The sequence below is a fragment of the Corallococcus sp. CA041A genome, assembly GCF_003612075.1.
GTDB lineage: Bacteria > Myxococcota > Myxococcia > Myxococcales > Myxococcaceae > Corallococcus > Corallococcus exiguus.
The window spans coordinates 1-43,447 of the sequence record NZ_RAWF01000043.1; the positions used below are offsets into that span (position 1 = coordinate 1).

The 43,447-nt window shown below is 68.5% G+C and carries 39 protein-coding genes; 30 read left to right on the top strand and 9 right to left on the bottom strand.

The features are described 5' to 3' along the window. Positions 1–10: 10 nt before the first annotated feature. The gene (locus D7V77_RS10265) at positions 11–1,204 is read left to right on the top strand and encodes a threonine/serine exporter ThrE family protein (RefSeq protein WP_233596795.1); all 1,194 of its coding nucleotides are present in this window, start codon (positions 11–13) and stop codon (positions 1,202–1,204) included. 10 nt (positions 1,205–1,214) lie between these two features. Here the strand turns inward: D7V77_RS10265 and D7V77_RS10270 are convergent, their stop codons facing one another. Further along, on the bottom strand, positions 1,215–1,631 hold the full coding sequence (locus D7V77_RS10270) for a DoxX family protein (protein WP_120576085.1): 417 nt from the start codon (positions 1,629–1,631) through the stop codon (positions 1,215–1,217). A 137-nt stretch (positions 1,632–1,768) separates the two neighbouring features. Between D7V77_RS10270 and D7V77_RS10275 the strand changes: the two genes are divergently transcribed. Next, positions 1,769–2,944, top strand: a complete 1,176-nt coding sequence (locus tag D7V77_RS10275) for an AI-2E family transporter (protein WP_120576086.1) — start codon at positions 1,769–1,771, stop codon at positions 2,942–2,944. Positions 2,945–2,961: 17 nt separating this feature from the next. Here the strand turns inward: D7V77_RS10275 and D7V77_RS10280 are convergent, their stop codons facing one another. Further along, the gene (locus D7V77_RS10280) at positions 2,962–5,148 is read right to left on the bottom strand and encodes a peptidase (protein ID WP_120576087.1); all 2,187 of its coding nucleotides are present in this window, start codon (positions 5,146–5,148) and stop codon (positions 2,962–2,964) included. Positions 5,149–5,453: 305 nt separating this feature from the next. On the opposite strand from D7V77_RS10280, the gene D7V77_RS10285 reads away from it, so the two are divergent. The 10 genes from D7V77_RS10285 (at position 5,454) to D7V77_RS43230 (ending at position 16,631) form a co-directional block, all read left to right on the top strand. Further along, the gene (locus tag D7V77_RS10285; RefSeq protein ID WP_120576088.1) at positions 5,454–5,807 is read left to right on the top strand and encodes a hypothetical protein; all 354 of its coding nucleotides are present in this window, start codon (positions 5,454–5,456) and stop codon (positions 5,805–5,807) included. A 107-nt stretch (positions 5,808–5,914) separates the two neighbouring features. Continuing rightward, on the top strand, positions 5,915–6,517 hold the full coding sequence (locus D7V77_RS10290; RefSeq protein ID WP_158624372.1) for a NapC/NirT family cytochrome c: 603 nt from the start codon (positions 5,915–5,917) through the stop codon (positions 6,515–6,517). Further along, the gene (locus tag D7V77_RS10295; protein ID WP_120576090.1) at positions 6,514–6,711 is read left to right on the top strand and encodes a hypothetical protein; all 198 of its coding nucleotides are present in this window, start codon (positions 6,514–6,516) and stop codon (positions 6,709–6,711) included. The genes D7V77_RS10290 and D7V77_RS10295 overlap by 4 nt, the downstream gene beginning before the upstream one ends. Beyond that, the gene (locus D7V77_RS10300; protein WP_120576091.1) at positions 6,708–7,073 is read left to right on the top strand and encodes a c(7)-type cytochrome triheme domain-containing protein; all 366 of its coding nucleotides are present in this window, start codon (positions 6,708–6,710) and stop codon (positions 7,071–7,073) included. The genes D7V77_RS10295 and D7V77_RS10300 overlap by 4 nt, the downstream gene beginning before the upstream one ends. After that, on the top strand, positions 7,060–9,204 hold the full coding sequence (locus D7V77_RS10305) for a hypothetical protein (protein ID WP_120576092.1): 2,145 nt from the start codon (positions 7,060–7,062) through the stop codon (positions 9,202–9,204). Before D7V77_RS10300 ends, D7V77_RS10305 begins: the two co-directional genes overlap by 14 nt. Continuing rightward, positions 9,194–9,628: a hypothetical protein gene (locus D7V77_RS43665; protein ID WP_158624373.1), complete on the top strand. Its 435-nt coding sequence runs from the start codon at positions 9,194–9,196 to the stop codon at positions 9,626–9,628. Before D7V77_RS10305 ends, D7V77_RS43665 begins: the two co-directional genes overlap by 11 nt. Before the next feature lie 26 nt (positions 9,629–9,654). Next, complete coding sequence (locus D7V77_RS10310) at positions 9,655–11,985, top strand: Ig-like domain-containing protein (RefSeq protein WP_158624374.1); 2,331 nt, start codon at positions 9,655–9,657, stop codon at positions 11,983–11,985. Positions 11,986–12,061: 76 nt separating this feature from the next. Further along, on the top strand, positions 12,062–13,846 hold the full coding sequence (locus D7V77_RS10315; RefSeq protein ID WP_233596792.1) for a S28 family serine protease: 1,785 nt from the start codon (positions 12,062–12,064) through the stop codon (positions 13,844–13,846). Between the two features lie 349 nt (positions 13,847–14,195). After that, positions 14,196–15,710: a reverse transcriptase domain-containing protein gene (locus D7V77_RS10320; RefSeq protein WP_120576118.1), complete on the top strand. Its 1,515-nt coding sequence runs from the start codon at positions 14,196–14,198 to the stop codon at positions 15,708–15,710. Between the two features lie 222 nt (positions 15,711–15,932). Continuing rightward, a complete protein-coding gene (locus tag D7V77_RS43230; RefSeq protein WP_147452033.1) occupies positions 15,933–16,631 on the top strand; it encodes a hypothetical protein in 699 nt (232 codons plus the stop codon). A 284-nt stretch (positions 16,632–16,915) separates the two neighbouring features. On the opposite strand, the gene D7V77_RS10325 is transcribed toward D7V77_RS43230, so the two are convergent. The 3 genes from D7V77_RS10325 to D7V77_RS10335 all read right to left on the bottom strand — a co-directional run bounded on the left by D7V77_RS10325 (position 16,916) and on the right by D7V77_RS10335 (position 20,011). Beyond that, positions 16,916–17,536 (bottom strand): glutathione S-transferase family protein, encoded by a 621-nt coding sequence (locus D7V77_RS10325; RefSeq protein WP_120576119.1) that lies wholly within the window; start codon positions 17,534–17,536, stop codon positions 16,916–16,918. A 101-nt stretch (positions 17,537–17,637) separates the two neighbouring features. Further along, positions 17,638–19,359: a lamin tail domain-containing protein gene (locus D7V77_RS10330; RefSeq protein WP_120576094.1), complete on the bottom strand. Its 1,722-nt coding sequence runs from the start codon at positions 19,357–19,359 to the stop codon at positions 17,638–17,640. Between the two features lie 178 nt (positions 19,360–19,537). Beyond that, a complete protein-coding gene (locus D7V77_RS10335; protein ID WP_120576095.1) occupies positions 19,538–20,011 on the bottom strand; it encodes a YqaA family protein in 474 nt (157 codons plus the stop codon). A gap of 162 nt (positions 20,012–20,173) precedes the next feature. Here D7V77_RS10335 and D7V77_RS10340 point away from each other — a divergent pair, with 162 nt between their 5' ends. Beyond that, entirely contained in the window at positions 20,174–20,506 is a 333-nt protein-coding gene (locus D7V77_RS10340; protein ID WP_120576096.1) for a hypothetical protein, read from the top strand. A 9-nt stretch (positions 20,507–20,515) separates the two neighbouring features. On the opposite strand, the gene D7V77_RS10345 is transcribed toward D7V77_RS10340, so the two are convergent. After that, positions 20,516–21,454 (bottom strand): amidohydrolase family protein, encoded by a 939-nt coding sequence (locus D7V77_RS10345; RefSeq protein WP_120576097.1) that lies wholly within the window; start codon positions 21,452–21,454, stop codon positions 20,516–20,518. A gap of 187 nt (positions 21,455–21,641) precedes the next feature. Between D7V77_RS10345 and D7V77_RS10350 the strand changes: the two genes are divergently transcribed. The 9 genes from D7V77_RS10350 (at position 21,642) to D7V77_RS10390 (ending at position 31,505) form a co-directional block, all read left to right on the top strand. After that, positions 21,642–22,958: a putative sensor domain DACNV-containing protein gene (locus D7V77_RS10350; protein WP_120576098.1), complete on the top strand. Its 1,317-nt coding sequence runs from the start codon at positions 21,642–21,644 to the stop codon at positions 22,956–22,958. Between the two features lie 64 nt (positions 22,959–23,022). Then, positions 23,023–23,592: a DUF1629 domain-containing protein gene (locus D7V77_RS10355; RefSeq protein ID WP_120576099.1), complete on the top strand. Its 570-nt coding sequence runs from the start codon at positions 23,023–23,025 to the stop codon at positions 23,590–23,592. A 50-nt stretch (positions 23,593–23,642) separates the two neighbouring features. Continuing rightward, a complete protein-coding gene (locus D7V77_RS10360; protein ID WP_120576100.1) occupies positions 23,643–24,980 on the top strand; it encodes an AHH domain-containing protein in 1,338 nt (445 codons plus the stop codon). A gap of 207 nt (positions 24,981–25,187) precedes the next feature. Beyond that, positions 25,188–25,556: a DUF1629 domain-containing protein gene (locus tag D7V77_RS45935; RefSeq protein WP_368666185.1), complete on the top strand. Its 369-nt coding sequence runs from the start codon at positions 25,188–25,190 to the stop codon at positions 25,554–25,556. Between the two features lie 69 nt (positions 25,557–25,625). Next, positions 25,626–27,017 (top strand): PLP-dependent aminotransferase family protein, encoded by a 1,392-nt coding sequence (locus D7V77_RS10370; RefSeq protein WP_120576102.1) that lies wholly within the window; start codon positions 25,626–25,628, stop codon positions 27,015–27,017. Between the two features lie 34 nt (positions 27,018–27,051). Then, positions 27,052–29,310 (top strand): DPP IV N-terminal domain-containing protein, encoded by a 2,259-nt coding sequence (locus tag D7V77_RS10375; protein ID WP_120576103.1) that lies wholly within the window; start codon positions 27,052–27,054, stop codon positions 29,308–29,310. Positions 29,311–29,330: 20 nt separating this feature from the next. Next, positions 29,331–29,900, top strand: a complete 570-nt coding sequence (locus D7V77_RS10380; protein ID WP_120576104.1) for a DUF1629 domain-containing protein — start codon at positions 29,331–29,333, stop codon at positions 29,898–29,900. Positions 29,901–30,015: 115 nt separating this feature from the next. After that, the gene (locus tag D7V77_RS10385; RefSeq protein ID WP_233596793.1) at positions 30,016–30,960 is read left to right on the top strand and encodes a PAS domain-containing protein; all 945 of its coding nucleotides are present in this window, start codon (positions 30,016–30,018) and stop codon (positions 30,958–30,960) included. 71 nt (positions 30,961–31,031) lie between these two features. Beyond that, a complete protein-coding gene (locus D7V77_RS10390; protein ID WP_120576106.1) occupies positions 31,032–31,505 on the top strand; it encodes a TfoX/Sxy family protein in 474 nt (157 codons plus the stop codon). On the opposite strand, the gene D7V77_RS10395 is transcribed toward D7V77_RS10390, so the two are convergent. Beyond that, entirely contained in the window at positions 31,492–33,135 is a 1,644-nt protein-coding gene (locus D7V77_RS10395; protein ID WP_120576107.1) for an AMP-binding protein, read from the bottom strand. The two genes, D7V77_RS10390 and D7V77_RS10395, sit on opposite strands and share 14 nt — an antisense overlap. A 228-nt stretch (positions 33,136–33,363) precedes the next feature. On the opposite strand from D7V77_RS10395, the gene epsC reads away from it, so the two are divergent. Continuing rightward, positions 33,364–34,209 carry a serine O-acetyltransferase EpsC gene (gene epsC, locus D7V77_RS10400; RefSeq protein ID WP_120576108.1) on the top strand — a complete coding sequence of 282 codons (846 nt, stop codon included), beginning with the start codon at positions 33,364–33,366 and terminating at the stop codon, positions 34,207–34,209. A 45-nt stretch (positions 34,210–34,254) separates the two neighbouring features. Then, positions 34,255–35,175 (top strand): cysteine synthase A, encoded by a 921-nt coding sequence (gene cysK, locus D7V77_RS10405; protein WP_120576109.1) that lies wholly within the window; start codon positions 34,255–34,257, stop codon positions 35,173–35,175. A gap of 31 nt (positions 35,176–35,206) precedes the next feature. On the opposite strand, the gene D7V77_RS10410 is transcribed toward cysK, so the two are convergent. Both D7V77_RS10410 and D7V77_RS10415 read right to left on the bottom strand, forming a co-directional pair. Next, positions 35,207–36,346 carry an aminotransferase class V-fold PLP-dependent enzyme gene (locus D7V77_RS10410; protein ID WP_120576110.1) on the bottom strand — a complete coding sequence of 380 codons (1,140 nt, stop codon included), beginning with the start codon at positions 36,344–36,346 and terminating at the stop codon, positions 35,207–35,209. Between the two features lie 58 nt (positions 36,347–36,404). Further along, positions 36,405–37,055 carry a hypothetical protein gene (locus D7V77_RS10415; RefSeq protein WP_120576111.1) on the bottom strand — a complete coding sequence of 217 codons (651 nt, stop codon included), beginning with the start codon at positions 37,053–37,055 and terminating at the stop codon, positions 36,405–36,407. 133 nt (positions 37,056–37,188) lie between these two features. Between D7V77_RS10415 and D7V77_RS10420 the strand changes: the two genes are divergently transcribed. The 6 genes from D7V77_RS10420 to D7V77_RS10445 all read left to right on the top strand — a co-directional run. Next, positions 37,189–37,926: a TetR/AcrR family transcriptional regulator gene (locus tag D7V77_RS10420; RefSeq protein WP_233596794.1), complete on the top strand. Its 738-nt coding sequence runs from the start codon at positions 37,189–37,191 to the stop codon at positions 37,924–37,926. Positions 37,927–38,013: 87 nt separating this feature from the next. Further along, positions 38,014–39,252 (top strand): acyl-CoA dehydrogenase family protein, encoded by a 1,239-nt coding sequence (locus D7V77_RS10425; protein WP_120576113.1) that lies wholly within the window; start codon positions 38,014–38,016, stop codon positions 39,250–39,252. Positions 39,253–39,254: 2 nt separating this feature from the next. Further along, the gene (locus D7V77_RS10430; protein ID WP_120576114.1) at positions 39,255–40,334 is read left to right on the top strand and encodes a phosphotransferase family protein; all 1,080 of its coding nucleotides are present in this window, start codon (positions 39,255–39,257) and stop codon (positions 40,332–40,334) included. 1 nt (position 40,335) lies between these two features. Then, a complete protein-coding gene (locus D7V77_RS10435; protein WP_120576115.1) occupies positions 40,336–41,028 on the top strand; it encodes a histidine phosphatase family protein in 693 nt (230 codons plus the stop codon). 27 nt (positions 41,029–41,055) lie between these two features. Continuing rightward, on the top strand, positions 41,056–42,345 hold the full coding sequence (locus D7V77_RS10440) for a LamB/YcsF family protein (protein ID WP_120576116.1): 1,290 nt from the start codon (positions 41,056–41,058) through the stop codon (positions 42,343–42,345). Between the two features lie 238 nt (positions 42,346–42,583). Continuing rightward, positions 42,584–43,447 (top strand): biotin-dependent carboxyltransferase family protein (locus tag D7V77_RS10445; RefSeq protein ID WP_147452034.1); only part of this gene is annotated, 864 nt, incomplete at its 3' end.

Genomic DNA, 43,447 nt, shown 5'->3' on the forward strand with positions numbered 1-43,447 from the left:
GAGACAGGCGGTGGCCTTCGTGCTGCGCCTGGGCCACGCCCTGCACCGGCACGGCACGCCCGCCCACCGCCTGGAGGGCCTGATGATGAAGGTGAGCGAGCGGCTGGGCCTGGAGGCCCGCTTCTTCTCCACGCCCACCTCCATCTTCGCCTCCTTCGGCCCGCCCGAGGACCTGCGCACCAGCCTCATCCGCGTGGAGCCCGGCGACATGGACCTGGAGCGCCTCATCCTCCTGGACATGCTCGCGGACGACGTCATCCACGGGCGCCTCACGCCCGCGGTGGGCGCGCGCCGCGTGGAGGACATCCTCGCCCGGCCTCCGCGCTACGGCCCCGCCCTGCAGCTGCTCTGCTGGATGCTGGCGGGCGCTTCCGCGGCGCTGCTGTTTGGCGGCGGCTGGAAGGAGATGGGCGTCGCCGGCGTCAGCAGCCTGGCCATTGGCGCGCTGGACCTGCTGACCCACAAGCAGCCGACCACCGCCCGCGTGCTGGAGCCCGTGGCGGCCGTGCTGTCCGCCGCTTTCGCGGGGCTCGCGGCCCACTTCTTCGGCCCGCTGCACGGCGAGGTGGCCACGCTCGCGGGCCTCATCGTCCTGTTGCCCGGCCTCACGCTCACCATCGCCGTCAACGAGGTGGCCACGCGCAACCTCATCTCCGGCACGTCGCGCCTCACCCACGCCGCGCTCATCTTCCTCCAGCTGGGCTTCGGCGCGGCCCTGGGCAGCCGCGTGGCCACGGTGCTGCCTCCCGTGCCCATGCCCACGCCGGCCCTGCCCGCGGTGCTCCCCCCGGGGGTCGCCATCGCCGCGCTCGTGGTGGCGGGCTTCGCCATCGCGGTGCTCTTCCGAGCCCGGCCGCGCGACTGGGGATGGATTGCCCTGGCCGGCGCCGCCGCGTTCATGGGCGCACGGCTGGGAGCGCTGCTGCTGGGGCCTCAGCTGGGCGCCTTCGCGGGCGCGCTGCTGCTGGGCATCGGGAGCAACGCGCTGGCGAGGCTGCGCAACCGGCCCGCCGTCACCACCGTGGTGCCGGGGCTGATGCTGCTCGTCCCCGGCAGCGTGGGCTTCCGCAGCCTCGCGTCGCTGCTGGAGCGCGACGTGGTGGCCGGCGTGGACACGGCCTTCTCCATGCTGATGGTCGCGGTGGCGCTGGCGGCGGGCCTGCTGTCCGCCAACGCCATCATGCCTTCGCGCAAGGTGCTCTAAAGGGCCGGCCTCACGCCAGCCGCAGCAGGTACACGCCCGCGAGCGCGACGATGAAGTACGGCACCAGCACCGCCGCGCCCGCGTACTCCTTCGCCATGCGCTGACCGAAGAAGAGCGCCAGCAGCGACACCGCGGAGAGCACCGCGCCCAGGTACGCGAAGAACGGGTTGCCGTTCACCAGCAGCGCCACCGCGCCCGCCCCGCTCAGCGCACCGGCCGCCAGCTCCATCAGGGTGATGACCGCCAGCATCGGCGTCACCACGCCCTTCAGGGGCGACTTGGAGAAGTGGCCGGTCAGCCACCCCAGGTTCCCCTTCCAGTCCACGACCTTGTCCAGGCCGGACTGCAGGAAGAGGATGGCCAGGAAGGCGGCGCACAGGAGCTGCGGAAGCCAGAGCGTGAAGCGGGCGGAGTCGAAGGGCGGCATGCGCGCACTCTAGCGCCCCCTCCGCCGCTCCCAAGCCCCGTGAGCAGGCAGGCTGCCGGGCCGAGGGGAATGTTCTGGGGACAATCCGGCCGGGCAGGCTCCCGCCGACAGGTCCGGCTCCCTAACTTGGCAAGGCCATGGCCTCCGATCAGGTATCGCGACGCGTCTTCGTGGGTCTCATCCTGCTGTCCATCGTCCTGTTGTGCCTGGTCATCCGGCCCTTCGCGGAGGCGTTCTTCCTGGCGGCGGTGCTGGCGGGCACCTTCTACGGACTGCACACCCGGCTGAAGAAGCGGCTGCGCGGCCACGGCAACGTGTCCTCCGGGCTCATTGTCACCGGCATCCTGCTGGCCCTGCTCCTGCCCCTGGGCGGCCTCACCGCCTTCGTCGTCGCGGAGGTGTCCGAGGGCGCGCGCTTCGTGACAGAGGCCGTGCAGAAGGACGGGATGACGGGCCTGGTGGAGAAGCTCCCCAGCGGCATCCAGGGCCCGGTGAGCAAGCTGATTGAGCGGCTCCCGCTGGAGCAGGCCGAACTGGACCAGAAGCTCCAGGAGCAGATGACGACCCAAGGGGGCACCGCCGCCAAGGCCGTGACGGGAGCAGTGGCCGCCACGGGCACCATCATCCTCCAGCTGACGATGATGCTCATCGCCCTCTTCTTCTTCCTCACCGACGGCGCGCGGCTGGTGCAGTGGATCGAGAGCGTGTCGCCGCTCAGGCGCGGACAGACGCGGGAGCTGCTGCGCGAGTTCAAGAGCACCTCCGTGTCGGTGCTCGTCTCCACCATCGCCACCGCGGGCGTCCAGGCCGCGGTCGCGCTCATCGGCTTCCTCATCGTGGGGGTGCCCGCGCCGCTGTTCTTCGCGGGCCTCACGTTCTTCCTCGCCCTCATCCCCGCCGTGGGCGCCGCGGTGGTGGTGCTCTTCGCCGCGGGCCTGATGTTCCTCAGCGGCCACCCGTGGGCGGCCCTCTTCCTGGCCATCTGGGGCGTCGTCGTGGTGGGGCTCGTGGACAACGTCGTCAAGCCGCTGCTGGCCCGGAAGGGCATGAACCAGCACGGCGCCATCGTCTTCTTCGCCCTCTTGGGCGGCCTGGCGGCGTTCGGCGCGGTGGGCCTGCTGCTGGGGCCCCTCATCGTCGCCTTCTTCCTCTCCGTGGTGCGCATCTACGAGCGCGACTACGGCCGGCCCAACGGACGGATGGGCGACCCGGCCTCGCCGGGAGGCCCCATCCAGCCGGGCTCCCAGCATGTCGTGCTCACCACGGAGTCCGGCACGCCCATCACGGACACCGACACGCCGTCCAACCACTGACGGCCCCTGAGCCCCGCTCAGGGCGTGGACTTCACCGGCGCCGCACCCTTCTTCGCGGGGGTCGGCGCCGGAGCCGTTTCCGGCCCCAGTTCCCTGAAGGCCTCGCGCACCCCGTCCGGCGAGCCCGCCACCTGCGCGGCGACACGGCTGGCCTCCGCGGGGGACAGCCGGCCCAGCAGGCTGCGCTCCAGGTGCTGATCCACGAAGGCCTGGGTGGTGTCCTCCTTCAGGTCCACCACCGCCCCCTTCGCGTCCAGCACCGGCACCACGCGCGGCGAATTGAGCAGCAGCACCGTGGGCACGTCCACGGCCTTCACCCGGCGGGCGACCTCGTCGCGCAGCTTCGGGTCGAAGTGGATGCCCTTCTCCTGCACCAGCGCGCGGATGCCCTCGTAGTCGCCGGTGGCCTTGATGACCATCAGCTTGGAGAGCAGCTCGCCCACGGCCTCGCGCATCTTCGCGTAGTCCGGAATCACCAGGTAGGTGCGGCCATTCTCCGTCACCTGCTTCACCGCGCCCTTCTCCTCCAGGAACGTCACCGTCATGTGGTGGCCGCGCTGGTGGTCCTCCTCGAAGGCGTTGCCCGTCTCCACGCGGCGCAGGTTGGTGAGCCCCTCCACCAGGAAGTCCCGGTACATCTGCCGGGCGATGGCCTCGTGGTCCGGCGACAGCTCCGCGAGCGCCGGGTCGAACGCGTGCCACAGCGCGACCAGGTCCGCGCGCGCCTCCTCCAGCGTGTTGTCGTACTCCTTGAGGAAGACGGACGGGGACTGGCCCTTCAACTTCGGATCCACCTGGCCTGAGGCGTGGCCCAGCACTTCGTGGAAGGCCACCAGCCACTTGCGCGCGGTGACGGAGTACTTCTGGGCCTGCTCGCGGTCCTCCGCCGTGCGGGAGAACTCCAGCGCCAGGGGCAGCCGCGTCACGGCGGAGGCGGCGTCCATGACGTTGGTGATCATCACGCTCTTGCTGCCGTACTTCTCCCGGATGTGCTGCTCGTTGGGCAGGTTGATGCCCGCGGGCGGCTCCGGGTTGGACGTGATGAGGTTGATGGCCTTGGCCACCGGCGGCGAGACCTTCTTGCGGCGGTACTTCTGCGGCCAGGGCAGCCGGTCCTCGAAGTACTGGGCCTTCTGGCCCATGAGCACCATGATCTGGTTCTCCGCCGTGTCGCGGTAGTTGACCAGCCCTTCCCACTGTCCCTTGTGGCCGCGCGGGTCGACGTACGTCTCGATGAAGCCCAGGTTGGCGTCCACCTTCGGGTCCACCTTGAGCCACGCGATGTTGTACGCGTCCCAGTCCTTGGGGCTGCCCGTCTGGAAGTAGCGCACCAGCTTGCCCAATGCGGCCTTGTGCGCGGGCTCGGCGGACTTCATCGCCTCCTGGAGGTGCGCGATGACGCGCGAGAGTTCCTTCGCGTACAGCCCCGGCTTCACCTTGCCGTCCGGCGTGCCCGCGCGGAACACCTGCTCCGTCAGCTTGCCGTCCTGCTTCACCACGCGCGAGTTGAGCGGGTACTTCTCCTTGAAGCCCACCAGGTCCTTCTCCGTCACGCCGGGGCCATAGGCCGTGTTGGAGGACGCGGTGAGGAGGTCCTGTCCCGGCGGCGGGGCCTTGGAGGTGAGCTGCGGCTCGAAGGCCGCGTCGAAGAGGGTGGGCGTCAGGTCCTGGAGCCACGACTGGAGCGCGGCGTCGTCCTTCACCGTCCAGGGCGCGCCGGCCTTGAGTGCGCGGGAAGCGCCGGCCGCGAGCTGTTCCGCGGTGAAGGCCGGGACGAACTTCTGGCCGGTGGTGCTGTCGTGGTTGCCGCCGTGTCCGTAGAAGCGCAGCAGGTAGTCCGCCAGCTTCGCGTCGAAGCCGGACGCGGAGCTCTGCGCGTCGCGACCGAAGAGCCAGACGCCCTCCAGCAGCTGCTTCGTCGGCACCAGCTTCCAACCGAGCTGATCCAACGCGATGTCCTCGCCCGCGTGCGCCGCGAGCGTCAGGGACCACGCCACGCGCTTCTCCGCCAGTGACAGCTCCGCGATGCCCGGCGCGAACATCTGGGCCACGGCGGTGTTGCCGGAGCGGGCGCGGAGGAACTTCCCTCCGGGCACGGTGAGGGAGGGCTGCGCGGCCTGCGTGAGGCCGGCGTCAGGCGCCGGGGACTTCTGCGGGGTGGCGGGCGCGGCGGCGAGGACCGCGGCCAGCAGCAGGGGCTTCATGGAGGGCTCCAGGGAGACGTGACGGGACGTGGCTACCCCGCGCGCGGGGTGGACTCAAGCCGCGCGCCGCCGCCCCCCTCACGGCCAGACAGAGTGTGCGGCCGGGGCAGGCCGGGTTCCGCGCGCCGCAAGGAATGCGCGGGATGCCGCCGGCTCGCGCAAGGTTTGCGCCGGGACACCCAGGCGGGATGCGCACCCGCGCCCGGGCCCACCTCCACGGAGGGCACGAGTCCACTCCGGTACGGGGCATGCAGTGTCGAAGGCCGGACAGGTTTCATTCCTCCCCTCCGTTCGAGCCAGCGACCATGACCTCTTCGCTCTCCCTGCGCCGCGCCGTCCTGCTCGCCGCCCTCAGCGCCGCGGGGTGCGCGGGGTCCTCGATGCAGACGCGTGCGGATCCCTCGCCCCCGCTGCCTCCACCTCCCACCTCGGTGGCGCTCACCGTGGGCTATCAGGAGGCGGTGAGGCTGGGGGCCGCGTTCGCGCGGAGCCAGGACCAGGCCCTGGAGCTGGTGATGGCGAAGCAAGGGGAGGCGTCCTGGTGGCTGCGGTACGCCTCGCCGGCGGGCCAGCAGTCCCTGGACCTGCGCGTGGACGGGCAGACAGCGCAGGTGGAGCCCATCCCCCTTCCGCCCTCCGCCGGGGAGCCCTCCCGGTAGCGCGAGACGCCGTTGCGGCGGCCCTCCGGGTCCCCCAGCGCTCCTGAATCGCCTCACTGCACGGTTGTCACGACCCAGACTCCATGGAGGCTCCACTGCCCACCCTCATGATTGTGATTGTCAGCGCGGTGGCCGTGCTCGTGGGGATGATTGCCCATGCCGCTGGCCACCTCACCGCGAACGGGCTGGGGCGCCTGGTGCTGCTCGGAGGACTGGCCATCCTCCCGCTGGCCGTCAGCGGAGCCGGGGTCGCGGTGGGCGTGCGCGAATCGAGCCAGACCCAGTTCTGCATGGGTTGCCACGAGATGGAGCGCTACGGGCAGAGCCTGTTCGTGGACAACCCCAACGCCCTGGCCGCGGTCCACTACCAGAAGCGGCTCATCAACCGCGACTCCACCTGCTTCTCCTGCCACACGGACTACGCGCTCTTCGGGGACGCGAAGGCCAAGCTCAACGGCCTGAGGCACGTCTGGGTCCACTACTTCGGGACCATCCCCCCGGAGCCCCGGCTCTATCAGCCGTATCCCAATTACAACTGCCTCCACTGCCACAACGACGCGCGCGGCTACCTGGAGACCGGGCCGCACCGGGAGCTCCAGGCGGAGCTCCAGAGCGGGGCCCGCTCGTGCCTGAGCTGCCATGACCTCGCGCACGACCTGGAGGGCGTGAAGGCCCAGAACTTCTGGCTGCCGGAGCGGCCGCGTCCATGAGCCACGACAAGCGCATCCGCGTGGCGGCCCTCTTCGTCCTGGCGGGGCTGCTCATCCAACTGTTCGCCCTCCTCTATTGGACGCCCCTGACCTTCGTCATCTCCACGGCCGTGGGCGTGCCCGGGGTCCTGCTGGGGGTCCTGCTCTACGGCGTCACGGTCTGGAAGATCTTGAAGGAGCAAAAGGCCCTATGAGGCGCTCCGCGTCCGACGCCTCGGGGCCGTCCGCGTCCGTCCTCCTTCGCGGGGGACGGTGGCGGGTGGGGCTCGTCGCCCTCCTCCTGTTCACGACTCCCATCTTCGCCGTGAACTCGCCGCAGGACGTCCGGCTGCCTCCGCTCAAGGAGCGCGCCGCGCCCGCTCCGGCGCTGTTCTCCCATTGGGGGCATGGCTCCATGTATTGCTACAGCTGCCACCCCGGCACGTTCCCGCAGGCCCGGCTGGGCTTCACGCATCAGGACATGCGAGAGGGCCGCTACTGCGGGCGCTGCCATGACGGACAGGCCGCCAGGGCCTGGCGCACCATGGAATGCGAGGCGTGCCATGCGCGTCGCTGACCTGGGCACCTGGACGCTGTTCGCCTGCGCGCTGGTGCTGTCCGTCCCAGGCCCCGCGCGGGCGCAGTCGCAGGAGGAGAAGCGGCGGCAGCTCCAGGAGCGGCTGGGAATCAAGCCGCCCCCCGCGCAGGCTGCGCCCGACGCGGGAACGCCGTCTCCCACGGAGGCCGCCGGGCCCCCATCCGCGCCCACCGCGCGGACGCCCGCCAGCGCGAACCGGCCCCGCGTGCCGGGCTTCGCGGAGGACGTGCGGCCCATCCTGGAGAAGGAGTGCGGGTCCTGCCACGGCCCGGAGGGAATGGCGTCCCGGTCCCGCTGGGTGCTCCGGGGCGAGCCGGCGGACTACGAGGCCACGCTGCGCTTCGTGCAGCCCGCCACCGCCGCCCAGAGCCCGCTGCTCAAGAAGGGCACCGGCACCACGCTTCACGGAGGCAAGAAGGTCTTCGCGGTGGAGTCGGCGGAGTACGCGACGATCCTGCGGTGGATTGAAGGAGGCGCCCCGCCCGGCAAGGCACGCGGCGGCACGACCGCGGCCAGCCCTGGCGCTCCGCATCCCTCCCACGACAGCGTGCCCGCGGCCGCGCATCCTGTTTCCAGTCCAGCGCCCACCGCGCCCGTCGCGGCCACGCCCTCCGTCTCCAACCCGGCGCCATCCGCGTCCGCGAGCGCCGGCCCGCCTTCCGGGGACGCCTCGGCCGCGCCGCGCTTCGCCCCCCAGGTGCACGAGGCCCTGCTGGCGGACTGCTCCAGCTGTCATGCCTCGGACGGGATGGGCGGCGCCAGCCGCTACGTGACCCACGCGGATCCGGAGCAGCACCTGCGTTCGGTGGAGCCCCTGGTGGTGCCCGGCACTGCCGCCAGCAGCATCCTGTACCAGCGCGCGAAGGGCGACTCGCACCCGGGCGGCGCGGTGTGGGAGCCGGGCAGCGCGCAGCTGTCGCTCCTGGCCCGGTGGATTGACGCGGGCGCGGTGGGGACGAACGCACCCGTCACCGCGAACGCCGCCGTGACCACCGCTCCGCCCACGCCCACCCAGCCCGGGACGGCCGTGGCGCCCCCGGCACCGCCGTCCACCCCGGCCAGCCCGCACGCGCCGACGGGCCCTCACGGCGGCGTGCCGCTGGGGACCTTCCCGGTCCTCGGCTCGCTGAGCCTGAACGGACGCTTCGACCTCAACTACGAGCGCGTCAACTACAACGACCACCCCTTCAAGTCGGAGGGCGAGAGCGCGCTGCGCAGCTACCACCACTTCCTCTTCCTGACGCGACAGTCCGCCGAGGATCCGGTGACCCTTACCCTGGAGATGCTTTCGCTCCAGTTCTGGGAGGTGGGCTACCGGATCAACGGGGCGTCCTGGCCGGTGAAGGTGTTCGCCAAGGGGGGCAAGATCCTGGTGCCCTTCGGCGCGGATCCGCTCTTCCACCACAGCTACGGAGGGCTCGCGGGCTTCGACCAGCGGGTGATTCCGGTGGTGTTCGCCCGCGAAGGGCTGACGGTGAACGTGGAGCGCCGCATGGGGCCCATCGCCTTCTCCGGCGACGCCTATGTCATCTCCGGCTACCGGCTGAAGCGCGCGGACGCGGTGCTCAACCTCCAGTCGGACCTGGCACCGCTGGAGGACACCCGCCTGGGCGTCGGGGCGAGGCTTGGCGGCTCCTGGGGCCCCATCAACGTGTGGTACTCGCCCTACTTCAATTCGCTGGGGTTCGGGCGCCGCCTGTTCCTCCAGGCGCTGGACGTGGCGGTGTGGCGTCCGCGCGGGCTTCCGGTGCTGGAGCACTTCTCGCTGGGCGCCGGGCTGCTGCGCGCGGATGTCTCCGGGGGAGAGGCGGAGGGCTACGGCGGGCCGGGCGCGGACTCCTACCACTTCGCCAGCTACCTCCAGCTGCGCTACCACCCCACGGACTGGCTCTACATCCAGTACCGGCAGGGGCTGCGCACCTTCGGAAACCGGCGAGGCCTCATCCTGGACTCGAACGCGCTCACCCGGGAGGACGCCTCCGGCCACAACGTGGGCGTGGTCGCGCGGTGGCGGGGCTTGAGCGCAGGCCTCTTCCAGTTCTGGAACCTGGAAAAGACAGACGAAACGCCGGACGACTTCACCCGGCTGGTGGTGGCGTATGAGTTCTGACTCCCGCATCCAGACACGGGCCGCGGTCCTCACCGCGATGTTCGCGCTGGCAGTTGGCTGCGCTGACTTCGAGCGTGGCCCCGTCGCCGCCGACGCCGGTGCGCTCCCCACCGACGGCGGTGGCGAAGGGGACGGAGGAGGCGCCGTGTCCTTCGCGAGCGACGTCCATCCGCTCCTCACCACCGGATGCCAGAGCTGCCATCGCAGCGGGGGCGCCGCTGGCAGCACCTCCTTCCTGCTGACGGGCGATGCAGACGCGGACTACGCGGCGGCCATCTCCCTCACGGACACCTCCAATCCCTCCGCCAGCCGGCTGCTGCGCAAGTCCTCCGGCGCGGGCCACGGCGGCGGGGCCGTCTATGGGGAGGGCACCCCGGAGTACCAGACCCTCCTCGCGTGGATCTCCGGAGGCGCTCAACCATGACGCACTTTCTTCCCGAGGAGTCCCCCATGAGACGACCTCTCCTGCTCCTGGCTGGACCGCTGCTCCTGACCTGCGCGCTGAGTGCCTGCGCCAAACTGGAGACGCCCCACCCGGAGCTCGTCACCGACGGCCCGCATTCGGTGCTCGTGGGACAGGCGATCCAGCTCACGGTCACCACGCGCGAGGCCACCGACGACGGATACCACTGGGAGAGCGAGGCCCCGGCCATCGCGACCGTGGACGACTCCGGGCAGGTGACGGGCGTGGGCGCGGGAGAGACCACCATCAAGGTCACCGGCGCGAGCTCCAGGCTGGAGGCGCGCCATGTGGTGGTGGTGATGGGAGGCCTCGCGGGCGACGGCGGAGTCGACCCCAACCAGGTGCCCTACTACCTCGCCTGGTCAGGCTCTCCGCACGCGGACACCACCGCCGAGGCCTTCTCCCACTGGAACGAGGACGGCCTCGTCCCCGCCAGCTGCGCGCGGTGCCACAGCTCGGAGGGCTACATCGACTTCCTGGGCGGTGACGGGTCCGCCCCTGGCAGGGTGGACGCCCCCGCGCCGACGCAGTCCGTGGTCCGCTGCGAGACGTGCCACGACAGCGCCGCCTCCAGCCTGACCGCGGTCACCTTCCCCTCGGGCAAGCAGGTCACCGGCCTGGGCCCGGAGGCGAGGTGCGTGGTGTGTCACCAGGGGCGCGCCGCGGGCAGGGACATCGACGCGCAGGTCGCGGACGCGGGCGTGGTGGGCGAGGACACCGCCTCGCCCGCCCTGGGCTTCACCAACATCCATTACTACCCCGCGGGCGCGACGCTCTTCGCCAGTCAGGCCGCGGGCGGCTATCAGTACGCGGATCAGGTCTACGACTCGCGCTTCCGCCACGTCCCCAGCTTCGACAAGTGCAACGAGTGCCATGACCCGCACACCACGCGGGTCCGCTGGGATGCCTGTGCCACCTGCCACCCCGGCGTGACCGACGTCACGAAGGCCTGGGACATCCGGCAGATTGCCTCGCGCAATCAGGACTACGACGGGGACCACAACCGCACCGAGGGCATCTACTACGAGATCCAGGGCCTGAGGGACCGGCTGCTCGCCGCCATCCAGCGGTACGGCGCGGAGCGGGCCCGGCCCCTCTGCTACGGCAACGCCCACCCCTACTGGTTCCGGGACACCAACGGAGACGGGACCTGCAATCCAGCCGAAGCCACCGCCACCAACGCGTTCGCCGGCTGGACGCCCCGCTTGCAGAAGGCGGCGTACAACTACCAGCTGTCCCGGGTGGACCCGGGCGCGTTCGCGCACAACGCGAAGTACATCATCCAGCTGCTGCATGACTCGACCCAGTCGTTGAACACGGCGCTGAGCGTGCCCTTCGACACGTCGCTGCTGGTGCGCAACGATCCGGGCCACTTCAACGGCGCCAGCAAGGCGGCGCGCAACTGGGACTCGAGCGAGACCGTCCAGGCCAGCTGCTCGCGCTGCCATAGCGGCGCGCAGGGCTACCGCTTCTTCGTGCAGTACGGGGTCGGGCAGCTGGTGCCGGAGACCGCCAACGGCCTGGAGTGCTCCACCTGCCACGAGAACTTCGAACCGGACTACGACGTCTTCGTCCCCGCCCAGACGTGGCTGCCGGACGGCAAGACGGTGAACCTGCCGGGCCAGGACAACCTCTGCGCCAACTGCCACATCGGCCGCGCGTCCAAGGCCACCATCGACACGGCGCTGAGCGCGGGAGGCACGCCGCGCTTCCAGAACGTGCACTACCTGCCGGCCGCGGGGACGCGCGAAGGAACGCTGGCGCGGATCGGCTACGAGTACCCCAACAAGACCTACGCGGGCCGGCTCACGCACATGGGCGGGGTGCAGTGCACGAGCTGCCATGTCCCGGGCAAGAGCAACCACACCTTCCGAATCCAGGACGCGTGGAACGAGCGCTGTGAGACGTGCCACGCGGACCAGAGCTCGGCGGAGCAGATCCGGCTCGTCCACCTGTCGGACTACGACGGCGACGGGAACACCGCGGAGTCCCTGGAGGCGGAGGTGGAGGGCATGGCCGCACGCCTGCTGACCGCCATGCGCGGGGTGACGAGCAACGGCCTCTGCTACAACGGCGACGTCAATCCGTACTTCTTCAAGGACACGGACAAGAACGGGGCCTGCAGCGCCACCGAGTCCGTCTCCGCCAACGCGTTCGCGCCGTTCACGCCCGCGCTCGTGAAGGCCGCCCACAACTACCAGCTGAGCAAGAAGGACCCCGGCGCCTGGGCCCACAACTTCAACTACGTCGGGCAGCTCCTCTACGACAGCGTGGAGGACCTCACGGGGGCGGCCCCCTTGAACATGCAGCGGCCTTGAGGCTGGAATCCGCAATCGAGCACCGTCGCTCGCCGGGACACGCCCGGCGGGCGCGGTCGCCGAGGACCGCGGACCGATGAAACCCTTCCTGTTCTCCCAGCCCTCCAAGCCGTCGCGCCTGGCCCGCCTGGCGTCGCTCGTCCCCCTGCTCATGCTGCTGGGGGGACCGGTCGCCTGTGGCGATGACGAACCGAACGAGCCGCGTCCCGACAGCGGCACCCAGACCGTGGACGGCGGCTCGGACGCGGGCCCCGATGCGGGCGCGGACGCGGGCACCGATGCAGGCACGGACGTGGACGCGGGCTCCGATGCAGGCACGGACGTGGACGCGGGCTCCGATGCAGGCACGGACGTGGACGCGGGCTCCGATGCAGGCACGGACGTGGACGCGGGCTCCGATGCGGGCACGGAGAGCGATGCCGGCACGGAGGCCGATGCGGGCACCGACGGCGGCGTGGTGGCGTGCACCCCGAGCGGCTGGGTCGACACGCCCCCGGACCTGAGCGTCATCCAGAACACGTCGTTGGACATCCGGACCCGGTTGGAGGCCATCCCAGGCCTCATCGTGGACCAGGACCGGACCGGCGGCAGTGTCCCCGCGGGCTACCGGCACTTCGTCCTGCGATACAACCAGCCGTCGGACCACGCCCACCCGGAGTGTCAGCGCTTCGAGCAGCGCTTGACGCTGATGCACAAGGCGGACGCCAGCCCGATGGTGCTCTCCACCAGCGGCTACAACGTCTCCACCGGCACCGGCCGCTCGGAGCCCACGCAGCTCCTGTCCGCCAACCAGGTCGCCGTGGAGCACCGCTTCTTCCCGCCGAGCATCCCGTCGCCCGCGGACTGGAGCCAGCTCACCATCCGCCAGTCCGCGGATGACTTCCACCGCATCGTCCAGGCGCTCAAGCCCATCTACACCGGCAAGTGGGTGTCCACCGGCGGCAGCAAGGGCGGCGAGACGGTGGTGTTCTTCCGCCGCTTCCACCCGGATGACGTGGACGCCACCGTGGCGTACGTGGCGCCCATCGCCCTGCGCAACGACGAGCGCTTCGTGACGTTCCAGGACACCGTGGGCGGCGACGCGCAGCTGGCCTGCCGCGAGCGGCTGTGGGCCTTCCAGCGTGAAGTGCTCACGCGCCGGGAGAGCATGCTCGCCCTCGTGGACGCCTACGCGGCGAGCAATGAACTGACGTATTCCCAGCTGGGCCGGGAGCTGGTGCTGGAGCACGCCGTCATCGAGACCTACTTCGCCTTCTGGCAGTACAGCGGCGCGTCGAGCTGCACCGGGAGCATCCCCGCCACCACCGCGACGGACCAGGAGCTGTTCGACGCGATGGACGGCCAGGTGGGCATGAGGTCGTTCTCGGACCAGGGCATTGGCCCCTACGCCGCCTACTACTACCAGGCTGCGGTGGAGCTGGGCTGGCCCCAGCCCTATGAGAAGCACCTGGGAGTGCTCATCCACTTCCCGGACACCGACACCGGAGAGGTGTACTCGCCCCCTGGCATCCCGTTGGAGTTCCGTCCCAGCGCGATGCCGGACATCCAGGACTGGGTGTCCGCCCAGGGCCAGCGCCTGATGTTCATCTACGGCAGCTACGACCCGTGGACGGCGGCGGCCTACGTGCTGGGCAACTCGCAGGACTCCTACCTGTACACGGTGGAAGGTGGGAACCACGGCGCGCGCATCGGCCTGCTCCCGGCGCCCCAGCAGGCGCAGGCGAAGGCCACCCTCAATCGCTGGATGGGCATCTCGCCGCTGAAGCGCGCTCCCCAATACGTGCCGTCGGAGGAGCCGCCCGTCTTCGGGCCCCACGTGCCGCCCCGCCTGCGCGAGGCGTCGCACGAAAGTCAACTCTGAACCTTAGAACTAGGCACAGCTCGTAGCTCCAAGCCCAAGAGCACTGAGCCCAAGCAGCTGGTTCGCCTGCTCTCGCCCTCCCTCTCACTACGAAAGCACCGACTCCCCTTGTCCATCGTGCTTGCCTAGGCTCTTGGCCTGGAATAAATTCCGCAGACATTCCGAAGGAATGAAGACAGTTTGGCACATACCTGATGCGAGTGGGCACATTCGCATTGGGACAGCAGACTCTTGGGTCACTGAGAGCGCCGCGTGAGATGTAATTTCCCCGTCAAAGTGTCGGGAACAGAGGCTAGCGAGAAATCGCCGGCCTCTTTTCTTTTAAGGCCTACATTCGTCCCGCAATCTCATGAGCGAAAAAATCCTTGAGGCAATCACTGATGAGGCTGAGAAACTGGTGGCCCGCCACCAACAATATGCGTTCAACCTGGCAGAAGATGTTCACCGCCGCGAACGCCGCTCAGGCCAAAGTGTATCGAAGACCATCTACACACCGGAATACTGGGACTGCCATGACGGATTCAACCCATATCATATTCGGAAACACGCACCAAAGATAGCCTATGCCGTCAACAAAGCACTCAAGACAGGCTACTACGAGCCTCGGCCGGCAGTGAGCTACCAAGTCCCCAAAGATGATGGAAACACAAGAGACGTCTCGGTGTTCCAGATAGCCGACCAAGCAGTAGCTCGCCTAATTTTCTTCAGACTATCTGAAAAGAACAAAGGCCGCTTCAGTTCTCGTTCATTCGCCTACCGAACAGACATCAACGTTCACGACGCCATTCTACACCTCTCATCAAGCATAACCGGCCGAAGACGGATCTTCATTGCCGAGTACGATTTCAAAAAATACTTCGACTCACTATCTCACGAGCATCTCGAACGAGTACTAAGCGATCGGCGTTTCTACATCACTCCACAGGAAAAGAAGACAATCTGGAAGTTCCTCAAAAATACGACCCACCCCACAAGCACCTACTCACTAAACCAAAGTCACCCCCGTGAGATGGGCATCCCACAAGGACTCTCCATCTCTCTATTCCTGGCAAATATTGCCGCATATCCCCTGGACCGTCGACTGGAGCAATTGCGCGTTGACTTCGCAAGATACGCAGACGACACGTTAATCTGGTCGGATGACTATGGGGAACTATGCCGCGCAGTAGATGCGCTGGCAGCCGCAGGAACTGAGATGGGCGTACAGATCAACCCATCAAAAACAAAAGGAATTCGACTTCTCGTCGCGGAAGGCGAACCATCCGAGTTCGACTGCGCACATTCTGTAGACTACCTGGGACACACGCTAAGCCACCAAAATATAAGCATACGCGAAGAATCTGCCGACAGAATAAAGACCCACATCGCAAGACTCATATATTCAAACCTACTGGAAGAACCCAAACGTGGGAACATTGTCCTAGAACGGATCAATCATCACCATGGAGACCTAGACTATTTTGTAATGATCGGCCAAATACGCAGATACCTATACGGTGATCTTACGGAAGAGCGGCTCGCCAAATATCTCACTGGGGACACCCCTGAGAGGCGCTATCAAGGTCTAATGAGCTTCTACCCGCTAGTAAACGACACAAGCCAGCTTGGTGCCCTTGACGGCTGGCTTTTACACACAATTCACACATCACTGCGGCAGCGAAAGCTCCTTATTGAGCACATCACAGGGCGAGGTCTAGCCACACCGCCCAATTCTCCTTACGGAAAGCCCAAGTCCTGGCTAACCTCAACTGATCGAAACCTAGGCCGCGTTCCAAGCTTTGCTCGCATCGCGAGTCTCTTACGAAGAGCAGCAAGTCAACACGGAGCAGGAAGAATTGCCAATCGCAACAGTCCTTCTTCATGAGGCACAACCAATCCGGCACTGAGCCTCAAACAGACCACCAGAGCCGAAGTCCCAATGAGCCTAACAAAATTTCTTCAATCTCAGAAAATTGACGACGAACTCAACTTTCTGCTCCGATTCCCCCCAAGTCCTCTCTTTGGCAATCGCCCCTTAGTTCCCTCAAGCTCCTCTGAGCGCCGCACACTTCTGGGCTCCGCCTTTGACTACTTGCTTCGATTCGAATTGGAACGAAGATTCAAAGGCGCCAAGACTCGCGATTGGGTTGCGACAGAGGCACTAACCCTCAAGAAGGCCAAGGGCGCGTCCAGCAGAAACACCATTTCGCCTGAAATCTTCTCATTGGTACGAAAATTCATTGCCGAGGCGAAGTCTGAGCACCACGAGTACCTCCACTCGGGGCTACTCAGCAAAAACACACTAATCTCAACAATCAGGCTCGCACAGACAGACATCCTTGTCCGCTCAGGGAAATTCGACAACAACTTTGGGGAAGTATACCTCTCAGACATGAAAGAACTTCAAAGCCTCTTCGAAATCATCCCCCCCGAAATGCTCAACCCCACAGAGACCTGCATACTCAATCCGACATTTGGAAAGGCATCTCGCGCCATAGGGGGGGCCGACGCAGACCTAGTCCTGGATGACACGTTGATTGAAGTAAAGACTACAAGCAACCCCCTGTTCTCTCAATCATACTTCAAACAGCTCGCCAGCTATTTTGCTCTTTCCGAGTTGGGTGGGGTCGACGGCGTAACTCCTTCCCCGACAATAAACAACCTTGGCGTCTACTCCGCGCGTTTCGGCAAGATAATCAGAATCGAGGTGGAGTCACTTCTGCCCATGAATGTACGCCGTCGGCTGATTCGGCTTTTCTCGGAGGAACTCAATCTTCCACAGCCGCCTGCCTATGCAACAACGTAGCAAGCCCATTCCGCAATACGCCGATGCAGCATGGGGGTCTCTCAATGACTTGAGCCGAATGTCCATCATCTGAGCTGAGCACCTCAACCGCCGGGCCAATGAGCGGGGTTATGGTTTCGCAATTGCGTCTGGTCGGCCTGTCGGCACCTACGAGAAATGCAGCAACTATTGCTCGAAGCCATTCTGCCATTACGTCGTTGGCAAACCGCCAATCAGTAAGTTCTCCGCTATGCCAATACCAGGTCGGCCGAAGGCGGGTCAGGTCGCGACCGAAAAATCATATTTCAGCGGCCCATCTTGTACGGCCCGCCCCGCTCCAGGGCCCGCTGGTACGCGGGGCGCGCATGGAGCCGGTCGAGGTAGGCCGTGAGGTTCGGCAGCGCCGCCAGCAAACGGAAGGACTTCGCGGCCTCCAGCACGAAGCTCAGCTGGATGTCCGCGCCCGTCAGCCCGTTGCCCACCAGGTACTCACGGCCCTGAAGCACCCCCTCCAGGTAGTCCAGGTGGTTCTTCAGCTCGGAGTCGATGCGCGGCTTGATGGGCGCCGCGGCGTCGCCCAGCCGCTTCACGTAGAGCAGCTGCACGATGGGCAGCATCGCGGAGCCTTCCGCGTAGTGCAGGAAGTGCGTGTAGCGGTCCAGGTCCTCCGGCGCGGGCGACAACCGGCCCTGGCCATGCTTGCGGATCAGCGATTCGATGATGGCGCCGGACTCCGCCAGCACCCGGCCGTCGTCCTCCACCAGCGGCGACTTGCCCAGCGGGTGGACGGCCTTGAGCTCCGGCGGAGCGAACCCCGTCTTCGGGTCACGCTCGTAGCGGACGACCTCGTAGTCGAGCCCCAACTCCTCCAGGAGCCAGAGGATGCGCTGCGAGCGGGATTCGGAGAGGTGATGGACCTTCAGCATGATGGGAGGGCTCCTCGCGTCCGGAAGCAGGACGTTCCAGGGGAACACTCTCCCAGGTCGCTCCTCCGGACCAGCGTCGTCCGGAGGAGCGGTGTTCAGGACTAGAACGCGGCGCCGCTGGCGCTCTTGCCAGGAGAGCTCGTCAGGCTGGACACGCCCGTGTGCAGCACGAAGCTGGCCGTGGAGGACGCGTCCGGGCTGCGGTTGGCGGACACGCCGTCCGTGCCCGCGAGCGACGAGGCGAACGTGGCCGTGCTCACCACGGTGCCCGTGCTGTTCTTCACCGTGACGGTGTCACCGCTGTTGCCCAGGTTCAGCTGGCCCGTGGACGCGGCCACCGCACCCACCGTGCCGGACGGGATGCCAGACGCACCGCCGAACACCACCACCGCCTTGCCCGCCGCCACCGAGGTGCCGCTGGCGAAGGTGTGGCGCACGGCCGTGCCGTCCGACACCGTCCAGCCGCTCAGGTCCACCGCCGCCGTGCCGCTGTTGAGCAGTTCCACGAACTCGCCGTTCACGTCCGAGCCCGGCTCGTTGATGAGCACCTCGTTGATGAACACGTTGCCCGTGCCACCGGTGCCGCCCGTGGTGATGGTGAAGGCCGCGTTGGACAGGTCGGTGACGGTGGCGTTGCTCGCGTCGCTCACGCGCACCCACGCGGTGGTGCTGGCGCTGGAGGGCACCGTCCACGCCACGCTGCCGGAAGAAGCGCCCGTGCTGGACGTGATGGTGGTCCAGGTGGAGCCGTTCAGTGAGTACTCCACCTTCACGTTGGAGACGCCGGACGCCGTCCAGGTGATGGTGCGCGCCGAGCCGGCCGTCCAGCTCTCACCGCCGTTGGGCGACAGCACCGTCACGGAGGAGGACGTCGCGCCGTCCCCCGGGATGAGGAAGTCCTTGATGACGCCCATGTGCTGCATGCCGGACGCGCCGCTGTCGCCCGACAGCGCCGGGGAGATGTCGGACAGGGGCGAGTACACGCGCGTGTCCACCACCAGGCCGTTGGCGAAGGTGCTGGAGCCCATCACCACCGACGTCTGGTAGGCGCGCAGGTCGTTGTCCACCAGCACGTGGTCGTACGGCGAGCTGCGGCCCGCGTTGGTGTTGGTGTTGCCATTCTTGTCCGCCGGGTAGGGCGACGCCGTGGACACCACGCTGGAGAAGGTACTGAAGGTCGCCTCGCTGCGGCTGCCGGTGTTGAAGTCACCGCCGATGACCAGGTAGTCGCTGGCGGGCACGTTGGCGTTGATGAACTTCACCAGGTTGTTCGCTTCCGTGTTGCGGACGCTGGAGCTGGTGGTCAGCAGGTGCACGCTGATGGCCCACAGGTCCTTGGGCCCCGGGATGTCGATGCGCGCCCACGCGAAGTCGCGGTTGGACACCTGCGTGTCGTCCCACTCGCCGGCGGCGATGATGGGGTAGCGGCTGATGATGCCGTTCGGAATCTGCGCACCGGCCTCGCGGTAGTACGAGAAGCCCGTGCCGAAGGCCGTGTCCACGAAGGCGCGGATGTCCGCCGCGGAGTCCGTCTGGTAGTTGAACTCCTGAATCATCACGACGTCCGCGTCCGTGCCCTGGAAGATGCGGAGGCCGTGGCCCGGGTTGTAGTCCTGCCCATTGCCGCTGCTCAGGTTGGCGGCCATCAGGCGCAGCCGCACGTTCGCCAGCGAGTCCTCACGCGCGACGAGCTCCGGCGCCGTCTCCTCCGCGTCCGCCTCCACGGAGCCACCGCACGCGCTGAGCGCCGCGCACACCAGCGTGAAGGACCACGTACGCCAGGAGGCGGCAGGCCGCCGGAAGAGGTCTTGTTTCAGGCTCACGATGTTTCATCCTGCTCCCGGAAAACCCGGGAGCCGTAGAGGGTCAGGGACGTCACGGCAGCGCCGCGGACGCAGTATTCCGCGTACACGACGCCACCGCCGTTTATCCGTCACATTCCTTGAAACGTTTCGTGAGCGGCGCATCCCCCCCGGCGGGGACGCGCAATGTTACGCATTGTTACATGGCTGCCGTGGTGGACAGCGCGACAAAGGCGTAGCGCAGACCCTTGCCCAGGGTGACGAAGACGACGAAGGGAAAGGGGCGCACGCCCACGAAGCCGCCCGCGAGCACGAACGCGTCGCCCAGGATGGGCAGCCACGACATGAGCAGGGCGGGAGCGCCCCAGGTGCGCAGGTTCGCCTCCACGCGCGCCATGCGCGGGCCTTCCTTCTCCCGGCGGCGCGACACCCAGCGGCCCAGGGCCCCGCCTCCGCCGCGCGACACCCACTGGCCCAGGATGTAGAGCGTCACCGCGCCCAGCACGTTCCCCACGGTGGCCACCACGGTGGCCATCACCGGCGGCGTGCCGTTGTAGATGAGGGCGGCGAGCATCGCCTCGGAGGGCACCGGCACCACGGAGCCCGCCAGCATGGCGACGAAGAACATCCCGGGAAGGCCCCAGGTGGACAGGATGGACGGCTCGGCGGGCATGGGCGGCCTGGGCCATACACCCGGCACGGGGCGTTCGTCTTGTGCGGCGTCAGCGCTCCCCTGCCCGCCACCCTGGCCCGCGGGGCCGGAGGCTGTCCGGCGACGCGGCCCTCCCAGGGGCAGGGGTTGTAGGCCCGGGTGGGGGTCCCCATCGTCCCCGCCATGCGACGCTCGACGCGCGAACGGTCAGGACTGCGGTCCATCGATACGGAGGACGAGCGGATCGCCTCCCTGCTGGTGGCGGAGAACCCGGCGCTGCACTTCGAGGGCTCCCGGAACCTGGTGGTGCGGCTGCGCGACGGACGCACCTTCGTGCTCACCGTGCTCACCCTGGAGGCGCTGGAGGCACGGCTGGGAGGCGCGCCGTCCTACGTGGCGACCCGCATGGTCCTGGTGCGGCGACTGTCTGACGGCGCCCTGCTCCACGCGGTGCGCTCCGCGCTGGACCAGGGGCTGGAGCACTTCGGCACGCTCCAGCCGCCGATTGAAGAATGAAGCGCCGGCTCAGGGCGCGGGAGCCCCGGTGAGCTTCCCCGCCACCTTGCGACCCTGGCGCCACACGCCGGTGATGTTCAGCTCGCGGTGCTCCGCGTAGCCGGGGATGCGCAGCGGGGTGGTGCCGGAGTCCGTGCCGAAGGCCGCGTCCACGGGCTGGTCGCGGACGCCGTGGGCGATGATGTCCACGCCCGCGTCCACCACGGCCTTCGCGTCCTCCAGGTCGTGGATGTGGGCGGCGACGCGCAGGCCCTGCTTGTGGGACTCGTCGATGACGGCCTTGTAGATGTCCGGCTTCATCTTCGGGAGCTTGCCCAGGAACGTGTCCACCCAGACCTTCACAAGGTCCACGCGGTTCTTCGCCAGCGTGCGCACGGCGGCGCGGGCCTCCTCCACCGTGGTGGGGCGGAAGAGCTGATCCGGCGCGCTGTTCGTCATCGCCTGGGGAGGCCCGCCCTCCGGCACGCCAATGCCCTGCCCCGCGCCGAAGAGGTCCGCGCCGGTGAAGGAGTCCGCGTGGGCCTCCTTGCGCAGCTCGTTGAACAGCGGCCGGTTCATCCCGAGCGCCGTCACGGTGGTGACGCCGTACGCGGCGAACTGGCGCAGTTGCTTCTCGACGTTCTCCCGCGTGTAGTTCTGGGAGCCCGTGGTGGTACCGGACGTCTGGCCCACGTGGCTGTGGTCGGAGATGAGGCCGGGCAGGAGCGTCTGGCCCTTGAAGTCGATGACCTCCGCGCCCTTGGGCACCTTGACGTTGATGGCGAGCCCCACGGAAACAATCTTCCCGTCGCGCACCACCACGGAGCCCCCCTCCAGCGGCTGCCCCCCGGAGCCATCCAGCACCGTGCCGCCCTGGAAGACGACGGTGCGCGAGGCGGCGGGCGCCGCGCTGGCGGACAGCGGCAGCGCGAGGGCGAGCAGGGCGGCGGTCAGGCAACGCGAGCGCATCAGGAAGGTCTCCAGGGGGAAGAGGGAAACCCTAGGAGCGCGTCCGGGTGGCGACAACCCTTCGTGGCGGCGACTGTCGTGACGTCGGTGCTACAGGCCGGGCGCACGGTGGGAACCCAACGCCGCATCGCGGCGCGCGAGCGACTTCCACCGGGAAACACGGCGCCGTGATTATGCTGCCCGCCCGATGGATGAACCCGGCCTGCAATATCCCGGAGAAGCCCTGCGAGGGTGGCTCCGGCAGTTCGCCAAGACGCCGCTCGCCGAGCCGACGCTGAAGCTGCTGGTCGTGCTGGCGGACACGGTGTTCTTCGCGAGCCTGGGCCGCGAGGAGGGCGAGGCCACGCGCGTGCGCATCGCCTATCACGCGCAGGGGTTGCAGGGCCTGCAGGCGGTGCGAGAGACGGTCTACATCGGCGGACAGAAGGGCAAGCGGCAGGCGTGGGAGACGCTGCCGCTGGAGGCCAAGTCGAGCATCACCGACTTCAGCGTGGAGGCGCTGGTGAAGCTGGCGCCCGCGGCGAACCTGCCGCGCACGGCGGTGGTGGTAGGGCCGCGAGACGGCAAGCTGCGCATCCAGGGGCTGGCGCGCCGGGTCGAGTACACGGAGTTCCACGCCGAGGGCGAGGAGGACGTCTTCATCCTGCACGCGCCGGAGCCGGGCCACCTGGTGGTGAGCACGCAGGGGCGCGAGGTGTTCCGCTACGAGCAGGGCGCGCCGGTGCCGCCGGGCCGGCGCGTGGCGTTGCACGACCTGCTCTTCCACGAGGACAGCGCGGTGCGTGCGGCGCTGATGGAGATGTGCGCCACGCTGGTGGAGTCCCTGCCCAAGGTGCAGCCGCTGATGGGCGGCAACCGCGAGTGGTACGTGTCCAACGCGGTGCAGGGGCTCATCCGGAGGATGGCGGGCCTGCATCACGGAGGGCTCATCGCGTTCCTGCCCAAGCAGCACGACGTGGAGCGCTTCCGGGCGCGAGGCAAGTACGTCCTGCCGCCGGAGCAGGGCTCGCTGTTGCGCCAGCGGTTGCAGCGCTTCGTGCAGGCGAGGGCGGACCTCATCAACGGCGCCTGGCAGGCGGAGGCCGGCAAGGCGGCGGAGGAGGAAGAGGATCCGGAGTTGAAGAAGGCCGCGGCCGAGCACGACGACAAGGTGACGGAGAGCGACTTCCAGGCGCTGGTGGAGAGCATCGGGCAGTTCACGGCGGTGGACAACGCGCTGGTGTTGGGGCCGGAGCTGGAGGTGCTCTGCGCGGGGTATCAGATTGCGCTCCCGAGAAGCGGCCCGCCGCAGGTCTTCGAGGCGCGCACGCTCCAGGGGCGTCCCGGGCCGCACTACCCCATCCACCAGCACGGCTCGCGCCACCGGGCCGCGGCCGTCTTCGCGAACCAGCACTCCGGAGCCATCGTGTTCGTGGCGTCCCAGGACGGCCCGCTCCGCTGCCTGCACCGGCCACCCGGCAAGAAGAAGGTGCTGCTCTGGAGCCTCCTGCTGACGGAGGACTGAGGCCGGAATGAAGCGGCTGGGTTGGTGCTGCTGACCTCTCGCCCTGGACGTTGAGCTCCCCACCATGTCCAATCGTTTCTTCGAGCTGCATGGCGACCCCGAAGAGGGGTTTTGGTATCTGGATGATCCGGTCGACAAGAACGGAGTGGAGATCGAAGACGCCTGGCGGCTCAGGGCAGGCACGCGTGTCGAAATAACGGGGCCGCTTCGAATCCCCCTCATGGAGCCCGGAAAGCCTCGTGACTTCTCGATGGCAGGGCTGTGCATGGCTCCGGTCGTTCACGTCAAACTGGCCATGCTCTTCGCGGAGCTTGCGCCCAACGACGTCCAGTTCCTGTCGGTGGACATCCCGGGGCAACCCGAACAATTCAGCATGCTCGTGGCGACCCGGATGATCCGCTGCATTGATGAGCGTGCATCGGAGGAGGCCCGGCGCTGGGAGCCCAAGGACGGACGGCCGGAGAAGGTCGGTCAGTACCGCTCCGTGTACGGCATGCGCATCGACCCGTCGCAAGTAGGCAGCGCCAAGGTCTTCCGAACCTGGGGTTGGTCCATTGCCCTCATCGTCTCCGAGGATCTCAAGACCGCGCTGGAGGGCACCGGCGCCACCGGTATGCGATTCACGGAAGTGTAGTGAGCAGGTGCTGCACAGGAGCCTCATCTTGACGGAGGACTGAAGCAGACATGAATCGACTGGGCTGGGCACTGCTGCTGGGGCTGCTCCTGTCGGGCTGCGCGACAACCCGAGTCGTGCACCTGGAGGTCGATGGCGGCGAAAGAGTCGTCGTCACGCCTCGGGAGGAGGAAGGGGCGTCTCCCTCCGAGGCCCGGCTGGAGGAGGACGAGTTCAAGGCGGCGGTGAAGACGCTCGCGCGGGACGTGCGGCCCTTCGCCCATCCGTTGCGGCAAGCACGCGAATTGTTCGGCCTGCCGGAGCGCAGCGGCCTCTTCGGCTTCCGCGAGCGCAGCCGACAGATCATCCCACTGGGTGAGGAGGAGGCGCGAGAGCTGCGGCTTCTGGATGCGTCAGACGACCTGACGCGCGGCTACCAGCAGTGGTGCGGCAAGAAGCGCAAGCAATCCGGGGATTGTCTGCGCCTGTTGGAGGAAGGCCCCTTGCTGGGCAGCGACGGCCGCTACGCGCTGGCGATGGCCATCGCGATGGACTCCGTCTGGGACGAGACGGCCGAAGCCCTGACCGGCATGGCAAGCCCCCAGGCCGTCATGGCCACGATGACGTCCGCCGTGACGATGTACCTGCTGCTGTGGGCCATGCCGGAGCCTGTCTCCAAGGGACTGGCCGCTCTCATCACCGCCACGGCGATTGCCTACCTGGGCGTGGACACCGTGTGGACCCTCCTCGACGGCTGGCTGACGCTGGTGCGCCACGTGGACCAGGCCACCACGTTCGTCCAGGTGCGCGACGCGGGCGAGGCCTACGGAGCGGTGATGGGCAAGAATGCCGCGCGTGTCTTCGTGATGCTGGCCACGGCGGCGATTGGCAACACCGCGGGACTCGCGATGAAGGCTCCGACTCTGCCGGGCTCCGCGCAGGCCGCGGTCTCGGTGGAGACGCAGGCAGGCCTCCAGTTCGTGTCCCTCGCTGGCGTGCGCTCCGTGGCCATGACGGCCGAGGGATTCACCATCGCGCTGGCGCCCAACGCGGTGGCAATGTCATCCCGGTCCGGCAAGCCCCAGCGTCACCATCTGGCCACCATCCGCAATGAGAAGTCTTCAAGGAATGGAGGGCCGTGGACACCCCAGTTCCGGCGCATCTTCAAGCGCGCTGGCATGGAACTGAAGGACCCAGAGAACATCGTCGAGGTCCGAGGCCACCGGGGTCCGCATCCCAGGGCGTACCACAACTTTGTTTTCCGACGGCTGGAGCTAGCTACAAGAAGTTGCCGCACCCTGGTGGAATGCCGTGAAGCACTGACCGGTGCACTAAGGGAACTGGCGGAAGATGCGTCTACGCCCGGAACCCCCATCAACAAGCTTCTGACGACGAAGCAAGGACGTTAGCAATCCATGGCTGCTCGTTACTTTGACCTTGGGATGGACGTTCAGGAGGGCATTTGGGTTCTCGATACGCCCAGGAATGATCTCCGTCAGGAGGAAGAAGATCCCTGGATGTTCACCCAAGGGACCCGTATCCAGGTCGACGGGTCGCTGACCGTTCCAGTCGACGAGCCAGGCAGACCGCTGGACTTCTCCTGGATTGCCGTCGGGATGACCCCTGTCATCCACGTCAAGCTCGCCAACGTCCTGCTGGAACATGCAGCGGACGATGTGCAACTCATCCCGGTCACCATCCCCAAGCATCCGGATCAATACGTCATCCTAGTCACCACCCGGATCATCCGCTGCATCGACGAGCAGGCTTCGGAGGGAGTCCGATTCTGGGAGGCCCGGCACGGCAAGCCGGAGCGAATCGGTGAGTACCGCTCCGTGGACATCATGCGCATCGACAAGTCGAAGGTGGGTGACGCGAAGATCTTCCGGCCCTGGGGCTTGCACGTGGCCCTCATCGTCTCCGAGGACTTGAAGACAGCGCTGGAGCGCACCGGCGCCACCGGCATGTACTTCACGGAAGTGTAGAGCCTCGAACGGTGGAAGCCCGCCATGTGCCTGGCACACGATCCGGATTGTCATGGTACAATCTGACTTATGTCCCAGTCCAACTGGAAACCGCGCCTGAAACGCTCCGAGGGCCCTCTGTACGGGGCGCTCGTCGATGCGCTCGCGGCGGACATCGGCGCGGGGCGGCTTCGCGCAGGGGACCGGCTGCCCACGCACCGGGAGCTCGCGAGCACGCTGGGGACGTCTCTGGGAACTGTGACCCGGGCCTACGCTGAAGCGGAACGACGGGGACTCATCTGGAGCCAGGTGGGCAACGGGACGTTCGTGAAGAACCTGCGGGACGGAGACCGCTATTCGCCCCAGCTCGACCGGACGCGCATCGACCTGGGGCCCACGGCCGTGCCCATCGTCCCCGGCGATATGGGGCATCTCGCGTTCGCCGCCGCGCTCCACCGGCTGGGCGAACGCGCGGACCTGGGCGCGCTCAGTGGCTATCAGGCCCATGCGGGCACGGAGGCCCAGCGGGCGGCGGGGGCCCGCTGGCTGGAGCTCGCGGGTGTGCCTGCCACGCGCGAGAACGTCATCGTGAGCAGCGGGGCCCAACACGCGACCCTGATGGTGTTGTCCCTGCTCGCGAACGCGGATGGACTGCTGGTGGAGGACGTCACCTATCCCGGGGTCCTCGCCGCCGCGGAGTGGCTCCGGCTGCCTACGCATCCGGTGGCGCTCGACGCGGAGGGACTCGTGCCCGAAGCGCTCGCGGAGGCCTGCCGGAGGAGCAAGGCGCGGGTGCTCTACTGCACGCCCACGAACCACAACCCGACCACGGTCGTCATGCCCTTGAAGCGGCGGCAGGCGCTGGTGGAGGTGTGCCGGAAGTTCGACGTCACCGTCATCGAGAACGGCGCGCTGGCCCCGCTCGTGGCGAAGGCGCCCGCACCCCTGGCCGCGCTCGCGCCCGAGCGGACCTATCACCTGGGCAGCCTGTCCAAGGCGGTGTTGCCCGCGCTGCGCGTCGGCTACATCCGGGCGCCGGGTTCGTCGTGGCAGACGCTGGAGCACGCGGCCGCGGCGACGGTCTGGTCAGGATCTCCCCTGCTGAATGAACTGGCCACGCAGTGGGTGACGGACGGCACGGCCGAGTCCCTGCGCGACGCGCGACGCTCCGAAGCCACGGCCCGGCAATCCCTGGCGGCGAAGGTGCTGAAGGGCCATCCCTATGTCGCGCACCCCAGCGCGTACTTCCTGTGGATGCCCATCCCCGAACAGCGCCGCGCCACGGAGCTGGTGGAAGCCGCCGCCGCGCGCGACGTGCTGCTCGGACCGGCGCACCTGTTCGCGGCCCGTCCGGGTCAGGCGCCCAATGCGCTGCGGGTGTCGCTGGCCGCGGCCGGCTCCCGCGAGGAGTTGGAGCGGGGATTGAAGACGCTGGCCGAACTGCTCGGCGCCACGTCCCCAGCACCGCGACGCCTGGCCTGACGTTTCCCTTCACCTCGTTCCGAAGAGAGTGCCCATGATGCCTCCCCTGCTCCACCGTGGTGGTCTCCTGTCGCGTGCGCGCCTCGCGCTCCTCCTCGCGGGACTCGCCGTCCCCTGGCAAGCGGTGGGAGCCGAAGCCGGGGACGACATCCAGGCGCGGCTCGACTTCTCGGAGGTCTCGCTCCGCTGGCCGGACCGCATCCGGGACACCCTGACGCCGCCCCGGTGGCTGCCCGAGGGCGACCGGTTCGTGTACTGGTCCAGGGTCGAGCCCTACCAGGACACGTGGGTCCTGGTGGATGCGCGGCGCCGCACCCAGCAGCCCCTGCTGGATTCGGAATCGCTGCGCTCCCAGCTCACGGAGCTGTTCGGCAAGCCGATGACGTTGCCCGTCGTCATGCCCTTCACGCTCACCACGGATGCGAAGGGAATCGTCTTCACCGTCCAGGGCCGGGCCTTCTCCCTGGGATTCACCGACAAGCGGCTCGTGGCACTCGAACCCACGCATCCTGTCGCGATGTCGCTCGTGCCCGGCAACAGCCTGTCGCCGGACGGAGCGACGGTCGCGGTACAGCGGGACGAGGGGTTCGCCGTGGTGGACGCGAAGGGCGCGACCCGGCTGGAGCGCACCGGCACGGAGGACTCGCCCTGGCGGCTGCCCGAAGGTGCATGGTCTCCCCAGGGCCGGTTCCTCGCGGTCTGGCGCGACGACATGCGGGGCATGCACCGGCTTCCGCTGGTCGACTACAGCACTCCCCTGGAGAAGGTGACGTGGGTCCCCTACTCCAAGACGGGCACTCCGCTGATGCGCTCGGAGCTGCACTTCGCCTCGGTGGAGTCGGGGCAGGTGACGCCCGCGCCCGGTGACGCGGTGGAGAGCTACGACTGGTTCGCGGGCTGGCGTCCGGACGGCAGCGAGGCGCTGGTGCTCCAGCTGTCGCGGGATGGCAAGCGGCTGGACCTGGTGGCGGTGGAGCCGGTGACGGGTAAGCGGCGCCGCGTGCTGAGGGAGGAGCGGAAGGAGACCTTCGTGGCGGCGCTGGAGTTCTCGGTGGGCGGATGGGCCCAGCAGGTGAAGCCGCTGCCGGACAATCAGCACTTCCTCTGGATGTCCGAGCGCGATGGCTGGCGTCATGTCTACCTGTATGACTATTCCGGCAGGCTCGTGCGCCAACTCACCCAGGGCGCGTTTCCGGTCCACACGGTGGCGGGCATCACACCGAAGTCAGACGCCTTCTTCGTCACCGCGTCCGCCGAGCCCGGAGCCCCCTATGACCGGTCGGTGTATCGGGCACGACTCGCGGGCGGGGCACTGAAGCGGCTGACGCCCGAGCCCGGGCTCCACCGGCCCGTGTTGGCCCCCTCCACGGGCTACTTCGTGGATGGGCACTCCACACGGGAGCAGCCCAGGGTCTGGGACGTGGTGTCCACGGAGGGGCGCCCCTCCTTCCGCTACGCGAAGTCAGACACGAGCGCCCTGGCGGAGCTGCACTACACGCCGCCGGAAGGCATCACGGTCAAGGCCACGGACGGCGTCACGCCCCTGTACGGCGCGCTATACAAGCCGAGGGACTTCGATCCGAAGAAGCGCTACCCGGTCATCGACGTCATCTACGCGGGGCCGTTCACGACGGTGGTGCCCTGGAGCTACGTGGGCCCGCTTGAATCGATCATCGCGCACTCGCTGGCGCAGCTCGGGTTCATCGTGATGGTGCTGGACGCGCGAGGCACGCCAGGGCGGGGCAAGGCCTTCCAGGACGTGAACTATGGCCGCGTGGGCCAGACGGAGATTCCGGACCACGTCGCGGCGCTGAAGCAGGCAGGAGCCAGCCGGCCCTACATGGACCTGGAGCGGGTGGGCATCCACGGCCATTCCTGGGGTGGCTACTTCGCGCTGCGAGGCATGCTGACGGCGCCTGGGTTCTTCAAGGCAGGCTACGCGGGAGCACCGGGCGCCCTCACGGAAGAAGCCATCATCAACGAGCCGAACATGGGCCTGCTGGCAGACAATCCAGAGGGCTACGCGGCGGGCTCCAACGAAGCCCTGGCGGACAAGCTCCAGGGAGCGCTCAAGCTGATGCACGGGACGAGTGACGTGAATGCATCTCTGTCCACGACGATGCGGATGACCCAGGCACTGGTGCGCGCGAACAAGCACTTCGACCTGTTGATCATGCCGGGCGAGGGACACGGCCCCGAAGGCAGGTACTACCGGGACGACGTGCGCCGGTTCTTCCTGCGAGAGCTGGGGGAGCCCCGAAATGAGCAGTCTTCGAAGAATGGCGGACCGTGAAACAAAGACATTGGCAATCCATGGCTGCCCGATATTTCGACCTCACCGAGGACGTTCAGGAAGGCATCTGGGTTCTGGAGGTCCCCTGGAATGAACTGCGCCAGGAAGAGGAAGACCCCTGGATGTTCACGAAGGGGAGTCGTGTCCAGGTGGAAGGACACCTGACCGTTCCCATCGGAGACCCCGGCCGCCCCCATGACTTCTGCCGGATTCCCTTTGGCCTGACTCCCGTTGTTCACGTCAAGCTGGCGAATGTGCTTCTGGAGCACGCGGCCGACGACGTGCAGCTCATCCCCGTCACCATCCCGAAGCATCCCGACCAGTACGCACTCCTCATCGCCACGAAGCTCATCCGCTGTATCGACGAGCAAGCATCGGAAGGAGTTCGGCTCTGGGAGCCCCGCCACGGTCAGCCCGCGAAGATCGGCAAGTACCGCTCCGTGGACATCATGCGCATCGACAAGTCGAAGGTGGGTGACGCGAAGATCTTCCGTCCCTGGGGCTGGAACGTCTCCCTCATCGTCTCCGAGGACCTGAAGACGGCCCTGGAGCGCACCGGCGCCACCGGCATGCACTTCACGGAGGTGTAATGCTCTCAACATCCGGGGTCCCCACCACCCCGGGGGCGACCGCGACCGCTTCTTTTCCCGGGCCGGGTGTTCACCTATGACGCCTTCCCGTAGGTGAGCACCGGGGGCGGACCACGTGAAGGCAGACGAACTGTTCAGCGGGCCCGGAGAAATGGCCGCCCGGATGCGCGAGAAGGACTGGGCGGCCACGCCGCTCGGTCCCGTGGAGGGATGGCCCGTCTCTCTGCGGACACTCGTGCGGACCCTGCTCCATTCGCTGCACCCCATGGTCCTCATGTGGGGCCCCCAGCTCGTCCAGCTCTACAACGACGCCTTCATGCCCAGCTTCGGCAGGGGGAAACATCCCGAGGCGCTCGGGAAGTCCGCCACCGAGGTCTGGCCGGAGGCCTGGCCCATCATCGGACAACAGCTGGAAGACGCGATGCGCGAGGGACGGCCCAGTTGGAACGAGGATCAGCTCGTCCCCATCTTCCGCAATGGCCGCATCGAGAACGTCTACTGGACCTACAGCTACTCCCCCGCCTTCGACGACGACGGGAAGGTCCACGGCACGCTGGTGGTCTGCACGGAGACCACCTCCCGGGTGCTCGGAGAACAGGCCTTGCAGCGCAGCCAGGAGCGGCTCCGCCGCGTCGTGGAGGCCTCCGGCGCGGGCACCTGGGAGCTGGACGTGCGCCGAGGCCAGATGCAGGTGGACGAGCGGATGGCCCAGCTCTTCGGCCTCCCGGAGCCGGGGATGTTCAGCCTGGAGCGGGTGCTCGACCGCGTCCACCTCGATGAGCGCGCGGCGATGAGCGAAGCCATCGCCGCCACGCTCGCGGGCAGGACGCAGGGCCGCTACGTCATGGAGCACCGTGTGGTGGAAGCCCAGGGGCACCCCACCCGCTGGATCGAGGTCCGCGGACAGGTGACCTTCGACGCCGAAGGCCGCGCCCTCCAGTTCGTCGGAACGGCGCTCGACATCAGCGACCGCAAGCAGGCCGAGGCGGACAGCCTGCACGCACGCCAGGAGCTCCAGGGGCTCCTCACGTCCCGCGGCGGCGGCACCACGTCCGGGTGAGTCTGCGCGACGAGGACCCCGGCCTCGACGCCACCTTCCACTTCGAGCTGCCGTTGGACTAGGAGAGCCCCATGCCCCGCTCGGACAGCTTCATGGAGTACACGGTCGAACTGCTGAAACCGCTCGGCCCGGTGCAGGCCCGCTCGATGTTCGGCGGCTGGGGCCTGTACTTCGGCGGCCGGATGTTCGGCCTCATCATCCAGGGCCAGCTCTACCTGAAGACGGACGACGTCACCCGCCCCGACTTCGAGGCCGAGGGCTGCCGGCCCTTCATCTACCAGAGCCGCGGCAAGGAACAGCCCATGAGCTACTGGACGCCGCCCGCGGACGCCGAGGACGACGGCCGCCGGATGCTGCCCTGGGCCCGCCGCGCCGTGGACGCCGCCAACCGCGCCGCGATGAAGAAGGCCGCGAAGAAAGCCCCGGCGGCGAAGAAGGCCCCGGCGGCCAAGAAGCCCCCTGCCTCGAAGAAGGCACCGGCGGCCAAGAAGCCCGCCGCGAAGAAGAAGCCCGCCGCGAAGAAGAAGCCCGTCAGGCTGTCTTGATGTTGGCCACGTCGCCGAGCCCCAGCTCGGTGATGGAGACCTCGCGCATGCGGAACTTCTGCACCTTGCCGGTGACGGTCATCGGGAAGCTGTCCACGAGCTTCCAGTGGCGGGGAATCTTGAACGTGGAGATGCGGCCGGTGCAGAAGGCCGTCAGCGCCTCCACCGTAAGCGAGGCGCCGGACTTCAAGCGCACCCACGCCATCACCTCCTCGCCGTACTTCACGCTGGGCACGCCGATGACCTGCGCTTCGGAAATCTCCGGGTGCGTGTGGAGGAACTCCTCCACCTCGCGCGGGTACACGTTCTCGCCGCCCCGGATGATCATGTCCTTGATGCGGCCGACAATCTTGACGTAGCCCTCCCCGTCCATGGTCGCCAGGTCACCGGTGTGCATCCACCCCGCCCGGTCGATGGCCGCCGCCGTGGCCGCCGCGTTCTCCCAGTACCCGAGCATCACGCTGTAGCCGCGCGTGCACAGCTCCCCCGGCTGCCCCTGCGGCACCACCGCGCCCGAGTCTGGATCCACCACCTTCACCTCCAGGTGCGGATGCACGCGGCCCACCGTGGCCACGCGCTTCTCCAGCGTGTCATCCAGCGGATTCTGCGTGGACACCGGGGACGTCTCCGTCATGCCGTAGCAGATGGTGACCTCCTCCATGTGCATCCGCGACTGCACCTGCTTCATCACCTCCACCGGACACGGCGAGCCCGCCATGATTCCGGTGCGCAGCGTGCGCAGGTCGAACTCGCCGAAGCGCGGATGGTCCAACTCCGCGATGAACATCGTGGGCACGCCGTAGAGCGACGTGCAGCGCTCGGCCTGCACCGTCTGGAGCACCGCCAGCGGGTCGAATGCCTCGCCCGGAATCACCATGGCCGAGCCATGCGACGTGCAGGCCAGGTTACCCATCACCATGCCGAAGCAATGGTAGAAGGGCACCGGGATGCACACGCGGTCCTCCGGCCCGTAGCGCAGCACCTCGCCCACGAAGAAGCCGTTGTTGAGCACGTTGTGGTGAGACAGCGTCGCGCCCTTCGGGAAGCCCGTGGTGCCGGACGTGTACTGGATGTTGATGGGGTCATCGAACTGGAGCGACAACTCCCGCGCCTCCAGCACGTCGTCCCCCATGTTCGCGCCGCCCTTCACCAGCCGGTCCCAGTCCGAGTCCAGCACCAGCGCCTCGCGCAGGCCCGCGCACCGGGGCCGCACCTCCGCCAGCATCTGGGTGTAGTCCGTCTGCCGGAAGCCCTTCGCCAGCAGCAGCACGCTCACGCCCGCCTGGTTGAGCGCGTACTCCAGCTCCGACGTGCGGTAGGCGGGGTTCAGGTTGACCAGGATGGCGCCCGTGCGCGCGAGCGCGTACTGCGACACGGTCCACTCGAAGCGGTTGGGGGACCAGAGCCCCACCCGGTCGCCCTTCTGGATGCCCAGCGCCAGCAGGCCCTTGGCCACCGCCGTCGTCGCGTCCCAGAACTGCCGCCAGGTGACGCGGTAGTTCTGCGAGGCCACCACCAGCGCCTCACGGTCACCGTAACGTTCGACGGTGCGGCGCAGGTTCTGACCGATGGTCTCCCCCAGCAGCGGAGTGGTGCTGGTGCCATGGGCATAGGACAGGGCGGTCGTCATGACCTCATCGTCCTCAGGGTGCCGCGGCCCCGCAAGCGTCAGCGCCCCCTCCCTGTCCCCTGGCTGGCGGGACAGCCGCGACGTTTTCCCGCCAACGGCATCCACGTCCAGAACCCAGCCGTTACGCCCCGGGACGCCGGGAAAAGACCCATCCCGCCGCCATCAGCCTTCCGGGCGGCGGAAACAAGGAAAACGCCGTCACGGCACGCTATCCTGACGCAACGCCCCATGGACGATCCGAACGCCCGACTGGTTGCCACCCTGCTGGAGGCGCGGCAGCGCCACTGCTTCCCCCCGGACGTGCGCAAGGCCGCGCCGGAGTTCGTCGCGCAGGTGCTGGGGTTGCTCTTCCCCCACTTCGCGGAGCGGCTGGAGTGCAACGCCGCCGCCGTGCGCCGGGACGTCACCGCCGTGGAGGCGAGCCTCCAGCGCATCCAGTCGCTGCTCGCGCCGCACTACCCCGTCTCGGACGCGGGCATGTCCTCGCGCTTCATGGCGAAGCTGCCGGACCTCTACGAGTGGCTCCAGCAGGACGCGCGCGCCATCTTCGAGGCGGACCCTGCCGCGCGCAGCGTGGACGAAGTCGTCCTCACCTACCCGGGCTTCTACGCCATCGCCATCTACCGCGTGGCGAACGCGCTGCACCGGCTGAACTTCCCCCTGCTGCCGCGCCTGCTCACCGAGTACGCCCACCAGCGCACCGGCGTGGACATCCATCCGGGCGCCACCATCGGCCGCAAGTTCGTCATCGACCACGGCACGGGCCTGGTCATCGGCGAGACGACGGTGATTGGCGACAACGTGAAGCTCTACCAGGGCGTCACGCTGGGCGCGTTGATGGTGGAGAAGGCGCTGGCGGACCGGAAGCGCCACCCCACCATCGAGGACGACGTCGTGGTGTACGCCAACGCCACCATCCTCGGAGGCGGCACGGTGGTGGGCAAGGGCAGCATCATCGCCGGCAACGCGTGGCTCACGCAGAGCGTGCCCGCCCAATCCGTCGTCACCCGCCGCAGCGAGGTGCGCGCGCGCCACGGCGAAGAGGGCCTGGACGTCCTCGACTACCAGATTTGAGTCTTCCTCCCACGCAGTGCCCGTTCCCCATTCACAGGAGACGCCATGAAGGTCGACAACATCCTGCAGACCATTGGCAACACGCCGCACGTGCGCATCAACCGGCTGTACCCGTCGCGCGTGACGGTGCACCTGAAGCTGGAGCGCGCCAACCCGGGCGGCAGCATCAAGGACCGCATCGGCCTGGCGATGATTGAAGACGCGGAGAAGAAGGGCATCCTCAAGGAGGGCAGCGTCATCATCGAGCCGACGAGCGGCAACACCGGCATCGGCCTGGCCATGGTCGCCGCGGTGAAGGGCTACAAGCTCATCCTGGTGATGCCGGAGTCCATGAGCATCGAGCGCCGCCGCGTGCTGGCCGCCTACGGTGCCCAGTTCGACCTGACGGAGCGCGCCAAGGGCATGAAGGGCGCCATCGCCCGCGCCCAGGAGCTCGTCGCGCAGACGCCCAACGCGTGGATGCCGCAGCAGTTCGAGAACGAGTCCAACATCGAGGTCCACAAGCGCACCACCGCGCAGGAAATCCTGAACGACTTCCCGGACGGACTGGACTACCTCATCACGGGCGTGGGCACCGGCGGCCACATCACCGCGTGCGCCGAGGTGCTCAAGGCGAAGTGGCCCAAGCTGAAGGTGTTCGCGGTGGAGCCGGTGAAGTCCCCCGTCATCAGCGGCGGCCAGCCGGGCCCGCACCCCATCCAGGGCATCGGCGCGGGCTTCATCCCGAAGAACCTGCACACGGAGGCCCTCGACGGCACCATCCAGGTGGATGAGAAGGACGCCTTCGAGTTCGCCCGCCGCTCCGCGCGCGAAGAGGGCATCTTCGTGGGCGTGTCCTCCGGCGCCTCGCTGTCCGCGGTGAACCAGAAGCTGGCGGAGATGCCGGACGGCAGCCGCGTGCTCGCCTTCTGCTACGACACCGGCGAGCGCTACCTCTCCGTGGAGAACCTCTTCCCCGCGCAGTAGCCGTCGTCGTGCCCTCCGGTCCGGGTGGAACTCACCCGGGCCGGTACGCGCGCACCAGCTCCACCAGCCGGTCCATCTCCTCGTGCGTGTTGTAGAAGTGCGGCGACAGGCGGATGCGCCCGCGCCGGACGGAGTGGGACACCGTCTTCTCCGCCAGGTACGCGCTGAGCGCCCGGACGTTCGCGCCCGGCGGCAGGAAGGTGAGGATGCCCGCACGGTCCTTCGGCTCGGGGCCCACGTCGCAGCCCAGGTTGCGCAGGCCCGTGTCCAGCCGGGCCAGCAGCTCGCCAATCCGCGCGCCGATGGCGTCCGTGCCCACCTCCAGCAGCAACTCCAGCGCGGCGCCCATCGCGTAGATGCCGGGGTACGCGGCGCTGCCCTCCTCGAACTTCGCCGCGTCCGCGCGCAGCTCGAAGTGCGAGCGGTTGAAGTTCCACGCGTCGGTGGTGCTGCGCCAGCCCACCAGCGCGGGCCGCACGCGAGGCAGCACGTCCTTCGCCACGTACAGGAAACCGATGCCGGAGATGCCCAGCATCCACTTGTGGCTGTCCGCGCTGAGGAAGTGCACGCGGCTCTTCTTCACATCCACGGGGATGCAGCCCACGCTCTGGATGCCGTCCACGCACAAGAGCACGCCGTTGCGCTCACACACTTCGCCCAGCGCATCCAGGTCCGTGCGGTGGCCGGTGGCGAACTGCACCGACGACACCGCCACCAGCCGCGTGCGCGGAGTGAGCACGGACGCCACGGCCTCCGGCGTCACGCCGCCATTCGGGGTGGGAATCTCACGGACCTCCACGCCCCGGGTCTTGAGGTGCAGCCACGGGTAGACGTTGGACGGGTACTCGAGGCTCGTCGCGACGGCGACCTCGTCCCCGGGCTTCCAGTCCAGGCCTTCCGCCACCAGCCCCAGTCCATGGCTGGTGTTGCGAACGAAGGCCACCTCTTCCGGGGAGGCGCCGATGATGCGCGCGGCGAGCCCGCGCACCTTCTCGCTCTGGGCCTCCCAGCCGCGCTCGTTCAGGACGCCGTGATTCACCACGTCGTCCATCCAGGCCTTCACCGCGGCGGCGGCACGCGTGCTGGTGGGCGCGACCCCGGAGTGGTTGAGGTAGAGCTGTTCCTTCAGGACGGGGAACTCGGCGCGGTAGGACTCGAACGAGACACTCATGGGTGGCGAGTGTAGCCACCCAGCCACCGCTCACGTCACGCTCCGTCAGCCCCGTCCACTACAGGACGACCAGCAGACCCAGCGACGCCGTGGGGTACACCGTGCGCAGGCCCAGGTTGCTGGAGCCCACCTGGAGCTCGCGCACGTCCGTGAAGGTGAAGCCCGGGCCCGCCCGCGCCGACAGGCCCACGCGCCCGGAGCCCGGCCGCCACATCACGCCCAGCGTCGGCTCCAGGAAGGCCGTCGTCGTGTAGTCCTTGCGGTCCGGCATCGTCGCGCCGTCCGGGCGCGCGACGAACTCCTCCAGGCCCAGCGTCATCCCCACGAACGGACGCACCGTGCCGTCCGCCAGGAAGGCCAGCGTGTAGCGGCTGTCCATGCCCACGCCGAAGTTGAGCTTCACGTCGGCGCCACCCACGTTGGAGAAGCGCGCCTTCGCGCCCAGCGACCGGTTCCACCCGCCCGCGCGACCCAGGAGGCCGAACGCGAACCGCGAGTCCCTCGACGGCGCGACCTCCGCCCGGATGCCGTACAGCGAGCCGTCCAGCGCGGGCGGCTGCAGCTCCAGCAGGAACGCCCCGCGCCGCTGCTGCTCCTGCCCCGTGGACGAGGACGCCATGTCCTGGGCCATCGCCGGCACCGACACCAACGCCGCACCCACCGCTACAGCCTTCACCCACTGCATCGACCGCTTGGACTCGACTCGCATGGCCCGTCTCCTTCGGTTTAGCCGGACGACTAACTTAGTCACACGACTAACTAAGACTGGCAACGCGGGATGTCAAGGCGACGAGCGGTCGCCGGCCTTGCGGGGGTGGGATGCGGTGCCCTATGGGTCTGGGATGCCATCCCCCCGCCGTGGCAAGACGCCACCTCCCCCCACCGCGCCCGAGCCTGACGCCCGGGCGCGCCTCATCGCCGCCGGCCAGCGAGTGTTGGGGGAGCGCGGCTACGACGCCGCCACGGTGAAGGAGGTGGCTCGCGAGGCCGGGGTGAACCAGGGCCTGGTGCACTACTACTTCGGCAGCAAGGACGCGCTGCTGCTGGCTGTCACCCAGGAGGCGAGCCGGCAGTACCTGTCGGAGCTGGAGCGGCTGCGCGCGCAGACTCCGGCGGAGGAGCTGGCGCAGACGGCCTTCGCCTGGGGCGAGAAGCTGGCCACGGACGCGCCGGGAACGTGCCGGTTGCGTTACGAGCTGTTCGCGCTGGGTCTGCGCAACCGGGAGCTGACGCCCGCCGTCGCGCAGCTGTTGGGCCAGGGCGACGAGGAGATCGCCCGCACCGTGGCGCACGTGCGCACGGGTCACGACTCGGCCCCCACCGCCGAGGACCTGCACTACGCGGTCATCATCAAGGCGTGCGTGGACGGGCTCGCGCTGCACCACCAGTTGGACAAGAGCTTCGACCCGCTGCCCGTGTACGCGCTGCTGCGGCGGATCATGCTCGCGAGCATCGAGCAGCCCGCCCCGCCTCGCGCACCCGCGCGCAAGCCGAAGGCCCAGGGCCGTCGCGGAGCGCGCTCGCCACGAGGAACGCGCTCGTCACGCGCGCGCAAGGCGCCAGCCCCTCGCCGCCGCTGAAGGCAGCGGCCAGGCCAGCGCCAGCCCCAGAACAGACATTCAACATTCAGTGGCATCGCCAACCCGGCGGGGCGCAGGATGCCCCGCATGGACTTCCAGCCTTCCGCCAGGACGACCGAATACCTGGAGCGCGTGAAGCGCTTCATGGCTGACCACATCGAGCCGGTGGAGGCCGAGTACCTCCAGGCCCTGCACGCGATGGAGGCCGGCGGTGATTGGCGCCAGTGGAAGGTGCCGCCGGTGATGGTGGAGCTCAAGGCCCGCGCGAAGGCCGCGGGGCTGTGGAACCTCTTCCTCCCGGACGCGAAGCTGGGCGCGGGCCTGAGCACGCTGGAGTACGCGCCGCTCGCGGAAGCCATGGGCCGCAGCTTCATGGCGCCGGAGGTCTTCAACTGCAGCGCCCCCGACACCGGCAACATGGAGGTGCTCTGGCGCTACGGCTCGCCGGAGCAGCAGGAGCAGTGGTTGAAGCCGCTGCTCGCGGGCGACATCCGCTCCGTGTTCTGCATGACGGAGCCGGACGCCGCGTCGTCGGACGCCACCAACATGCAGGCCACCGCCGAAGTGGACGGCGACCACGTCGTGCTCAACGGCAAGAAGTGGTGGTCCAGCGGCCTGGGACACCCCAACGCGAAGGTGGCCATCTTCATGGGCCGCACGTCGCAGGCGGGCGCGGATCGCCACCACCAGCACTCCATGGTCCTGGTGCCCATGGACGCGCCGGGCGTCGAAATCATCCGCATGCTGCCCGTGTACGGCGACCATGACGCCCCGCACGGCCACGGCGAGGTGCACTTCCACGACGTGCGGCTGCCGGTGTCCGCGCTCCTCTCCGGGCCGGGCATGGGCTTTGAAATCGCGCAGGGCCGCCTGGGCCCGGGCCGCATCCACCACTGCATGCGCTGTATCGGCGCGGCGGAGCGGGCGCTGGAGTTGATGATCGACCGGGGCATGGGCCGCACCGCGTTCGGCAAGCCGCTCATCAACCTGGGCGGAAACCGCGAGCGCGTGGCGGAGGCGCGCATCGCCATCGACCAGGCGCGCCTGCTCACGCTGTACGCGGCGTGGAAGCTGGATGACGTGGGCGCGATGGGCGCGATGACGGAGATTTCGGCCATCAAGGTCGTGGCGCCCAACGTGCTCCAGAAGGTGGTGGACGACGCCATCCAGTTGCACGGCGGCGCGGGTGTGTCTCGCGACACGCCGCTCGCGGGCTTCTTCGCCCAGGCGCGCAGCCTGCGCATCGCGGACGGCCCGGACGAAGTGCACAAGGGCGTCATCACCCGCATCGAGCTCGCGAAGCGCGGCTTCAGCAAGGGAGGTTGAACATGACGGCTCCGGTCTCCATCCCGCTGGACGAGGGCAAGGCCGTGCGCTCCGGCGAGGCGCTGGACGTGCCCGCGGTGGACGCGTGGCTGAAGGCCCAGGTGCCCTCGCTCCAGGGCACGCCGGAGGTGACGCAGTACACGGGCGGCGCCTCCAACTGGACCTACCGGCTCAAGTACGAGAACCGCGACCTCATCCTGCGCAGGCCGCCCTCGGGCACCAAGGCGAAGTCCGCGCACGACATGTCGCGCGAGTACACGGTGCAGCAGGCGCTCAAGCCCGTGTACCCGGTGGTGCCCACCATGGTGGGGCTGTGCCAGGACCCGGCCGTGCTGGGCGCGGAGTTCTACGTGATGGACCGCATCCCCGGTCTCATCCCGCGCAAGCACCTGCCCAAGGGGCTGGACCTGGACAAGGCCCGCACGCGCCAGCTGTGCCTCAACGTGGTGGATCAGCTCATCGCGCTGCACGGCGTGGACGCGCAGGCGGTGGGCCTCCAGTCGCTGGGCAAGGGGCCGGGCTATCCGCAGCGGCAGATTTCCGGCTGGTCCGACCGCTACGAGAAGGCGCGCACCTGGAACGTGCCCCGCATGAAGCACACGCGCGAGTGGCTGGCCGCGCACGTGCCGCCGGACATCAAGACGTGCGTCATCCACAACGACTGGCGCTTCGACAACGTGGTGCTCAAGCCGGAGGACCCCACGCAGGTCATCGGGGTGCTGGACTGGGAGATGGCCACGCTGGGCGACCCGCTGATGGACCTGGGGAACACGCTGGCCTACTGGGTCCAGGCGGATGACGACGCCTTCCTGCGCATGACGCGAAGGCAGCCCACGGACCTGCCCGGCATGCTCACGCGCGAGGAGGTGGTGGCGTACTACCTGGAGCGCACAGGCCTCAAGCCCGCCAACTGGACCTTCTACGAGGTCTACGGCGTGTTCCGGCTCGCGGTCATCGCGCAGCAGATCTACTACCGCTACCACCACAAGCAGACGCGCAACCCGGCGTTCAAGAACTACTGGCTCATCGTCAACTACCTGGCCTACCGCTGCCGGCAGCTCATCAAGAAGGCGGGGGGCTGAGATGGGCGCGCTCTACCTCATCCGCCACGGTCAGGCGTCCTTCGGCGCGAAGGACTACGACAAGCTGTCGGACGTGGGCGTGCAGCAGGCGCGCGTCCTGGGCGAAGCGCTGCGCACGCGGCTGCCCAAGGTGGACGCCGTGGTGACGGGCACCATGCTGCGCCACCGCGAGACGGCGGACGCGTGTCTCCAGGCGCTGGGCCAGCCGGTGGAGCCCGTGCGGACGCCAGGGTTCAACGAGTTCGACCACGAGGAGGTCGTGCACCGGCACACGCCGCGCTACGCGGACTTCGCCGTGCTGCGCGAGGAGCTGGCCGCGATGAAGGACCCGCGCCGCGCGTACCAGGACCTGTTCACCCAGGCCGTGGGGCGCTGGGTCGCGGGCGGACACGACAGCGAGTACCGGGAGTCGTGGAGCGCGTTCAAGGCGCGATGCCTGGAGGCGCTGGCGGCGCTGTTGGCCTCGCTGGGGCCCTCCAGGACGGCGCTGGTGTTCACTTCCGGCGGACCCATCACGGCCATCAGCCAGGACCTGCTGGGCATCCCGGACGAGCACGCGTTCCGGACGAACTGGACGCTGGCGAACTGTGGAATCACGAAGGTCATCTACAGTGAGCGGGGCCGGTATCTGTCCACCCTCAACGAGCACGGACACTTCGAGGGCGAACACCGCGCGCTCATCACCTACCGCTGAGGTGGGGGGCTCGCGTAGCGTGAGCCCATGACGCGGTGCCTGCTCAACATCGACCTGGGGGAGCTGCCCGGGGAGGACGAACAGCTCTACGCGCTCGCGCACCTGGCGAACATCGCCTGCGGAGGCCACGCGGGGGATGCGGCGTCCATGCGTCGGGCGCTGGAGCTGTGCGAGCGCCACGGCACGCTGGCGGGCGCGCATCCGTCCTACGCGGACCGCGAGAACTTCGGGCGCAAGGCGCTGGACGTGGCACCGGAGGTGCTGCGCGCGCAGGTGGCGGTGCAGTGCGGACAGCTGGCCACGCTGGCTCGCGAGCGCGGCGTGCTGGTGCGGCATGCGAAGCCGCATGGAGCGCTGTACCACGCGGCCAACAAGTCCCCGGAGCTGGCGCGCGCGGTGGTGGACGGCGTGGTGGAGGCGCTGGGGACGGACGTCACGTTCGTGGGGCCCGGCACTGGAGCGTTGAGGGACGCGGCGCGGGCGGCGGGGCTCGGGTATGCGAGAGAGGGCTTCGCGGATCGGGGCACGTTGCCGGACGGTTCATTGATTCCGCGAGGCCAGCCCGGCGCGGTGCTGACGGACGTGGGGCAGGCGCGCGAGAACACGGTGCGGCTGGCCACGGGTGGCACGGTGGACACGCTGTGCGTGCACGGCGACACGCCGGGCGCGGTGGTGCTGGCCCGCGAGGTGCGCGCGATGCTGGACGCGCTGGAGCAGCCGCCGGAGCCATTGGGAGACAGCGCGCTGCGGCTGGTGCTGCCGGAGTCGGTGGACCGGGGCCTGGCGCGCGCAGCCCTGTCCGCGCTGCCGGGCGTGCGGGACGCGGTCATCACCGAGTCCCACGCCTGCGTGTACTTCGACCCGGAGACACCGCCTGAGTCCCCGGCGCTCGTGCTGATGCGGCTGCGCGTGGCACCGGTCACGCACGTGGAGCATCCGCTCATCCGCATTCCCGTGCGCTACGACGGCGAGGACCTGGCGAAGGTGGCCGCGCACGCGGGCCTGTCCGTGGAGGAAGTGGTGCGGCGGCACACGGCACGCGAGTACAGGGTGCGCTGCGTGGGCTTCCTCCCGGGCTTCGCGTACCTGGGGGACGTGGATCCGAGCATCGCGTGTCCCCGCCTGCCGGTGCCGCGCACGCGGGTGCCAGCGCTCGCGGTGGGCATCGCCGGGAAGCGCACGGGCGTGTATCCGTTCGCGTCGCCTGGAGGCTGGAACCTCGTGGGCACCGCGCTGGACTTCACCGCGTTCGACCCCAAGCGAGGCACGGAACTCCAGTTGGGGGCCCGCGTGCGCTTCGAGCAGGTGGATACATGACGACGTTCCGCCCGACACGGCCCCAAACCTGTCCGACTGTCGGACAGGTTTCCGCTGTCCGGTCGGAGGAGGTCCCCTCATCCGAGGCGGAGCCGCGGGCTTCAAAACTTGTCCGACTGTCGGACAGGTTCGTGCGGTCTGCCGCCACCGGGGAGCCGCCACGGGCTCTCGCCTTCTCATCCACGGGAACAGCATCCGTGTCCCAGGGCCTGGGCATGACCGCGCGGAGTGAAGAGGCATGAGCGCCTGTATCGAAATCGTCGGCCTGGGCGCCCCCGCCACCGTGCAGGACGGTGGACGGCCCGGCGTCATGCATCACGGCGTGCCGCCCGGCGGCGCATGGGTGCCGGAGCTGCTCGTCGCGGCGAACCGCGCGGTGGGCAATGCACCTGGAGCCGCAGCTCTGGAAGCCTTCGGCAGGCTGGAGCTGCGCGCCCGGGGCCGCGACGTGCGCGTGTCCGTGGATGGCGAAGCCCCCAGCGTCCTCGCGGACGGAGCCACGCTCACCGTGCCCGCGCCCACCCAGCACGCCGTGCGCTACGTGGCCGTGGACGGCGCGCTCGCCGTGCCCGAAGTCCTTGGCGGCCAGGGCACGCTGTGGGTGGCCCGCCTGGGCGGATGGGAAGGCCGTCCCCTGCGCACCGGCGACCGGCTCCCGCTGGGACCTCCCGCCACGCCGGTTCCCGCTCCGTCCGAAGCCGACCTGTCACGTCTCACGGAGGCCCTGGACCCCGCCGCCCCGTTGCGCGTACTCCTGGGCCCGGATGCGTCCCGCTTCAGCGACGCAGCCGTCGCGCTGCTCCTGGGCAGCACCTTCACCGTGTCGCCCTCCAGCGACCGCGTGGGCCAGCGAATGGACGGACCTCCCGTGCCCCACGGAGACGAGGGCGGGGGCACTTGCCGCCCCATGGTGCGCGGCGCCATCCAGGTCACCCTCTCCGGCACGCCCATCGTGATGGGCCCGGACCACCCCACCACCGGGGGCTACCCCCTCATCGCCGCCGTCATCCGCTCGGACTGGGGCCGCCTGGGGGCCCGTCGTCCGGGCGCCTCCGTTCGCTTCCAGGCCGTGACCCTGGAGGTCGCTCGCGACGCCTGGAGG

Coding starts and splice junctions, on each gene's coding strand:
- D7V77_RS10270 (WP_120576085.1), bottom strand. CDS start 1,631: ATGCCGCCCTTCGACTCCGCCCGCTTCACGCTCTGGCTTCCGCAGCTC.
- D7V77_RS10275 (WP_120576086.1), top strand. CDS start 1,769: ATGGCCTCCGATCAGGTATCGCGACGCGTCTTCGTGGGTCTCATCCTG.
- D7V77_RS10280 (WP_120576087.1), bottom strand. CDS start 5,148: ATGAAGCCCCTGCTGCTGGCCGCGGTCCTCGCCGCCGCGCCCGCCACC.
- D7V77_RS10285 (WP_120576088.1), top strand. CDS start 5,454: ATGACCTCTTCGCTCTCCCTGCGCCGCGCCGTCCTGCTCGCCGCCCTC.
- D7V77_RS10290 (WP_158624372.1), top strand. CDS start 5,915: ATGATTGTGATTGTCAGCGCGGTGGCCGTGCTCGTGGGGATGATTGCC.
- D7V77_RS10295 (WP_120576090.1), top strand. CDS start 6,514: ATGAGCCACGACAAGCGCATCCGCGTGGCGGCCCTCTTCGTCCTGGCG.
- D7V77_RS10300 (WP_120576091.1), top strand. CDS start 6,708: ATGAGGCGCTCCGCGTCCGACGCCTCGGGGCCGTCCGCGTCCGTCCTC.
- D7V77_RS10305 (WP_120576092.1), top strand. CDS start 7,060: ATGCGCGTCGCTGACCTGGGCACCTGGACGCTGTTCGCCTGCGCGCTG.
- D7V77_RS43665 (WP_158624373.1), top strand. CDS start 9,194: ATGAGTTCTGACTCCCGCATCCAGACACGGGCCGCGGTCCTCACCGCG.
- D7V77_RS10310 (WP_158624374.1), top strand. CDS start 9,655: ATGAGACGACCTCTCCTGCTCCTGGCTGGACCGCTGCTCCTGACCTGC.
- D7V77_RS10315 (WP_233596792.1), top strand. CDS start 12,062: ATGAAACCCTTCCTGTTCTCCCAGCCCTCCAAGCCGTCGCGCCTGGCC.
- D7V77_RS10320 (WP_120576118.1), top strand. CDS start 14,196: ATGAGCGAAAAAATCCTTGAGGCAATCACTGATGAGGCTGAGAAACTG.
- D7V77_RS10325 (WP_120576119.1), bottom strand. CDS start 17,536: ATGCTGAAGGTCCATCACCTCTCCGAATCCCGCTCGCAGCGCATCCTC.
- D7V77_RS10335 (WP_120576095.1), bottom strand. CDS start 20,011: ATGCCCGCCGAGCCGTCCATCCTGTCCACCTGGGGCCTTCCCGGGATG.
- D7V77_RS10340 (WP_120576096.1), top strand. CDS start 20,174: ATGCGACGCTCGACGCGCGAACGGTCAGGACTGCGGTCCATCGATACG.
- D7V77_RS10345 (WP_120576097.1), bottom strand. CDS start 21,454: ATGCGCTCGCGTTGCCTGACCGCCGCCCTGCTCGCCCTCGCGCTGCCG.
- D7V77_RS10350 (WP_120576098.1), top strand. CDS start 21,642: ATGGATGAACCCGGCCTGCAATATCCCGGAGAAGCCCTGCGAGGGTGG.
- D7V77_RS10355 (WP_120576099.1), top strand. CDS start 23,023: ATGTCCAATCGTTTCTTCGAGCTGCATGGCGACCCCGAAGAGGGGTTT.
- D7V77_RS10360 (WP_120576100.1), top strand. CDS start 23,643: ATGAATCGACTGGGCTGGGCACTGCTGCTGGGGCTGCTCCTGTCGGGC.
- D7V77_RS45935 (WP_368666185.1), top strand. CDS start 25,188: ATGACCCCTGTCATCCACGTCAAGCTCGCCAACGTCCTGCTGGAACAT.
- D7V77_RS10370 (WP_120576102.1), top strand. CDS start 25,626: ATGTCCCAGTCCAACTGGAAACCGCGCCTGAAACGCTCCGAGGGCCCT.
- D7V77_RS10375 (WP_120576103.1), top strand. CDS start 27,052: ATGATGCCTCCCCTGCTCCACCGTGGTGGTCTCCTGTCGCGTGCGCGC.
- D7V77_RS10380 (WP_120576104.1), top strand. CDS start 29,331: ATGGCTGCCCGATATTTCGACCTCACCGAGGACGTTCAGGAAGGCATC.
- D7V77_RS10390 (WP_120576106.1), top strand. CDS start 31,032: ATGCCCCGCTCGGACAGCTTCATGGAGTACACGGTCGAACTGCTGAAA.
- D7V77_RS10395 (WP_120576107.1), bottom strand. CDS start 33,135: ATGACGACCGCCCTGTCCTATGCCCATGGCACCAGCACCACTCCGCTG.
- epsC (WP_120576108.1), top strand. CDS start 33,364: ATGGACGATCCGAACGCCCGACTGGTTGCCACCCTGCTGGAGGCGCGG.
- cysK (WP_120576109.1), top strand. CDS start 34,255: ATGAAGGTCGACAACATCCTGCAGACCATTGGCAACACGCCGCACGTG.
- D7V77_RS10410 (WP_120576110.1), bottom strand. CDS start 36,346: ATGAGTGTCTCGTTCGAGTCCTACCGCGCCGAGTTCCCCGTCCTGAAG.
- D7V77_RS10415 (WP_120576111.1), bottom strand. CDS start 37,055: ATGCGAGTCGAGTCCAAGCGGTCGATGCAGTGGGTGAAGGCTGTAGCG.
- D7V77_RS10420 (WP_233596794.1), top strand. CDS start 37,189: ATGCCATCCCCCCGCCGTGGCAAGACGCCACCTCCCCCCACCGCGCCC.
- D7V77_RS10425 (WP_120576113.1), top strand. CDS start 38,014: ATGGACTTCCAGCCTTCCGCCAGGACGACCGAATACCTGGAGCGCGTG.
- D7V77_RS10430 (WP_120576114.1), top strand. CDS start 39,255: ATGACGGCTCCGGTCTCCATCCCGCTGGACGAGGGCAAGGCCGTGCGC.
- D7V77_RS10435 (WP_120576115.1), top strand. CDS start 40,336: ATGGGCGCGCTCTACCTCATCCGCCACGGTCAGGCGTCCTTCGGCGCG.
- D7V77_RS10440 (WP_120576116.1), top strand. CDS start 41,056: ATGACGCGGTGCCTGCTCAACATCGACCTGGGGGAGCTGCCCGGGGAG.